The following is a 55,126-nucleotide window of genomic DNA, read 5'->3' as shown; positions in this document are numbered from 1 at the left end:
GCTGCCTGAACATGTCGCTGCCGCACTGGTGGCAAGCCGCGAGGCGGGCGGGCCTTTCCGCGACATCGCCGATCTGCGTGCGCGGGCGGGATTGTCTCCGGCGCATATCGAACGGCTTGCCAGCGCGGATTGCTTTACCTCGCTTGGGCTATCGCGGCGGCAGGCGCTATGGGATGCCCGCAGCCTGATCGCCGCACCTGACTTGCCGCTGTTCAAGGCGGCAGCCGAGCGTGACGAGGGCGCGGAACAGGCGCGCACGCAATTGCCGCAAATGCCATTGAGCGAAGAGGTGGTGGCCGATTACCAGACCACGCGCCTTAGCCTGAAGGCGCATCCGATGGCTTTCCTGCGTGCCAGTCTTGCCGAACGCGGCTTTGCACGCGCCTGCGACCTTAGGGAACGCAAGCTCCGCTCCATGGTGCAGATCGCCGGGCTGGTGCTGATACGCCAGCGCCCGGGATCGGCCAAGGGCGTGTGCTTCATCACGCTGGAAGACGAGACAGGGGTCGCCAATCTGGTGATCTGGCCTGATCTGATGGAGAAGCAGCGCAAGGTGATCATGGGCGCGCGGTTGATGGAGGTGCGCGGCCGGGTCGAATATGATGACGAGGTGATCCATGTGATCGCACAGCGCCTGACTGATGGGACCGATGCGCTTTACGGCCTGGCTGACGATTTGCTGGCTTCGCCTATCGCGCACGCCGATCATGTCAGCAACCCGTTAGCCGGGCGCCAACCGCCGATGACCAGACCACGCGATCTTATCGACGAGCGGCCTTCATCCGGCTGCGGACACCCACGCAATTTGCGGATTCTTCCCAAATCGCGTGACTTCCATTGATCCCGGAGCTAGCGCGCGCCGACCATGCTAGATCTCGAAAAACTCTTGGCATTCATCATCGTAACCGGGATGACCAGCATCATTCCCGGCGTGTCGATGACCTTCGTCATGGGGCAGGCAATCTGGCGCGGCACGCGCTCTGGCTGGGCAGCCTTGATGGGAATGCAGATCGGTTACGGTGTGTGGTGGGTGCTTGCGGCGCTCGGGCTGGGAACGCTGGCCAAGGCATATCCGATCGCCTTCCACGTCCTTGCGCTGGCAGGTGTGGCCTACCTCATATGGCTCGGCATCAAAGCTATCCACCACTCCTTCAAGGCTGTGGAAGGGTATATGGCGGCCACGGACAAAGCCTCGCGCCATTCCTTTCGTGATGGAATCTTGGTTGCGATCGGCAACCCCAAATCCCTGATTTACATGGTCGCGTTGGTCCCGCCCTTCGTCGATCCGGCTAAATCCATCGGGTGGCAGATTGCCCTGCTGGCCATCGTCGCACTGGTCATCGACCTGATCGTGGGTGCGCTCTACATATTTGCCGGGCGCCAGCTCGCCAGCACGCTGGGTCGCCCGGAGACGCGATGCTGGGTCGATCGCGGGATCGGTGCCGTTTTCCTGCTGATCGGAACGCTGATACTGGGGGATTTGCTGGCAAGCGCGCCCGGTGGCTCAACCTAAACCGCTTCGAGTGCATATCCGGCCGAACGCACCGTCCGCACCGGGTCTTTCGCGCTGTCAATCTCGATTGCCTTGCGTAATCGGCGGATATGCACGTCCACCGTGCGCAGCTCTATATCGCTGCCCGTACCCCATACACCGTCGAGCAATTGCCCGCGGCTGAAAACCCGGCCCGGGCTTTCCATGAAGAACTTGAGCAGACGATATTCAGTTGGGCCAAGCTTCAGATCCTTGCCGCGCCGCTGCACCTTGTGCGCCACCGGATCGAGCTTGAGGTCGCCAACGCTGATCGTCTCACCCGCCAGAACCGGGCGGATGCGGCGCATCACAGCGGCAACACGGGCGAGCAATTCGCGCGGGCTGAACGGCTTGGTGAGGTAATCGTCAGCACCGGTTTCAAGGCCGCGCACCCGATCATCCTCGGCCTCGCGCGCGGTCAACATGATGATCGGGACATGCGCTGTATGCTTTTCACGCCGCAACCGGCGGCAGACCTCGATGCCGCTGGTGCCTTCGATCATCCAGTCAAGAATAATCAGGTCAGGCAGTTCTTCTGCGGCCAGTATCAGTGCTTCGTCGCCATCGGCGGTGCAGCGCACGTCATAGCCTTCGTTGGAAAAGCGATATTCGAGCAATTCCGACAGGGCTGGATCATCTTCGACAAGCAGCAGTTTGGCAGCGGACATTGTGCGCTTCGCTCCTATGATGCGCGACTACAATACCGCCCCTATGTCACTTTCAAGACAGATTGATGTCAATCGTCATGATCGGGCGGATAAGTACCCGTCGCTGCAAAATGCACCATCTCGGCCACGTTGGTCGCATGGTCGCCTATCCGTTCGATATTGCGGGCGACAAACAGCAGTTGAGCAGCGCTCGAAATGGTCGAAGGATTCTCGACCATATGGCTGACAAGATTGCGAAAAATGCTGTCATAAAATGCATCGACCTTGTTGTCGGCGGCGATAACTTCGCGTGCAAGTTCGGGGTCACGCGCGGCATAGGCGGTGAGCACATCATGCACCATTTCGGCGGCAAGCTCGCCCATTGCAGGCAGCAGGGTTAGCGGTTCGAAGCGCTTGCGATCCTCGATCGCGCCCACACGCTTGGCAATGTTTTTCGAATAATCGCCGATCCGTTCAACCACGCCGGCAATCTTCAATGCGGCGATCACTTCGCGCAAATCATCAGCCATCGGCGCGCGCAGCGCGATCACCCGCACGGCGAGCTTGTCGACTTCCATTTCGAGCGCATCGATTTTCTTGTCGCGTGCCACGATCTTGCTGCCAAGATCCTCGTCGCCGCGCACCAGCGCATCGAGTGCCTCTTGCAGAGCGACCTCTGCAAGGCCACCCATCTCCGCGATCAACCCCCGCAAGCGGGTAATGTCTTCGTCGAATGCCTTGACTGTGTGCTCGGCCATTATCCGTACCGTCCTGTGATGTAGTCCTTGGTCCGTTCTTCGATCGGATTGGTGAATATGTCGGAAGTCTGACCGTATTCGACAACCTTGCCAAGGTGAAAGAAGGCCGTGCGCTGCGATACTCGCGCGGCCTGCTGCATCGAGTGAGTCACGATCACGATGGCATAGCGATCGGTCAGCTCGGCGATCAGTTCCTCGATCTTCGCAGTAGCGATCGGGTCAAGCGCTGAGCATGGCTCGTCCATCAGAATAACTTCGGGATCTACAGCGATCGCGCGTGCGATGCAGAGGCGCTGTTGCTGTCCGCCTGACAGCGCGGTCCCGCTGTCTTGCAGCCGGTCCTTCACTTCTTCCCACAGACCGGCGCGCGTGAGCGATTTCTCGACTACCTCCTCAAGTTCATCCTTGGCTTCTGCCAGGCCGTGAATACGAGGCCCGTAGGCGATATTTTCAAAGATCGACTTGGGAAATGGGTTGGGCTTCTGGAAAACCATGCCCACGCGGGCGCGCAGTTGCACCACGTCCATGCCAGAGCGGTAAATGTCCTCACCATCAAGTTCGATAGTGCCTTCCACGCGAGCAGTGGGGATGGTGTCATTCATCCGGTTGAGCGCGCGCAGGAAGGTCGATTTGCCGCACCCCGAGGGGCCGATAAAGGCCGTGACATGGCGTGCGGGAATGTCGATCGAAACATTGTCGATCGCCTGTTTGTCGCCATAGAAAACCGATACGTCTTGGGCACGCATCTTGGGATTGACGATCTCTAGTCCGGGATGGGTTGCTGTCACCACTTCTTCTCGAATTTGTTGCGGAGGTAGATCGCGAGGCCGTTCATTAGCAAAAGGAACAGCAGGAGGATAATGATTGCCGCGCTGGTGCGCTCGACAAAGCCGCGGTTGACCTCGTCAGACCACAGGAAGATCTGAACCGGCAACACGGTGGCAGGCGATGTGAAGCCCTCTGGCGCGCTGGCGACAAACGCGCGCATACCGATCATCAGCAGCGGCGCGGTTTCGCCCAATGCGCGCGCCATGCCGATAATGGTGCCGGTTAGGATGCCCGGCAATGCGAGCGGCAGCACATGATGGAACACCACCTGTATCGGGGAAGCTCCGATCGCCAGCGCGCCGTCGCGGATAGATGGTGGAACAGCCTTGATCGCATTTCGGCCTGAAATCACGATCACCGGCATGGTCATCAGGGCCAGCGTCATACCGCCAATAAGCGGAGCCGAACGATAATTTGGAAAGATCCACAGGAACACTGCCAGGCCGAGCAGACCGAAGATGATCGAAGGCACTGCTGCAAGGTTGTTGATCGAAACTTCGATCACATCGGTCCATCGGTTCTTGGGGGCATATTCCTCAAGATAAAGGGCCGCCAGAACGCCGATGGGAAATGCCAGCAGCAAGGTGACAATCATAGTGAGGATTGAGCCTTTGAGCGCACCCCAGATACCCACATTTTGCGGGCTGGTGGCATCGGCACGGCTTAGAAATCCGGGGTCAAACTTGTTCGCCAGCTTGCCATCAGCCTCAAGCCTGTCGGCCAGCGCCTGCATTTCGGCCGACCCTTCGTTGTTGAGGCCAGAGGCGAGGTTGTTGTTGGCGGGCAGGCTGAAGGTATGGGTGCCCCGAAGCAATTGTGGATTCTTTATCAGTTGATCGGCGACATCGCGCCAGGCCTCATTACTGAGGCCGCTTGCAGCCTCGCTGCCGAGCGATTGCTCGGCATAAAATGCCACCACGTCAGCCAGGCCCTGAGATTGCAGCGTCTGAAGCCCGCCATCCTTGTTCAGCGTGCTGGCATCGCCCGAAATGCCGGAAGCGGGAAAATCGATTGTCACTTCGAGCTCGGCCCGCTGGAAACCGCCCAGGCCGTTGTATGTCATATTGCCGAGCAGGAAGATCAATACCGCCACCGATATCAACACCGCGCTGAGCCCGGCCAGCTTGAAGCGACGTTCGGCAGCATAGCGCTTCTGGAGGCGCTTGTGGAACACCTCGCTGCGGGTGGGCGCGAGGCCTTCCTGGTTGGTGGGGGCGTTACTCATAGGCTTCGCGGAACCGCTTGACGACACGCAGGGCGATAAAGTTAAGCCCCAGCGTCACGAGGAACAGGACCAGGCCCAGGGCAAAAGCGCTAAGCGTGGCAGGATGGTCGAAACTGCCTTCACCGGTGAGCATCGCAACGATCTGGAATGTTACCGTGGTCATTGCTTCCAGCGGATTGGCAGTGAGGTTGGCGGCGGCGCCTGCGGCCATCACTACGATCATGGTTTCACCGATCGCGCGGCTGATCGCCAACATAACGCCGCCAACAATGCCGGGCAGGGCGGCGGGCACAATCACGCGGCGGATGGTTTCCGAAGTTGTCGCGCCGAGTGCCAGGCTGCCGTCGCGCATGGCGCCTGGCACGGCAGCGATGCTGTCATCCGCCATCGACGAAACGAAGGGAATGATCATCACCCCCATGACCACGCCAGCAGCAAGCGCGCTCTCGCTTGACGCGTTGCTGATGCCCACTGCCATGGCTGCGTCGCGGATCGCTGGGGCAACTGTGAGTGCAGCAAAATAGCCATAGACCACGGTGGGCACGCCCGCGAGAATTTCGAGCGCGGGCTTGAGCCACGCCCGCAGGCGTGGGTCGGCATATTGTGTGAGGTAAATCGCGCTCATCAATCCGAGCGGGATAGCAACGATCATGGCTATGATTGCACCGATGTAAATCGTGCCCCAGAAAAGCGGGATAGCGCCATATCGTGAAGGATCCGGATTTTCCGGATTGCTCATCGGGTCCGGCCCCCAGAATGTGCCGAAGAGAAAATCAATCGGCGAAACCATTCCAAAGAATCGCACCGTTTCAAACACCAGGCTGATAAAGATGCCAAACGTTGTCAGAATGGCGACAAGCGATGCCAGCAACAGCACGATCATCACTGTTCGTTCTACCCGTGTGCGAGCGGTAAAATCGGGCTTTACGCGCAGGAAAGCAAACACCCCTGTCGCAAGAGCGATGGCGGCTGCAATCGCAATCCCTATCAGACGGTATTTCTGGATCGCTTCGCTATAGGGTCCAACAAACGCTTCGGCACCCGGGTTGAACAAGGCAGCGTTGCCTCCTGCGGCGGCTGCACGCGCTTCGGCCAGAAGGGATTCGCGCTCGAAACCGAATTCGGGCAGGCTCTGTGCTGCCTGAGTGGCAAGCACACTCCGCAAGATCAGTTGCGGCTCGATCAGCGACCAAAACACCGTAAAAGCGAGCAATGGCACAGCGATCCAAAGCGCCACATACCAGGCGTGGTAATTGGGGCGCGCCGCGAGCCGCCGGACGCCGGAGTCGCGCTGAAAACTCCAGGCGCGCGCACGCGCCGCCAGCCATCCGGCAAGCGCCAGGCCGAAAGCAATCAAGAGCAGGGTAATCGATGTCATTGGTGTGCTGCTGGGACCTGTACTTGCATTCGTTCCTGCCCGGCTGGCGCATCAAAGCCGGTCTTTGCGCTTAAGCCGCGTGTGTTTCAGTTTGGGGTAGAACCGCTCCGATTGGCGTCGTTGAACGAATTTTGAGTTCGCTTGCAACCGCAATGTTAAAGAAAAAAGACATTTTCATGACATTTCTTCGGCATCGCTGGATGCGGCTGGAATACGGACCACTACCACGGTTCCTTCGCCAGGCTTGCTCTCGATGTCGAGCCGGCCGCGATGACGTTCAACAATGTGTTTGACAATTGCCAGGCCAAGCCCGGTTCCGCCAGAGGCACGGCTGCGCCCCGGATCGGTGCGGTAAAAGCGGCGCGTGAGATGCGGCAGGTGTTCGGGCGCGATGCCTTCACCCTGATCCGTAACGATCAGTTGTGCCTGGCCATCGTTAGTACGGTTCAGCTCGACACTCACTGGCGTGCCCGGGCTGCCATATTTAAGCGCATTGTCCACGAGGTTGCGCATCAACTGTTCGATCTGTTGTGCGTCGCCGCGGATATGCACGGTCGGATCGGTGTTGAAGTGGAGGCGATTGACCCGTTCATTTCCGGCTGCATCACGGGCTGCGCGCTCGATCAGTTGGGCCAGTTCGATGACCTCGGTCGGCTGATCATGCTTTTCCGCTTCGATCCGCGAGAGTGACATCAGATCGCTGACAAGAGATTGCAATCGCTTGGCCTCGCGCAGGATCGTATCGAGGAATTTTTGCGCGGTTTGCGTGTCGAGCCCGGAATCGTCTTCGCGCAGCGTTTCCACATAACCTATGATCGATGCTAGCGGAGTGCGCAGTTCATGACTGGCATTGGCGACAAAATCGGTGTGTGCGCGGCTGATATCAGCCTCGGCAGTGAGACTGACGAGCTCAAGGGCCGAGAGTTCCGGGCCGATCATCTGCCGGTTTATGCGCCAGATGTCGCGTCGCCTGACGAGACCCCTGACAATAGCGGAACCGCTGCGGTTTTTGCCAAGCAATTTCACCGCTTCGGGCTGGCGAAATGCCATGCGCGTGTCCTGTCCCACGATATGATCACCGAGCACTCGCTTGGCGGCCCTGTTTGCGACGGCGACCTTGCCGCTCTCAATCAGCAGCAATGGCGTGGCCGAGTGCTCGATCAATTCGCCCATATTCTCGCGTGAGATTGCACCGGATCGCTCTGGTGGTGTGTAGGGCGGAGGGCGCGAACCTGTGAGATAAAGCGTCCCTACCCACAGCAGAACGGTCCCGAACACCACCCAAAAGTCGATGCCCAGCGCAATCAGCGTAATACCCGCTGCCAGCGCGATCAGAATGCCGGTAACCGGATGGGTTTGGCGATCATCCATGCGCAGCGGGCCATACCAGAACCGGGCAGCCAGAAAAGCGCCAAGTGGCAACTGTCCCCGGCTTGCTTGGTGACCACAGGAATCTGGCGGCTTGGTGACCCCTACGGGAATCGAACCCGTGTTTCAGCCGTGAGAGGGCCGCGTCCTGACCGCTAGACGAAGGGGCCGTTGAGTTGGCAAACATGGTGCCGTTGCAATGCGAAGTGGTGACCCCTACGGGAATCGAACCCGTGTTTCCGCCGTGAAAGGGCGGCGTCCTAGACCGCTAGACGAAGGGGCCACGCTCGCTTGGAGAGCGCGCCAATAGGGGCGCGCGCGATTGTGGTCAACCCTGCATTTGCTTCAATCCGCGAAGGCTGCATCCTCGAGGTGCAATTCGGCTTGCGGGCGGGGGCCCCAGTCATCGATCTTGACCCTTCCGGCGAGATGAAACCGGCGCCCTTGCGCGCGGTGCAGCAGCGTTTGCGCCATATCGGTTTCCGCAGCGCGGAAGGCGATTGCCTTGAGCGAGCGACCGTCTTCGCCCGCCGCTATCACGCGCAGGTGATCCTTACCCACAATGTCCGCCTTGATGATTCTCACCGGTCCTACTGCAACACGGGGGGCGGGCCAGCCAACACCGAACGGACCGGCGCGCTCTAGTGTTTCGACGAACTCCGGCGTCAACCCTCCCGGCGTAACGGCGAGATCAAGCTGCATCGCCTGGCTTTCCAATGCCCGCGAAACATCGCGTGCAAGCCGATTTTCCAGAAATTCGCTGAGCAGATCGATCTGGCCGCGTTCCACGGTCATGCCCGCGGCCATGGCGTGCCCTCCACCCGCCACAAGCAGCCCGGCCTCGCGTGCGGCAATGATGGCGGCCCCCAGATCGACGCCGGAGATCGATCGGCCCGATCCCTTGCCGGTATCTGCGGCTTCATCAATGGCGACGACAATGCTCGGCTTGCCGGTCTTTTCCTTGATCCGGCCAGCGACGATACCGATCACGCCGGGATGCCAGCCCGTGCCGGACAGCAGCAGAACCGATCGGTTGTGCTGGCTGCCGATTTGCGCCTCGGCGGCTTGCTGCACATCGGCTTCGATCCCCCGCCGCGCTTCATTGAGTTGGGAGAGTTGTTCGGCAATCTCGCGTGCTTCTTCAGGGTCGCTGGTGGTCAGCAGACGTACACCAAGCGTCGATTCGCCCACCCGCCCACCGGCATTGATGCGGGGCCCCAGGGCAAATCCCAGATCGCTGCACTGCGGCGCGCGCTTGAGCCGGCTTGCATCGATCAATGCTGACATGCCAATGCGTTCGCGCAGGGCCATGACCTTGAGCCCTTGCGCTACAAAGGCGCGATTGAGCCCATGGAGCGCAGCCACATCGGCCACTGTGCCCAGCGCAACCAGATCAAGCAGGCTGATCAGGTTGGGTTCGCTCCGATCATCGAAGAAGCCGCGTTTGCGCAGCGTCCGGTTGAGGGCAATGGCGAGCAGGAATGCCACGCCCACCGCGGCAAGGTGGCCGTGCTGCGCTGCAAGGTCGGATTCGTCGAGGCGGTTGGGGTTTACCAACGCCGCAGCAACCGGCAATTCCGGGGAACATTTGTGATGGTCGACCACGATGACGTCCACGCCCGCGTCATGGGCTTGCTTCAATGCATCATGCGCCATTGCCCCGCAGTCAACCGTGACGATCAGGCTCGTCCCTTGTTCCGACAGTTTGACGAGCGCTTCGCCACTGGGGCCATACCCTTCCAGGAGGCGGTCAGGGATGTAATAGTCGACGTTCGCACCCAGTTCACGCAGCAGGTTTACCAGCAGAGCAGCGCTGGTGGCTCCGTCCACGTCATAATCGCCATAGATAGTGATCGCTTCATTGCCCAAGACCGCTTGCACGATGCGCTCGGCTGCCGCGTCCATGTCACGGAACTCACTGGGGTCAGGCAGGAATTCGCGCAGTGTCGGCGAAAGATGGCGAGCCACGTCCTCACGCTTGACGCCGCGGGTGAGCAGCAACTGCGTCAGTATGTCATCTTCCAACCCGGCCACGCCGGTACCGATTTCCATATTCCCCCCGCGCCAATGCCATGCGCGGCCGGAAAGTGAAGAGGAGATGCCCAAGACATGCGAGATCGAACGGGAAGCCATAACCACGCACTATCCCATTGCACCCGGCGGGAGAAGGCTGGACGATTGACTTTCCGCATGTCGATCCCTTTGCTGTGCCATATGCCAGACCCTTATCTCCTTATCGCATGGCACAGCCGCACCGGAGCGAGCGAGGCGCTGGCGCAGGCGGCGGCCAGGGGGGCTGGTTCAACAGGGCGCCTTATTCGCGCCGACCAGGTCAGGCCTGACGATTTGTTGCAGGCATCCGCTTACCTCTTCGCCTGTCCAGAAAATCTCGCGACCATGAGCGGGTTGATGAAGGAGATGTTTGATCGTTGCTATTACCCGGTGCTGGGCAAAATAGAGGGCCGAGCCTATGCCACCATCATCGCGGCAGGTTCTGACGGTGAGGGTGCGCAGCGCCAGATTGACCGGATAGCGACCGGTTGGCGCCTGCGCAGGGTGGCCGAACATGTGATCGTCAATCTCGATGCGCAAACACCGGCGGAAATCCTCGCGCCTAAATCTCCCCCGAAAGAAAGCCTCGACGCAGCCGAACAACTGGGATCTGCACTAGCTGAAGGTATAAATATCGGAATTTATTGAATTAATAGAATCGATTTGGAGGTAATTCTGGAAACAGGACTCGACGTTGAAGAGGATTCGAGTCACAATCCTGGCAATTGGTGCACGGGAAGGGGGCCGGGATCTGGACGTAAATGTGGGTGAAGACGCGAACAATCATGCGCGGCCGCTGACCATGCGGGGAGTCTTTCTGCTCTTTTCGCGCGGTTCACGCCCCGATCGCGCGGCGATATACGAATTCGTCGAATCTCATCCGTCTGTTTCGCTAACCCTGGACCCGGTCCGCCGGCCCGGTCTTCGCGTACTCGATGAGCGCGACACCGCCAGTTCCGTCACCGCCTTGCAGGGCGAGGCGCTTGCCGAGGACCAGATATGGGTCGAGCTTTTACGCGATGGGCTAACGTTCGATCTCGAAGGTCTCGCACCTGGTACGGGGCTCGAACCGCCTGAGGCCAATCACCGGTTTGACTGTGACGATCTGCAAATTGTCTCGGAATTTGAGGCGGTGCGGCTGGTGGCTGGTGGCCATATGGCAGGTGGGGAAGCGATCTTGCCGGTCTTGCGGGGAATGCTGGCTCTGGCGCGCGATCTCGTCCAGCATTTCGAGCATGCCCGGGCAATTGCCTGGCCCCCATCATCGAGCGTGATCGGGCGTCGTTACTTTGAATCGACGATGGCGGCATGGCAAGACGGCGGTGCGTTTCCTGCCCTGGGCTTAACCGCGTTCCGCGAAATGGCGGGCGGCGGAATGCAAAGTGTGGGGCTCGATTTCCTGATCGGGCAGGAGCTGTTCATTGAGCCAGAACTGGTGGCTGACAAGGTCGCGGCGACCCGGCTTGGAGTGCGGCTTATCAACCAGCTTGTCCTGGCCGGCGCAGTAGAGCGGCCAGAGCAGATCATCGGACCCGAAGGTCAGCACTTGCGGCTTGAGCCTTCGGCGGACTGCAAGCTTATTTGCGTAAAGGCAGGCTGAGGCGAATGGTGCGGCGGGCAGGAGTGCCTTCCGCGGCGCAACAGGCCAACCGCCCGCGCTTGCCATTCCACGCAGTCAACCGCCGGGGTGCGCCGGGCCATGATCCGTCGCTCCAGCGCCATCATTTGCTTCCTCGCCAGCTGCTGACAAAGCGCTGCTTCGGGCGGATGTTCGACTATATCGGCGAAAAACAGGTTGGGTTCGACGATTTTCGTGCGAACGGGCTGCTGCTTCCGGCTACAGAAGCTAGCGCCTTGCTGCTGGGCATGCCGCTGCATCGCGGGCCGCACCGCGATTACAACGCGATGGTGATTGAGCGGGTAGGGGGCATCGAGGCACGCTGGGTTCAAATGCGTTCGATCGACATGCGTGCTGCATTGATTGAGGTTCTGATGCGGCTGACGCTGCTGCAGAACGCCTTGCGCAGGCGGTTGCTTGATGAGCAGCGGCGAATGTTGCTCAACCGCAATGACCCGCTTGGCACTGGCTTCGATTTCAGCGAGCTTGACGCGATGGCTGAATCGCTGTGGAATTCGACCTAGTTGATCCAGCTCCTGTAAGCGGACTTCGCTTCGAGCTCCGCTTTGGCGGCATGGTATTCGCGTTCGAAACGCGCCACCAGGTCTTCAACCGAATCGATTGACTTGATCGCGCCGACGCCCTGGCCCGATCCCCAGATATCCTTCCAGGCCTTGACCTTGGTGTTGCCGCCACTGCCGAAATTCATCTTGCTGGGATCGCTTTGCGGCAAATCATTGGGATCGAGCCCGGCGGCCTCAATCGAACTGCGCAGGTAATTGCCGTGAACCCCGGTGAACAGGTTGGTGTAGACAATCCCTTCCGCGCTGCCCGCTACAATTCCTTCCTTGTAGCCCTGGTCAGCATTGGCCTCTCGTGTCGCGATAAATGCGCTCCCAGCGTAGGCGAAATCGGCCCGCATCGCCTGCGCCGCAAGGATGGAGTAGCCATTGGCGATCGAGCCCGATAGGGCAACCAGGCCCTCAAACCATTCGCGGATTTCCTGCATCAGCGCGAAGGGCGACTGCACGCCGGCATGCCCACCTGCGCCAGCCGCGACAGGAATGAGGCCCGTGGCACCTTTTTCGATCGCCTTGCGGGCAAAGGCATTGTTGATCACGTCATGCATGGTGATCCCGCCCCAATTGCGCACTGCGTCGAAGATCTCCGTTCGCGCACCGAGCGAGGTGATCACCATTGGGACCTGCCATTTTTCGCAAGATGCCATGTCCTGCTCAAGCCTGTCGTTCGATTTGTGGACGATCTGGTTGACGGCAAAGGGCGCTGCCGGGCGATCTGGGTTTTCGCGATTGTGCTTGGCCAGTTCCTCGGTGATCTGGTGCAGCCATTCGTCGAGCAACGCCTGCGGGCGCGCGTTGAGCGCGGGAAAGCTGCCAATGACCCCTGCCTTGCACTGCGCGATTACCAGTTCAGGGCCGGACACTATGAATAGCGGCGAGCCGATCAGGGGCAGGCGCAGGCGGTCGAATGGGGCAGGAAGAGCCATCGGGAACTCCGTTGGAATGGGCGTTTTGCGAGCGAAGTAAGCAGCGTTGCCGCCCCTGTCGAGTGTGCGAATTTGCTAGGCCGAAAAAACACCCGATGCCGTAGCGTCACCGCGCAGGCAGAATGTGCTCGATACCATAATAGCGCGCAGCATTGCCGGCATAGAGCGCGCGCTTCTCATCCGCACTGGCACCGCGAGTGATCCGTTTGAATGCGTTCCACAGCACCGCATAATCGGCGCCCCAATAGTCGACCGGGTAATTGCTTTCGAACATTGCGCGTTCGGGCCCGAAGGCCTCGATGCAGGTTTCGATGTAAGGTCTCCACAGGGCGCCCAGGTCTTCCGAGTTCATCCCCGCCGCCGGACCCTTTTCGGGCAGGCCGCAAAAAGCCATCGCGAGGCCGCCTAGCTTGACCACCACATTGTCGCATTTCGCCAGCTCGCGGATATTGTGCCGCCAGATATCGAAGCGCTCGTGCAGCCTGCCGTGATAGCTCGCAATGCCCAGCGGCGTGCCGCAATGGTCAAGGCAGATCGGTTGATCGGGAAAGGCATTGGCCAGGTCGATCACGTCTGGAAGCTGCGGTTCGAGCAGCCAGGCGTCAAAGGTGAGACCCTGCTTGCCCAGCTGCGCAAAGCCTTCGCGGAACTTTGCGTCCAGATAGAGCCCCTCAGGGGCATGGAAAGGCGCGCCCAGCACTTCTGGGTCATTATCCCATGCGGCCTGGTGGCGGATCCCGCGAAAGCGATCGGGTGCGGCCGCCCTGAGCGCCGCCAGCACATCGGCAGCCCGCTCGCCCAATCGTAGATCGGCATGGCCGATGATCGCTGCACAGGCGCGCAGATTGCCATACAGCCCGCATGCAGATTGGGCAGCGACGCCATTCACAAACTCGACTTCGCCCACGACCTTGAAAGCATCATCGGCGTCAGCACGGTAGAATGCGCCACATTCCATGAACACGGTGCCGATGACGTTGTGGCCGCTGGTGAGATGGGCATGCAGGCCGTCAAAAGTGTAATAGGCGTTGTCGAGCAGTGCAGCGATGAAGGGATGATGCGGCTCGGGAAAGGCCGCGACCAATGGCCGCAAGTCCCACAGATGGTGATGCGGATCGATGATCGGCAGATCGGGTTCGAGGATCTCTTCGGTCATAATCGGCTCTCCCTGCAGCAAGTGCCTGTGCATGCACCACATGCGGCACTGCCCTGACAAGGAAAACTTGCGCTGGGAGGCGGGTTGCGTAGCCGAAATTGCGGGGTGGGCCGAACCCACCCCGCAAAATACTATATGCCGTCAACGCTCTTGCTGACGAGAATATTCACAGAAACGCGGCGGTTCTGCGCCCGGCCTTCCGCAGTGTTATTGTCAGCCAGTGGATCGGCGGTCGCCATTCCTGTAGGCGACAGCATGCGCCACGGCTTCCAGCCGCAAGCCTGCTGCAAATAGTTCAGAACGCGGCCAGCGCGCTTCTCGCTAAGCGCCTGGTTGACCTCATAACTGCCGGTTGAATCGGTGTAGCCGACTACCAGTAGAAGGGCGTTTTCCATCGCTTCGGCTTCGCTCGCCGCAACGCAAAGGTCGTTCTGTGCGGCCGAGGACAGGTTCCATTTACCGGTATCGAAATACACATTGGTGGTACCCTTGATGTTGTATTTGTCGATATCACCCATCCGGCCCCGCAGCGCTTCGGTTGCCACTGCATTTTCCTCGATCGCAACATCGTGCTCGGCAAAACGCTGCGCGGTGCCGTTGCGGATCATGGCTGCGGTTTCGAGATCGTTATTCTTGAACTTGATCTCGCTTGCCACAAGGGATTGGCCCGATTGCCATGTCTGGACGGTAACCGGCAGGCCATTGAGCAAGGCATCAGCGCCAAGCTTCTTGCGATTGAGGCCCAGGAAACCGCCAGTTCCCTTCACTTCAGTTTCGTCATTGATGGTGACCTGTGCTCTGGTGCCGTCAGCAGTGGTGATTTGCAGCAAGTCGCCGCTGCGAGCGGAAATGATTCCTTCGATCTCGGGCCCTTGGGTGCCCACAACCGTTGTAAGGACCTCATTATCGGTCTGCCCCTGCTGGTCCTGCGCGGACAGGCTGCCGGATACCGGCAGTGCAAGTGCCGCAAACAGAAACAGAAGGCCAGGCTTCTGGAAAGTGACACTCATTAAGCTACTCCTTCAAAATGAATCTGCCGAACTCGACGCCTTGCGTCTTTTCGTCCGACCAACCCGAGCCGCGTGTTCCGTTGCCAGAACCACACTTACACTCTGATGCCGCTGCCCTACATCCAGGAAATTGAGACTCCCAGCATCGCCGCCGATTTTAGGGCTAATTTGGGCGCAAGATGCGGCGAACCGTTGCAAGACACGCCAATTTGGCATTTGAAGGTCGTGCAAACAGGGCCAGGACCGATTAATCGCGTGCACTGCGGCGGCTAAGCGATATCGGCTGATCCCGCGCCGGTCAGCCGCTGACGCTTCCGTTTGCTGCACTCAGCACCGCGCGCACGCTGGCCGTCGCGACGTCCTCATCGATCCCGCAACCCCAGATTGTGCGCCCTTCCGGCGTGCGGCATTCGAGATATGCAGCTGCACGCGCATCAGTTCCGGTGCCAAGGGCATGCTCTGTATAATCGCACACTTCCAGTTCAACGCCGAAGGCGTCGCGGATCGTGCTCATGACCGAAGAAATCAGGCCGTTGCCGCGTCCCGATACGCTCTGCTCATGGCCGTCGACCGCAATCTTGCCTGCGAATATCCGTGTACCATCGGCAGCACGGCTTTCCTCGTAATCCATCAGCTGGAAATGCTTTGGATGGGTCTGGACATGGTACGCCTTGCGGAATGCCTCCCAGATATCTGTCGCATTGAGTTCCCGGCCAAGTTCGTCAGCCACCTTCTGGACGTGCTTCGAGAAGTCGGCCTGCATCGCCTTGGGCAGTTTGATGCCCTGGTCCTGCTCAAGTACCCAGGCAAAACCGCCCTTACCCGACTGGGAATTGACGCGGATAACCGCCTCGTAATTGCGGCCCAGGTCGGCCGGATCTATCGGCAGATAGGGGACCCGCCATTGCTCGTCATTCTGCTGGGCGTTTGCCTCGAAGCCCTTCTTGATCGCATCCTGGTGCGAGCCTGAAAAGGCGGTAAACACCAATTCGCCGCCATAGGGATGGCGCTGATGCACGGGCAGTTCGTTGCAGAATTCGACCGTTTCGATGATCCGGTCGATGTCCGAAAAGTCGAGCCCCGGATTGACCCCTTGCGTGTACATGTTGAGGGCCACAGTGACGAGGCAGCAATTGCCCGTCCGCTCGCCATTGCCGAACAGGCAGCCCTCGACACGGTCGGCGCCGGCCATCAGGCCGAGTTCCGCTGCCGCAACGCCCGTGCCGCGATCATTGTGGGTGTGCAGGCTGATTACCGCGCTTTCGCGGTTCGGCAGGTTGCGGCAGAAATATTCGATCTGGTCGGCGTAGATATTGGGCGTTGCCGCCTCTACCGTTGCGGGCAGGTTGAGGATGATCGGGCGTTCGGGCGTGGGGGCCAGCACCTGCATCACGGCCTCGCAAACCTCGATGCTGAAATCGAGCTCGGCGGTGGAGAAAGTCTCGGGCGAATACTGGAAATGCCACTCGGTTCCGGGACGCCTTGCCGCCTCGTCGCGCATAACCATCGCGCCCTTGACCGCGATTTCGCGCACCTCGTCCTTCGACATGCGGAATACGATGTCGCGCCAGGCAGGGCTGACCGCATTGTAGAGGTGGACAATCGCCTGTTTCGCGCCGTCCAGGCTTTCGAAACTGGTGCGGATCAGGTCTTCACGGCTTTGCGTGAGCACCTGGACCGCCACGTCATCAGGGATCCTGCCGGATCGAACAAGGCCCTGGATAAAATCGAACTCGGTCGCGCCCGCACTTGGAAAGCCGACTTCGATTTCCTTGATGCCAATGCGTACCAGTTCATCGAAGAAGCGGTTCTTCTTCACTGCATCCATCGGGTCGACAATTGCCTGGTTGCCGTCGCGCAGATCGGTCGAAAGCCAGCGCGGCGGCGCGGTGATGGTGCGGCTTGGCCATTGCCGGTCAGTCAGGCTGATCGGAGGGAAGGGCCGATATTTTCGGCCTGGATCAGTGAGCATGGTCATGGGATGCAAAACTCGTAACGAAATGGAGGAAGCGGTGCGGCTGTGTTCCCTTGAGCGCTGGCCACGCGCCATTAAGGCACGCGATCTGTCACGCCCAAGGGCGTGTAAGTCGTAGCAGCAGCAGCGATCCGTTACGCGTCATGCGCGTTCATTTACCGACAATTGCGCCGAGTGCAAGGCGCACGACGAGAAATTATGCAAACCTGCTCCGCGGGCGGCTCAGCCGCAGCGCGCGTCGCGGATCACGCCAGTCAAGTCGACCATGATATTGAGCCGTGTTGAATCGGGGTTGGGCACAACCGTGGTGCCCGGTTCGACGAACCGCACACGCTTGTGCGGGGCGACTGCATTGAGGATGGCAGCGCGGGTCGTTTCATCGGTCGGCTGTCCATAGAAGCGTGCAACCTTGGGCGCACCACAACCGGCGGCTTCCGGATCTGTTGCAGTCCCCGCCACGAACTGACCGGGTGCCGCGCCCGGCAACGGCGTGTAGGTTGCTGCGGGAACCGGAGTGCCTGCCGGCGCGGGTGACGTGCCTTGCGCCGACGGCTGCCCTGATTGGCCGATACGGGCGGCAAAATCCTGCGCGCTTTCGTTCTCGTTTTCCGGGGAACTGCAGGCGCCAACCAGCGCGAGGCTCAGCGAAGTCAGGATCAGCGATGCTCGGTTCATGGTATAGCCTCGTTATGCAGGGTAGTTGGAGGCTCTCAACGACCGTTGCGTTGCGCTTTCATGACAGAACCATCTAGCGCCAGCGCAGCCGCTCTGAAGTGAGCTGTTCGACCGAAGTCACACCCATCAGCCGCATTCCGCGCTCAATCTCGTCCTTGAGAATGCCGATCGCGCGCTCGACACCGGGTTGCCCCGCAGCGGCAAGGGCATAAAGGTAGAGCCTGCCCCCACTTGCGGCCGTGGCACCGGCGCAAAGACTCTTGAGCACATGGGTGCCACGCCGCACGCCGCCGTCACAGATGATTTCGATCTCGTCGCCCACGGCGTCGACGATCTCGCGCAGCTGGTCGAAAGGCGCGCGGCTGCCGTCAAGCTGGCGCCCACCATGGTTCGATATCATGATCGCGTCGGCGCCGATCTGTACCGCGCGGCGCGCGTCATTCGCGCTCATGACGCCCTTGAGGCAGAATGTGCCGCCCCAGTCTTGCCGAATTTTCGCCGCCGTGCCCCAATCCATCGATGTGTCGAGCATGGTATTGAAATATTCGGCGATGCTGACCGCCTTGCCGGTGCCCTCGCGGACATGGCTGTCGAGATTGGGCAGGCGGAATTTCTCGCGGAACAGATAATCGAGCGTCCAGCGTGGGCGGGTGGCATAGCTCCACACCGCACCCGGGCTGAAGCGCGGCGGGGTGGTGAAGCCAGAGCGAAGGCAGCGTTCGCGCTTGCCCGAAACGATCGTGTCGACCGTCAGCGCCATGGCATCGAACCCTGCTGCCTGGCAGCGCTCGATCATCGAGGTGTTCAGCCCCGTGTCTTTGTGGACGTAGAGCTGGAACAGCTTGGGCGCGTTGGTGAGCGCTGCCACTTCCTCGATGGAGCGGGTTGCAAGGCTGGAAATGCCGAACCACAGGCCGAATTTCTCTGCGGCCCGCGCCACCGCCGTCTCACCCTGCCAGTGGAAGGCGCGTTGCACCGCGGTGGGGCTGAGCATCAATGGCAGCGCACTGGTGCGGCCCATGATCTGGCAGCTGGTATCGATTTCGGCCACCCCGGCGAGCACATCAGGCACAAGGTCGCACGTCTCGAAGGCGGCGGTATTGCGCGCCTTGGTCAGTTCGTCATCTGCCGCACCGTCGATATAGTCGAACACCGGCCAGGGCAGGCGCGCCCTGGCCAGCTTTCGGAAGTCATCGATATTATGGCAGTCGGAAAGACGCATGGTGCGCCTTTTCGGCTCAGTTCTTGTCCTTGTCGACCAGCTTGTTGGCACTGATCCATGGCATCATCGCGCGCAGTTCCGCCCCTGTCTTCTCGATCGGATGCGCCTCGGCAGCCTTGCGCGCGGCTTTCAGCTCGGGTTGGCCGGCACGATTGTCGAGCACGAAATTCTTGACGAACCGCCCGGACTGGATGTCTGCCAGAACGCGCTTCATTTCTGCCTTGGTTTCAGGCGTGATGATGCGCGGGCCGGTGGTGATATCGCCGTATTCTGCCGTGTTGCTGATCGAATAGCGCATGTTGGCGATCCCGCCTTCATAGAGCAGATCAACGATCAGCTTGGTTTCATGGAGGCATTCGAAATAGGCCATTTCCGGCGCATATCCGGCCTCGACCAGCGTTTCGAACCCGGCCTGAATGAGGTGGGTGATGCCGCCACACAGCACGGCCTGTTCGCCGAACAGGTCGGTTTCGCACTCTTCCTTGAAGTTCGTCTCGATCACGCCGCTGCGGCCACCGCCCACACCCGATGCATAGGCCAGCGCCACGTCATGCGCACTGCCGCTGGCATCCTGGTGTACCGCGATCAAGCAGGGCACGCCGCCGCCGCGCTGATATTCGCTGCGCACGGTGTGGCCGGGGCCCTTGGGCGCGATCATGATCACGTCGATATCCGCAGGGGCCTCGATCAGGCCGAAATGGATGTTGAGGCCATGCGCGAACGCAAGCGCAGAACCCGGGCGCATATTGCCCTTGAGGTCGTTCTCCCAGATCGCAGCCTGATGTTCGTCAGGCGCGAGCACCATCAGGATATCGGCCCATTTGGCCGCTTCCTTGTTGCTCAGAACCTTGAAGCCGGCGGCCTCGGCCTTCTTCGCGGTGGCGGAGCCTTCGCGCAGGGCGATGGCAACTTCCTTCACCCCGCTGTCGCGCAGGTTCTGCGCATGGGCATGGCCCTGGCTGCCATAACCGAGCACGGCGATTTTCTTGCCGGTGATCAGGCCCAGGTCGGCATCGGCGTCGTAGTAAACTTTCATCGTATTCCCTTTTCTAGGCGCCTTCCGCGCCGCGCATCATGCCCACCACACCGCTGCGTCCGACCTCGACGAGGCCAAGCGTGCGCATCAGCGCGATGAAACTGTCAATCTTGTCGGGCGCCCCGGTGAGCTCGAACACGAAGCTTTCCGTCGTCGTATCGACCACGCTCGCGCGGAATACGTCGGCTATCCGGAGCGCTTCGACCCGTGATTCACCCGTGCCCCTGACCTTTACCAGCGCCAGTTCGCGCTCCACATGCGGGCCGGCTTCGGTCAGGTCGGTAACCTTGTGCACCGGCACCAGCCGTTCGAGCTGGGCCTCGATCTGGTCGATCACCTGCGGCGGGCCATTGGTGACGATCGTAATCCGGCTCACTGCGTGGTTTTCAGTGATGTCGGCCACGGTCAGGCTGTCAATATTATAGCCGCGCGCTGTGAACAGGCCCGCAATCTTGGCGAGGATACCGCTTTCGTTGTCGACCGTAACATTGAGCACGTGCCGTTCGCTGGCTTCGGTTGCGATTTTCATGTCATGAACCCTTAAACCAAAGCCTTCGCTTCGTCGTCCATTTTGCCTTCGACATGATCGCCATAAAGCAGCATGTCGGTATGTGCGGCGCCACTGGGTATCATCGGGAAGCAATTGGCTTCCTTAGACACCCGGCAATCGACCATGACCGGGCCATCGGCGGCCAGCATGGCCTCGATACCCGCGTCGAGCTCGCTTTCGTCGCTGATGCGGATGCCGGTCCAGCCATAGCTTTCGGCGAGCTTGACGAAATCGGGCAGGCTGTCCGAGTAGGAGTTTGAATAGCGGCTTTCGTAGGTCAGCTCCTGCCACTGGCGGACCATGCCCATATATTCATTGTTGAGGATGAACACCTTGACCGGCAGGCGATACTGGCTGGCCGTCCCCAGTTCCTGAATGTTCATCTGGATCGAGGCCTCGCCGGCAATATCGATCACTAGGCTATCGGGATTGCCCAGCTGCGCGCCGATCGCTGCTGGCAGGCCATAGCCCATGGTGCCGAGGCCTCCCGAGGTGAGCCATTTGCCCGGATCATTGAAGCGGAAATACTGCGCCGCCCACATCTGGTGCTGACCTACTTCGGTCGAGATGATTGGGTTGCGGTCCCTGGTCAGCGCGAACAAGCGCTCTACCGCCTTTTGCGGCATGATCAGTTCTGACTTTTCAGGGTAAGCAAGGCATTCGCGCGCGCGCCATCCGGCGATGCGGGCCTTCCATTCGCCCAGATCCTGCGGCTTGCGTGAACCCCAGGCTGCGATCAGCTGCCCCAGTACCATGGCGCAATCGCCCAGGATTGGCAGATCGACCTGCACGGTCTTGTTGATCGAGCTGCGATCGATGTCGATGTGGATCTTCTTCGATCCTGGCGAAAAGGCATCAAGCCGTCCGGTCACCCGGTCATCGAAACGCGCGCCGACGCACAGCATCACGTCGCATTTGTTCATCGCCATATTGGCTTCGAATGTTCCGTGCATACCCAGCATGCCGAGCCAGTCGGGATGATCGGCCGGGAAGGCGCCGAGGCCCATCAGCGTGCTGGTGACCGGAGCGCCGGTGAGGTCCTGCAATTGCCGAAGCAGCTTGCTTGCTTCCGGGCCGGAATTGATCACACCGCCGCCTGTATAGAGTATCGGCCGCTCGGCACGGGCGAGCCATTCGACCGCTTCGGCGATTTCTTCCGCGCTGCCGACCATGCGCGGCTGATAGCGATGCGTGGCCGAACCGTTTGATTCGCGACTGAAGGAGGGGACCGCTATCTGCACGTCCTTGGGAATATCGACCACGACCGGGCCGGGGCGGCCGGTGGTGGCAATGCGGAAGGCTTCCTCGATTGTCGGCTTGAGGTCGGCAGGTTCCTTCACGAGATAATTGTGCTTGGTGCAGTGGCGGGTGATGCCCACCGTATCTGCTTCCTGGAACGCATCGGTGCCGATCAGAGCGGTCGGAACCTGGCCGGTGATCACCACCAACGGGATTGAATCGAGAAAAGCATCGGCGATACCGGTAACCGCGTTGGTTGCTCCGGGGCCGGATGTGACAAGGACTACACCGGGCTTGCCGGTCGAGCGGGCATAGCCCTCGGCAGCGTGAACTGCACCGGCTTCGTGCCGTACCAGGATATGGCGAAGGCGCTGGTCACCGAACAATTCGTCGTAAATCGGCAGGACCGCCCCACCGGGGTAACCGAAGACGAACTCTACGCCCTGTTCGACCAGGCTTTCGACCAGGATTGCTGCGCCGCTGCGCTCGCTCGACACGTGTATTTCCTTCCATTCGCGCGGGATGCGGCCCGCCTCTAGGGACTTTGCCTGCCCCATACAACAAATTCGGCCCGGTGCAGGGACTACGCACCGGGCCTCAAGCCGCCTCGCTATGCGTTCGAATCTAACGTGTCAACACTTAATCATGAAATAATGATGCGAAATACTGATCAATGTCGATATTTTCAGACGCGATGCGCGGCCAGCCGTGGGGTGGCTGGCGCCGGAACCAGGTATATTGCCGTTTGGCGTAATTACGCGTCGCCTGCTTACCTCTGGCGATCATTTCCTCTCGTGCAATTTCCCCGCGCAGGAAGGCGGCGATTTCCGGAACGCCGATGGCACGCATTACCGGCAATTCGGGCGAAAGCCCGCGTGCTAGCAGCGCCTCGACTTCCGCGATGGCTCCACGCTGCAGCATCAGCTCGAAGCGCTGGTCGCAGCGCTGGTAGAGCCACTCGCGGTCAGGCAGGAGGATGAGCGGATGAAGCGTGATGGCCTGCGCGATCCCGCCCGCCTTCTCGGCTTGCCAATCGGCCAGCGTCTTGCCGGTCGAGCGGACTACCTCTAGCGCTCGCGCAATCCGCTGCCTGTCGGCGGGATTCAACTGCGCCGCGCGTTCGGGATCTTCGCATTGCAATGCGGCGTGGGCTTCGGCCGCGGGGAGGGCGCGGACTGCCTCGCGTACTTCAGGATCGATAGCGGGGATGGGGGCAATCCCTTCGAGCAGTGTGCGCAGATAGAGCCCGGTTCCCCCGACAAGGATAGGTACGGCTCCTTCAACATGCAGCGCCGCAATCTCGCCCTTGGCGGCCGCCGCCCAGTCCGCCGCGGAACAGGGCTGGGCACCGTCCCACGCAGCGAACAGCCGGTGCTCGACGCCCCGCATTTCGCCAATGCCCGGACGCGCGCTCAACACTTCGAGATCGGCATAGACCTGGGCGCTATCGGCATTGATCACAACGCCGCGCTGCCCATGCTTTTCGAGTGCCAGGGCAAGCTCGACCGCGAGATCGCTCTTGCCGCTGGCGGTTGGCCCTGCAATGAGCGCGACCGGCCCTTTTTCTGGAGATTCACACTTGCCCATCGCCCGGCTGATAGCAGACCCGCAGCAGCTTGAAACGCGCCTAGATGCCGCCACTCGTGCGCTTGAGGATCGCGGGATGCGCGTGGCCATGGCGGGACTGCTCGATCCAGCAGGTGACGTGCTGCAACTGGCCCTGCCCGAGGCGGAGACAGGGCCATTGATGCAGGTGCTGGCAGAGCATTTCTCTCCCACCGACATGCTTGTGACACGTGACGACTTTACGCTGCCGCGCCTATTCGTGTCGGATATGGATTCGACCATGATCGGGCAGGAATGCATCGATGAGCTGGCCGATTTCGCCGGAATCAAGCATCAAGTGGCAGCAATCACCGAGCGTGCGATGCAAGGCGAACTGGATTTCGAAAGCGCGCTGCGCGAACGCGTGATGCTGCTGCGTGATCTGTCGGAAGGCGCGATCCTCGAATGCCTCAACACGCGAATCGAGCCAATGCCGGGCGCGCGCGTGCTGGTGCAGACCTTGCGTGCGAATGGCTGCCGTACGGTGCTGGTCACGGGCGGTTTTCATCAGTTTGCCGATCCTGTGGCCGAATGGCTGGGTTTCGATCGCGTCGTGGGCAATCGACTGGCAATTGAGGGCGGGGCGCTTACCGGGGGACTGGTCGGCCCGGTCACCGATAGCGCGGTCAAGCGCGCCACGCTCGAAAGCGAGCTTGCCGAGCTGGGAGAAGGGGCGGTATCGCTCGCTACCGGTGACGGGGCGAATGACGTGCCGATGCTGATCGCGGCGGAGTACGGTGTGGCGTATCATGCCAAGCAGGCAGCGAAGCTTGCCGCCAATGGCTGGATCGACCGCGGCGACCTCACTTCGGTGCTCAAGCTGCTGGGCATCCCCGAAAGCGACTGGGTGGCATGATGATTGGTGTCGGCATGCTACCTGGCTGTGCGATGTGTGGACAGGCAATTTACATTCTTGTAAGTTGCGATGCGCTATTGAGGAGCCCGCCATGGCCGTAATTGATCGCCCGCTTGTTGCCCCTGGACGCAAGACTTCCGGTTTTCGCCCGCTCAAGGTGTGGAAGCACTTCCGCAAGCTCGTGGCGGACAAGGAAGATACGGAGCAAGTGTTCCATATCATCGAGGCGCTCAAGGGCCGCAAGGGGCATCGCCAGGGATGGGATTTCATTCGCTCGCCCGCAGGCCAGCGCATGATGCGCGAAGAGGTCAACATTCCGGCCATGCTAGACGACCATGCGCGCTGGGCCGATTGCGGGCCGAACACGGTGGCGCAGCATTATATCCGCTTCATGAAGCGTGAGGGGCTTTCGGCCGCCGGGCTTGTGGCGGAAAGCCACAAATGGTCACCGCCGGAAAATCGCCACCAGGACCAGACCGAATGGTATTTCGAGCGCCTGCGTGACACCCATGACCTGTTCCATGTGCTCACCGGATATAATCGTGACGGGCTGGGCGAGGCCTGCCTGCTGGGCTTCAGCTATGAACAGAACCACAATCTGGGCATCCTGTTCATTGCCTATGCCGGGACGCGCAATCGCATGAAGGAGGTGCCGACCAAAGCGCCGCTGTTCGATGCGATTCGCGAGGGCAGGGCGCTCGGCAAGGCTGCGGCCAAGATCGCGCATGAGGATATCGAAGCGCTCATGCGCGAGGATATCGATGCGGCCCGCAAGCGGCTGAACATCGGCGAGCCGGTAATTTACCGTCAGTGCATTGCGCAACTGTTCGAAGAAGGCCTGGCTGACGCGGATATGATCATGCCGGAAGCCCTCGCGGCCTGAAAATCGATCTAACGATCGGTCTTCGGGATGACGAATTTCAGGCCGGACCATATTTCGTCAACGGCACATTTCTTGGTGTCGATGAAACCCGCTTCGATGCCGATGCGCTGTACTTCGGACTGGTCGAGCGCGGTTTCCCGGCCTGAACCTTTCTTGGGCCAGCTGACCCAAACATGACCTTTCCTGTCGATTTGTCGGCGCAAATGGCCAAGCTTTGCGGCCAGATCGCCCGCTTCGGTCACGAAAATATGTGCAGCATCAATACCCGCGGCAGGATCGGCCACAAAGCGCAAGTCCAGCGCGTATTCGTCAATTTCGTCGAGAATATTCTCGGGCATTTCGCTCCACCAGCAAACCAGCCCGTCACGCAGGGACAGCTTCTTGGCAAGTGGGGTTCCTGAATATCCGGCAGTCATGTCACCAAGCTTGCATCAGGCAGTCGCCATAGTCGATCAACAAATGCCAAAGAGCGCCGAGGCCGAGCGCGCGTAGCCACCACTTCGGTGCCCCCAGCATCAAGACATAGACGATCGCCGCTTCCCATCCGTGCAGCAGGTGGAAGCCGATGCTGCACCGGTCGGGGTCGAACATCGGGGTGGCCAGAAGATGATCGAGATCGATCAAATTGGCGGCAAGAATCACCAGCCCAGCGCGCTGCCAGTTATCACGCCACAACAGCCAGCCAAACGCGAACGGCACAAGGAGATGGCCGGAATAGTGGAGCAGGGGCTGGAGGAGGTCCAAGGGTTAGCTCGTCATCGCGAGCAGGCCCTTGGGCCGACGCGGCGATCCATCACCTGGGCGCCGCCATGGATTGCCGCGCCTTGCTGGCGCAAGGCTAGCAATGACGGGTGGGGCGTCAGCCCTCCATCCATTCGCGGAAGAAGCTTTCGTGCGCAGCGCGCAGGTCAGTGAGCGGCACGCCCAACAGGCCCTTGCCGCCAACTGTTCCCAATCGGCGAAAGCCGATTTGCGCGGTCTCCGCATTTTCCGTGCCCTTCGCGAGAGCAGCGTTGAGCGCTTCGGTATCTGGAACCGAGATCACATAGCGGCCCTGGTCCTCGCCAAACCACCATTGCGCCGGGGTGTATTCGGAATTGGCTTCCACCGCTGCGCCCAATCCGCTGGCGAGCGCCATTTCCGCCAGCGCCACCGCAAGCCCGCCATCGGAAATGTCGTGTACGGCGTTAACCAGGCCTTCCTCGATCAGCTGGCGAATAATCTTGCCTGCGCTGCGTTCGATCACGAGGTCGGTCGGCGGAGTACGGCCTTCATCGCGGCCATGCACGACATTGAGCCACATTGACTTGCCCAAATGCGAGCGCGTGGGATCAGGCTTGGCCCAGAATTCTGGCCCCACGAGATACAGCGTGTCGCCTTCATTCTTGAATCCCATTGTCATCATCTTCGAATAATCGTCGATCAGCCCAACCCCGCCGATCGCCGGGGTCGGAAGAATGGCCGAACCACCTCCCGTCGCCTTGCTTTCGTTATAGAGGCTGACGTTGCCGCTCACGATCGGGAAGTCGAGCGCGCGGCAGGCATCGCCCATGCCTTCGAGTGCATACACGAGCTGCGCCATGATCTCGGGCCGCTGCGGGTTGGCGAAGTTCAGGCAGTTGGTCACTGCCAGCGGCCGCGCGCCGACTGCGCAAAGGTTGCGGTAAGCCTCGGCAATCGCCTGCTTGCCGCCTTCGTAGGGGTCCGCATAGACATAGCGGGGGGTGCAATCGGTGGTGATCGCCAGCGCCTTCTTCGTGCCATGCACCCGCACCACGCCCGCATCGCCGCCGGTCTGGAGCGTGTCCGCGCCGACCTGGCTGTCATACTGTTCGTAGATCCAGCGCTTGCTGGCGAGGTTGGGGGTGGCCATCAGCTTGAGCAGGTCCGCGCCGATATCGCTGCTTTCCGGCACCTCGACCAGCGGTTTGACCTTCGCCCAAGCCTTGTATTCTTCCTTGGAGAGATAGGGCCGGTCATAGAGCGGCGCATCTGCGGCGAGCGGCCCCAAGGGGATGTCGCACACGACCTCGCCGTTCCATTCCAGCACCATGTGGCCCCCATCTTCGCGCACATCGGTTACTTCGCCGATCACTGCGAAATCGAGCTCCCACTTGCGGAAGATCGCTTCAGCCATGGCCTCCTTGCCTGGCTTCAGCACCATCAGCATCCGCTCCTGGCTTTCGCTCAGCATCATTTCGTAAGGCGTCATGCCCTCTTCGCGGCATGGCACCTTGTTCATGTCGAGCCGGATGCCGGCCTTGCCATTGGTTGCCATTTCAACGCTGGAGCTGGTCAGCCCTGCCGCGCCCATGTCCTGGATCGCGACGATTGCATCGGTCGCCATCAGTTCGAGGCAGGCCTCGATCAGCAACTTCTCGGTGAACGGATCGCCCACCTGCACCGTGGGCCGCTTGGCCTCGGCATCCTCGCCGAAGTCGGCGCTCGCCATGGTCGCGCCGTGGATCCCGTCGCGCCCGGTTTTGGAGCCGACATAGACGATCGGATTGCCGACGCCAGTGGCCGCCGAGTAGAAGATTCTGTCCGCATCCGCGACGCCCACGGTCATCGCATTGACCAGGATGTTGCCGTCATAGGCAGGATGGAAATTGGTTTCACCCGCCACCGTAGGCACGCCAACGCAATTGCCGTAGCCGCCGATCCCCGCGACCACACCCTTTACCAGATGCTGCATCTTGGGGTGGTCGGGCCGCCCGAAGCGCAGCGCATTGGCGTTGGCTACTGGCCGCGCGCCCATCGTGAACACATCGCGCAAAATGCCGCCGACGCCCGTCGCCGCACCCTGATAGGGCTCGATGTAGCTGGGGTGGTTGTGGCTCTCCATCTTGAAAATCGCCGCCTGCCCGTCCCCGATGTCGATCACGCCCGCGTTCTCGCCCGGGCCGCAGATCACCCAGGGGGCTTCCGTGGGCAGCTTTTTGAGATGGAGGCGGCTCGACTTGTAGGAGCAATGCTCGGACCACATCACGGAAAAGATGCCCAGTTCGACGAGGTTGGGCTCGCGCCCGAGCGCGTGAAGTACGCGCTCATATTCCTCGGGCGAAAGCCCGTGCTGTTCGACGATTTCGGGTGTAATCTGCGAGGTCGTGGTAGCCATGCCAGCGCCCTTAGCGCCCGCTTGCCGCTATCGCCAGTCCCGTGCGCGTTTGTGCCAGCGGTTTGTCCCCACCCAGCGCGCGACCAGGGCGGCCACGGCAAAGGCCAGCAGGGCCTGGACATAGAGGCCAGGGCCGACCGTTTCGGGATGCGGGGCAAACCAGTTGATCGCCTGGAACAGCAGCAGCATCGCCAGCAGCACCAGTGGCGGGCCGATCGGCCCGCGCGTGCTCCTGACATACCAGTAAAATGCGCCCAGCGTGATTCCGAGTTCAAGCGGGATCGCGATCGCTGGATAATCCCACAGGCCCAGGCCATAGGCGGTTTTGCCGCCCGCAAGTGTCAGGTCTGGCTGGTGCACAAGCCAATCGAGAGCCCAATGCGATAGCACCACCATCCCCGCGAGGATTCCGGCGACGATCTCGCGCAGCAAGGCAAATATCAGCAATCCGAATATGACCGCCCATACTCCGGCCCCCAGCAAACTGTGCGTATAGGGCATGTGATAGAGATCGTAGGGCACCATCACCGTGGCGGCGGAATCGATCCGCATGTGCTCAATTCCGACCATCGCGAAGGCGAAGAAACCCCAGTCGACAAGCTGGGCTCCGATAAACAATGTACCGAGCCCCGGCGCGCGCCTGCTGATGGCTGCAGCCGCCAGGGCGGGAGCGAAGTGTCCGATGAACATGCCTCAGCTTGCCAGTCTAAGCGTTGCCCAGGTGGCAATGGCGCTGGCCGTGGCAGTGGCAAAGGCGCCCCAGACGATGTCGAGCACGCTGACATGCGTTGCCCAGACCTTGAACACTGCCTGGCTGGTGAGGTCGAAAGTGGCATAGCACAGCGCGCCCAGCAGCGCCCCGTTGAGCATTGCGGTGGTGACCTGCCCGCTGGCAACCCCCGGCTTGATCGCGAACCACACCATGCCGGCAATGTAGATCAGGTAGAACGCGATTGCCGCGCCCCAGCGTACCTGCTCGGCCATGATCTCGCCGATCACCGGACGGTAAAGGTTGGGGGCGGCCCATCGCAGCCAGAACGCGTCAAGCACTCCGAACGAAATGGCAGCGGCAAGATAGGCGATTATCCACTTCATCGACGACTCCCCATATTTACTGACAACTTGACCGCCCGCGTCGTGACGGTCAATGCTCGCGGCGTATAAGAAAGGGGCCAAAGCCATCTCTGACGCGACCGACATTTCCTCGTTGACCTTCGAACAGGCGCTGACCGCGCTGGAAGAGATCGTGCAGCAACTGGAAAGCGGTAATGTGCCGCTTGATCAATCGATTGCTCTCTACGAACGGGGCGAAATGCTGCGCAAACACTGTCAGGCCCGGCTTGACGACGCCCAGGCGAGGATCGAGCGGATCGTTACCGACCAGTCGGGCAATGCGAGCGCTGCGGTGCCGTTCGATTCCGACGGATGATCGGTATGGTCGAAGAAAGCGATTACCGCGTGCTCCAGGCTGAACTCGCGCAAGTGCAGCGCGAAGTGGATGGCATGTTCGATGCGCTATTGCCTTCACCGCAAGACAGCCGCGCACCCTTGGTTGACGCGATGCGTTATGCGGCAATCGGCGGCGGCAAGCGGCTGCGCCCCCTGCTTCTCATGAATACTGCAGAGCTTTATGGCGTAGATCGTGATTGCGCGCTGCGGGCTGCCTGCGCGGTCGAGGCGATCCATGTCTATTCACTGATCCATGATGACCTACCATGCATGGACGACGACGATTTGCGCCGCGGCAAGCCGACTGTCCATGTGCAGTTTGGTGAAGCGACCGCAGTACTCGCAGGTGATTCGCTGCACGCCCTGGCATTCGAGATTCTGGCTGACCCGGACACCAGTGCTGATCCCTTTGTCCGGGTCGAACTGCTCGCTACGCTTGGCAAGGCAAGCGGAATGGACGGTATGGCGGGCGGCCAGATGATGGACATGATGGCAGACGCCGAGGAATACGATCTACACGCGATTACACGCTTGCAACAGCTGAAAACCGGCGCGCTTCTGGCCGCATCGGTCGAAATGGGCGCGATCATGGGGCATGTGCCTCCTGCGGGCCGAGTGCATTTGCGCAATTATGCGCGCGACATTGGCCTGGCGTTCCAGATCGCGGACGACTTGCTCGATTATGAAGGTGACGAAACCAAGGCGGGCAAGGCACTGCGAAAGGATGAAGTGCAAGGCAAGCAAACCTTTGTCACACTGATGGGCGCCAGGAAGGCACGGGAACAGGCGCGTGCGCTGGTTGACCAGGCTATCGGGCATCTTGCCGGCCACGGCGGAGATGCGAAAATGCTGAAGGCAATTGCCCGCTATATCGTGGAGAGAGACAGGTGAGACATCGCATCGGGATCTACCCGGGAACTTTCGATCCCATAACGCTGGGCCATATGGATATCATAGAGCGGTGCGCCAAACTGGTCGATGAATTGATTATCGGCGTCACCACCAATGTTGCGAAGTCGCCAATGTTTTCCGATGACGAGCGTATCGCCATGGTCGAGCGCGAAGTTGCGGGGATCGCCAACGGTAATATCCGGGTGGTGGGTTTCAGTACCTTGCTGGTGGATTTTGCGGACAAGATGGGGGCCAGCATGGTCATCCGCGGTATCCGCGGCGTGACCGATTTCGAATATGAGTACCAGTTGACCGGGATGAACCGTCAGCTCAACCACGAGGTTGAGACCGTGTTCCTGATGGCGGATGTTGCGTTGCAGCCCATAGCCAGCAGGCTGGTGAAGGAGATCGCGCTGTATGGTGGCGATATCTCCAAGTTTGTCACGCCCAGTGTTCGCGCGGACGTGATGTCACGGGTTGCCAGATAGCTGTGCACCCGCTGGCGATCATTCATTGCGGTGACAGGGATGTGCGGCTAGACCGCAGCCCTGATTTTGAGGAATGCAGGCCTTCGTGACGTCACCCATGTTGAAGAAAATACTCGCTGCTGTCGCTTCGTTCAGCTTGCTCGCCGCTCCCGCTGCGCTTGGTGCGCAAGACGGAACGGGTGAAGCTCCGCGTAACTATGGCTCGATTAGCTATGACCTGGCAGAAGATCCGGAGAATATCTGGTTGCTTGACCTGTCCAATGGAGAGCGTGTGGCGATCAGGTTGATGCCGAGTTGGGCGCCCAACCACATCGAGCGGATCAAGACATTGACCCGTCAGGGCTTTTATGACGGGGTGATTTTTCACCGCGTGATCGACGGGTTCATGGCGCAAGGCGGTGATCCCACCGGGACCGGACAAGGTGGATCAGAGCTGCCGGACCTTGAGGCGGAATTCAATCCGATGCCGCATATCCGTGGCACGGTGTCGATGGCGCGCGCGAATGATGACAATAGCGCCAACAGCCAGTTTTTCATCGTCTTTTACCCGCGCTTCAGCCTCGATAAACGGTACACGAATTTTGGCCGGGTGATCGGCAACATGGCGGGTGTTGACGCGATTGTGCGCGGCGAACCTCCGGCCAATCCCACCCGCATCGTGCAGGCCTCAATTGCCGCAGATGGCAAGGCGCCGCCGGCGCCCGTGCAGCCGAAAGTGCAGGACAGCGAGATCACCGCCGATATGTTGAGCGCGCCGCTGAACTGATTGCCACAGTGAAAGGGTAGCCGGGCTTTGCATTTGCAGGCTGCGCCCCTAAGCCCCGCCGATGCGCGTTGACCTGTTTGACTTCGACCTTCCGCAAGAGTTGATTGCGCTTCGCCCGGTGCGTCCGCGCGATGCGGCGCGCATGCTGGTGGTGCGGGCCGACGGGCCGTTCGAGGATCGCGGCGTGCGGGACTTGCCGGCCCTGCTCAATCCGGGTGACGTGCTGGTTTTCAATGACACGCGAGTCATTCCGGCGCAGCTTGAAGGACGGCGTGCAGGCGGCGATGCCAGGATTGGTGCGACGCTGCACAAGCGAGCGGATTTGCGGCGCTGGATCGCCTTCATACGCAATGCGAAACGCCTCAAGCCGGGCGACCAGATCATTTTTGGGGGCGGTGTAACTGCGATTGCCGAAGCGCGGCATCAGGATGGCAGTTTCACGCTGCACTTCGAAGGAGACGAGCCAGTCGAAGTGCTGCTCGATCGTGCGGGCACCATGCCTTTGCCCCCCTATATCGCGGGCAAGCGCGGTGTCGATGCGCAGGATCGTGCAGATTATCAGACCATGTTTGCGCAGGAGGATGGAGCAGTCGCCGCGCCAACCGCCTCGCTCCATTTTACGCCGCGTCTGGTCGAAGCGCTGAATTTGGCGGGTATCGGGCACGAAATGCTTACTCTGCACGTCGGCGCCGGCACCTTCCTTCCGGTCAAGGCAGACGATACTGATGATCATCAGATGCATGCCGAGTGGGGCAGGATCACTCCCGAAGTTGCCGAACGGCTGAATAGCGCGCGGGCAGCGGGCGGGCGGATCATTCCGGTTGGGACGACTTCGCTTCGCCTGCTTGAGAGTGCGGCGCTGGACGATGGCACTATCGCACCTTTCATGGGGGACACCTCGATCTTCATCACCCCCGGCTATCACTTCAAGGCAGTTGACGGGCTGATGACCAACTTCCATCTGCCGCGATCAACGCTGTTCATGCTGGTCAGCGCGTTGATGGGGCGCGAGCGGATGATCGATGCATATTCCCACGCGATTGCCGAGCGGTATCGGTTCTATTCCTACGGCGATTCGTGCATGCTTCTGCCCGGTCAGGGTTGACGCACGAACAGCACTTGGGCGTCGAGCAGTTGATCGACCAGGTCATCGTCGGCCGGAAAGCGTCCGTCCAGCATCAGCATGGCAATGCCGTGGGCAATCGCCCAGGCACGCATCGCGATCCGCTCCGCCTCCTCCGGTTCGCTGGCCAGATCCCGGCTCATTCGTGCCAACAGGTCGCGCGCGCGGTCTTCGGTGCGATTGGCGAAATCCTCCGGATTGCCTTGCGAGAACATCAACCGGAATAGCGCGGGATGCGCGAGTGCAAAGCGCACATAGGTCCGCCCGGAGGCGCTGAAGCCGGCTGCTCCGCCCCCGGCGTTGGCGGCCGCCCGCGCCTGCGCATCGCCCAGGCGGTTGAGCCCTTCAGTGGCCAGCGCGGCGAGCAGGGCGCGCTTGTCGGGGAAGTGGCGATAGACTGCGGTGGGTGAAACGCCGACCGAACGGGCCAGTGCGCGGAGCGATATCTCCACTCCATCCGCTCCCTCCAGCGCGGCCAGCCCCGCTTCGACCAGGGCGTCACGCAAGGCACCGTGATGATAGGCTTCGGCGGATGTTGACACTGTTAGCATTACCTCTATGTTGACAGTGTTTACTTTATAAGGGAGGCGAGTCGGCAATGGCAAGCGTGATCGAAAGAACCATTCGCAAGGCGGTGACCCCGGCCATCATGGCGGTGGCGGGAATGAACCGCACCCGGCTTGATGGTGCCGACCGTAATCCGTTCGTCAACGGCATCCACGAGCCACTCCATGACGAGCATACCGTGGAAAACCTCGCCGTCACCGGCGCGATTCCGGTTGAGCTGGATGGCCGCTATGTCCGGATCGGGCCAAACCCGTTCCGCGATCCCGGCAAGGGGCACCACTGGTTCCTGGGCGATGGTATGGTCCACGGTGTGCGGCTGCGCGCTGGGAAGGCTGAATGGTATCGCAATCGCTACATCCGTTCGAACGAGCTGGCGGGCAAGGGCGGTCCGGCAGCCGTGCCCGGGCCGCGCCGTGGTCAGCGGGACAACGTCAATACCAATGTGTTGGGTGTGGGCGGCACGATCATGGCTCTGGTCGAGGCCGGGTCTTATCCGGTCGAACTTGACGACAATCTGGAATCGGTCGCCTATTCCGACTTCGGTGGCGGCCTGACTGGCAGCTTCACAGCCCACCCGCACCAGTGCCCCGACACCGGCGAATTCCATGCGATTTGCTATGACGGAATGATCCATGACACAATCCGCCACGTGGTGATCGACCAGGCGGGCAATGTTTTGCGCGAGACCCCGATCACTGTCGTGAACGGCCCGTCGATCCATGACTGCGCGCTGACCGCAAACTATGCCGTGGTGCTGGACCTGCCGGTAACCTTCTCGATGAAGGCGATGATCAACGGATACCAGTTTCCATACCGGTGGAATGCGGACCACAAGGCACGTGTCGGCCTGGTTCCGCGCCAGGGCGGCGAGCCGATCTGGTGCGAAGTCGATCCGTGCTACGTTTTCCATGTCGGCAACAGCTTCGAGGATGACGCAGGCCGCGTGGTGATTGACCTGTGCCCATACGAGACGATCTTTGACGGTGATATGCCGGGGCCTTACGGGCGCCCGCTCGGGCTGGAGCGGTGGACGGTCGATCCGGCGGCGGGAAGGGTGACGCGCGAAACGCTCGATCCGACCGGCCAGGAATTCCCGCGCCCCGACGAGCGCTATTTCACCAAGGGCTATCGCTATCTCTGGTCGATGGGCCTTCCGGAAGACGGCGACCTCGAATTCGTTGCGCCGATGCCGCTCTACCGCCACGACCACGCAACGGGCGAGCGGATTGCACACGATTTCGGCGAGGGCCGCATTCCGGGCGAATTCGTCTTCGTCCCGCGCGATGAGAATGCCCCCGAAGGCGATGGGTGGGTTATGGGCTACGTGATCGACCGCAATGCCCGCACCAGCGCCCTGGAAATCCTTGACGCCATAACGCTGGAACCGGTTGCCTCGGTCGCAATCCCCCATCTCATTCCGCCGGGGTTCCACGGCAACTGGATTGCCGCTAGCTGAGGTGTATGGATGCGATTCTCGAACTCAAAGGCCTGAGCAAGACTTACCCCGGTGGCCTTAAGGCACTCGACTCGGTCGACCTTGAAATTCGCAGCGGCGAGATATTCGCGCTGCTGGGGCCCAATGGAGCGGGCAAGACAACCCTGATCGGTGCGGTGTGCGGTCTGGTGCGGCCCAGCGCCGGCCGCATCGAGGCATTCGGGCAGGATATGGCGAACCACTGGCGCGCCGCACGGCGCCGCATCGGGCTGGTGCCACAAGAGCTTTCCACCGACATGTTCGAACCGGTGATCCGCGCGGTGTCCTATTCGCGCGGCCTGTTCGGCTGTCCACCCGATGCCGGGCGAATCGAGGAAATCCTGCGATCCTTGAGCCTGTGGGAAAAGCGCAACGAACGCATCATGACGTTATCGGGCGGAATGAAGCGCCGTGTACTGATCGCCAAGGCGCTGGCCCATGAACCCGACCTGCTGTTCCTCGACGAGCCTACAGCCGGCGTCGATGTTGAACTGCGCAAGAGCATGTGGCGGTTGATCGCGGAGATGCGTCAGCGCGGCGTGACCGTGATCCTTACCACGCACTATATTGAAGAAGCCGAAGAGATGGCTGACCGAGTGGGCATCATCAACCATGGGCGCTTGCTGATGGTGGATGAAAAGGATGCGATGATGAAGCGGCTTGGGCGAACAGAAGCGCATATCACGCTGGCTGCGCCGCTTGCAGCATTGCCCGCTGCGATTGCACGCTTTCCGGTCGAACTTGAGGACGAGGGTGCGGCCCTTCGCTATCGGGGTGGTGACGGCACTGGCAGGGGCAAGGCAGAAGTGGCTGAACTGGTCAAGGCGCTGAGCGCTGAAGGGATCGATTTTACGGGCATCGACCAGCGTGAAAGCAGCCTCGAGGACATATTCGTCTCACTTGTCAATGAAGTGGAGGCCGCCTGATGCCGTTCAATTTCCGCGGTGCCTGGTCGATTTTCACCCGCGAACTGCTGCGCTTTCTGCGGACGGGATTCCAGTCAGTACTGGCGCCCGTGCTCACCACCTCGCTCTATTTCATCGTCTTTGGCGCCGCGATCGGCAACCGCATGCCTGATCTGGGCGGGGTTGAATATGGCGCCTTCATTATCCCCGGCCTGCTGATGCTTACGCTTCTTGGTGAAACCACCTCCAACGCCAGCTTCGGCATTTATATGCCGCGCTTTACCGGCACGATCTATGAACTGCTCTCCGCGCCTGTCGGCGTGGCTGAGACGCTCATCGGATTTGTCGGGGCCGCGGCGGTGAAAAGCCTGATCCTGGCCAGCATCATCCTCGCAACCGCGCACCTGTTCGTCGATTATTCGATCGCGCATCCATTTCTGGCGGTCATTTACGTCGTGCTGGTGGCCGCTGCGTTCAGCCTCTTCGGTTTCATCCTGGGCATCTGGGCGGATAATTTCGAAAAGCTCGGCATCATTCCGATGCTTTTCCTCACCCCGCTCACCTTTCTTGGCGGCACCTTTTATTCGATCGATATGCTGCCCAAACCATGGGACACGATCGCGCTGTTCAATCCCATCGTCTATCTCGTCAGCGGGTTGCGCTGGACGTTTTATGGCAGCGCCGATGTCGATTTCGGCGTGTCGCTTGCCATAACGCTCGGCTTTCTGGCCTTCTGCACCGCGATCATCGCGTTTATCTTCAAGACGGGCTGGCGCCTGAGAGCGTGAGACGCTAGGCGCGCGGCGCAATGGCACAGCGCTTCAACTTCACCATCCACGCCACCGACGGCAAGGCGCGCACCGGCAGCATATCGATGCTGCGGGGAGAAATCCGCACACCCGCCTTCATGCCGGTGGGAACTGCGGCAACGGTCAAGGCGATGAAGCCCGAAAGCGTGCGGGCGACGGGCGCGGACATCATCCTGGGTAATACCTACCACCTGATGCTGCGCCCGGGTGCGGAACGGGTCGCAAAGCTGGGCGGATTGCACAGCTTCATGAACTGGCCGCGTCCTATCCTGACCGACAGCGGCGGCTACCAGGTGATGAGCCTTTCGGAGCTGCGCAAGCTGACCGAGCAGGGCGTCGAGTTCCGCAGCCATATCGATGGCTCCAAACACATGCTCACGCCCGAACGCAGCATGGAAATACAGCGCTTGCTAGGCTCTGATATCGTGATGGCGTTCGACGAATGCCCGCGAGCTGACCAGCCGCGAGAGGTGATTGCGCGCAGCATGGAGCTGTCGATGCGCTGGGCCAGGCGCAGCCGCGATGGGTTTGACAGCGGCGAAGATCACGCCAGTCGCGCCGCGCTGTTCGGTATCCAGCAGGGCGCGCTTCACGAAGACCTGCGCCGTACCAGTGCCGACAAGCTCACCGAGATCGGCTTTGACGGCTATGCCGTGGGCGGGCTGGCGGTGGGCGAGGGGCAAGAGGCGATGTTTGCCACGCTCGATTTCGCACCTGACATGTTGCCGCAGGACAAGCCGCGCTACCTGATGGGGGTGGGCAAGCCAGATGATCTGGTCGGGGCGGTCGAGCGCGGGATCGATATGTTCGATTGCGTTCTGCCGACACGCTCAGGCCGCAACGGGCAGGCCTTCACCTGGAACGGCCCGCTTAACCTCAGGAATGCCCGCCACGCGGAGGATACCGGCCCGCTGTGTGAGCGCTGCACCTGCGCCACCTGCGCCACCTATTCGCGCGCCTACCTGCATCATCTGGTTAAATCAGGGGAGATCCTCGGCGCGATGCTGCTAACCGAACATAATCTGTCCTTCTACCAGCAGCTTATGCAAGCGATGCGCGATGCGATCGGGGAGGGGCTGTTTGCGGCTTTCGCCGCAAATTTTCGGCGCGATTACCTTGGCTGCTAGGCTTGGGTTTCTGGTTTCCGCTTACGACGACATTGCGGACATTCGCGCCGCACCTATAATCGCGAGATGAAACGCGCAACACGCCTTCTCCTTCGCAGGTGGCAGAAGTTGAATCACGAAGGATTGACTCAGGGCGATTTCAAAGCCCTGCGCAAGTTAGAGCGAGCGAAAGCGATCTGGCTTGTTGTTGCCACCGCTCCGACGATTCCGCTTATGATTTCAGACTTGGTTGGCTATGCGCGGGGTTGGATTTGGCACGGCTGGGCGATAGTGGCCGCAACTTGGGCGGTCGCGGTCACCGGGTTCGCCTTATTTCATGTTGGCAAGTCATTGTCAGCGTATCTCCGTGACTGGCGCAGCAACCGCAACTGAGCGTCCGCCAACCACCCAATTTCGGTCATCAGAATCAACGGCGACCAGCGCACCCCGGAAACGAAAAGGGCGGCCCCGCAGGACCGCCCTCTTGCGTGACGATATCGTCAGATCTTAGCGCGAATAGAACTCGACCACCAGGTTCGGTTCCATGGTCACGGGGTAAGGCACTTCGTCCAGCTTGGGCACGCGGGTGAAGGTCACCTTGTCGTTGCCGTCGGGCGAGACGTAGTCGGGAATGTCACGTTCGGGGAGGCTCTGCGCCTCGATCACAAGCGCCATTTCCTTGGCCTTGCTGCCCAGGCTGATGACATCGCCGACCACAATGCGGCGGCTTGCGATGTTGCACTTCACGCCGTTGACATAGATGTGGCCGTGGGAAACGACCTGGCGTGCCGAGAAAATCGTGGGCGCAAACTTTGCGCGATAGACCACCATGTCGAGCCGCTGTTCGAGCAGACCGATCAGGTTCTGGCTGGTGTCGCCCTTCATGCGCGACGCTTCCTGATAGGTGCGCTTGAACTGCTTTTCGGTCACGTCACCGTAATAGCCCTTGAGCTTCTGCTTGGCGCGCAGTTGCAGGCCAAAGTCGCTGACCTTGCCCTTGCGGCGCTGGCCGTGCTGGCCGGGGCCATAAGAACGCTTGTTGACCGGGGAATTCGGGCGGCCCCAGATGTTTTCACCCATCCGGCGGTCGAGCTTGTACTTGGCGCTTTTGCGCTTCGACATAAGTCGTATCCTTCAATCAGCTGGATCGCCCCACATGGCGACCATTCAACCCGGCATCGCACCGTCTGGCCGTTCACCAGGCGCGGCCACTGCTTCACCGGGGTGCAGGGCCAATTCGCGAAGGCGCGCGTCTAGCAGGATTATGCCCAAGGTCAAGTGGGGAGCAAGGGAAGGTGTATGCACCAGCCCCCTCGACAAATGTCCATCGACCAGCCAGAGGACGCGGCATGAGTGTGACGATTACTTTGCCTGACGAATGCACCACGATGGAACAAGTGCGTGCCGGCGTGGACGCAACCGACCGCGAGCTGATGGCGCTGCTCGCCCGCCGGTTCGGCTATATGCGCGCTGCTGCACGCATCAAACCAACTCGCGAGAGTGTGCGCGACGAAGTTCGCAAGGCTGCGGTGATCGCCGCTGCCGCAGCGGATGCACGGGCGCGCGGATTACCAGACAGGAAAATCGCGGAAATCTGGGATCTTCTGGTCGAAACTTCGATCGCCTATGAACTGGAAATCTGGGACGCGACTAGGATCTAGCAGCGCGGCGGGCGCTGCAGCGATGACAGCACGCCGCGCAGTGTCCTGATTTCCAGGTGATTCCAGCCTGGCTTGGTAAGCACGGTACGTAGCGTGCGCCGGGTTGCGTCCGCCCGCGCATCGGGCAGGAAATAACCTTTTGGCTCAAGCATGGATTCGAGATGGGCTATGAGCGCATCAAGCTGCTCCTGCGGGGCAGGAGGCAAGTTTGCCTCATCTGCCGTTGGCTGAACCAACCCGGTTTGTTTTGACCATTCATAGGCGCACAGGATCACCGCCTGCGCCAGATTGAGAGAACCGAATTCAGGATTGATGGGCACCGTGAGTACGCTGCGCGCGAGCGCGACGTCTTCGGTCTCCAGCCCCGAACGCTCGGGCCCGAACAGGATCGCGCTCTTGCCCGACGCTTCATGGATCGCTTGTGCAGCCTCATCCGGCCCCACAACCGGCTTGGTCACTCCGCGCTTTCGCACCGTGGTAGCATAGACATGAGCGCAATCGGCCACGGCCTCTGCGGTGGTCGCGAATACCTTCGCTCGTTCCAGTACGATATCTGCCCCGGCGGCCGCAGGGCCAGCATCAGGATTGGGCCAGCCATCGCGCGGAGTCACGAGGCGCAACTCGGTCAGGCCGAAATTGAGCATCGCGCGCGCCGCCTTGCCTATATTCTCTCCCAACTGTGGCCGGACGAGGACGATAGCAGGCTGGTTAGCTTGTCCCATCTTGCGCCGCTTCCTGCACCGTGCTGGCGAATTCCTTGAAGTCCTTGGCCTCGCTGAAATCGCGATAGACGCTGGCAAAGCGGATATAGGCGACACTGTCGATCTGCCTGAGGCCGTTCATCACCATTTCGCCTATCCGGGCAGAGGGTATTTCGGCATCGCCGGTGGTTTCTACCTGTCGCTGGATTCCCGAAACAAGTTGGTCGATCCGTTCCTGTTCGACCCCGCGCTTGCGGCAGGCCAGGGCAACAGATTGTTCAAGTTTGCCGCGGTCAAAGGCTTCGCGGCGGTTCCCGCTTTTGACAACGGTCACTTCACGCAATTGCACGCGTTCGAAAGTGGTGAAGCGAGCGCCGCAACTCGAACACTGCCGCCGGCGCCGGATCGAGGCGTTGTCCTCCGTCGGGCGGCTGTCTTTTACCTGACTATCGTCATGGGCACAAAATGGACAGCGCATTCAGATGTTTATTTCTTGATACGTGAGTAGAGTGCAATGCCGGCTCCTGCTGCCAAGCCCAGAGGCCAGCTAACCACGGGCAGCAAAATGCCCGCTACGGCACCGATTGCCGCTCCGGTCAAAACCGGCTTGGTCGAGGGGTGCTTGACGCCCTGCTTGGCCATGCCGACGATTTCATCCTTCGCATCGCCAAGCAAGCCGCGGTCTTCAGGTTGATTCTCGCTCATGATGTTATCCTTCCGGGTAAACGGGGAAGGCTGCGCACAGGGCTGACACACGGCCGCGCACGGCCTCCTCTATTTGAGCATCGGCTTCCGGGCCGTTCTTGGCAAGCCCATCAACCACTTCGGCGATCAGCTTGCCGATCTTGCGGAATTCCGCCGGGCCGAAGCCGCGCGTTGTGCCCGCAGGCGTGCCCAGGCGGATGCCGCTGGTCACAAAGGGGCTGCGGGTGTCATAGGGGATGCCGTTTTTGTTGCAGGTGAGCCAGGCGCGGTCGAGACCTTTTTCGGCGTCCTTGCCGGTCACGTCTTTGGCGGTGAGGTCAACCAGCATCGAGTGGTTGTCTGTCCCGCCCGAGACGATCCGCAGGCCGTTTTCCTCAAGGCTTGCGGCAAGTGCGCGGGCATTTTCGACTACGGCATGGGCATAGGCACTGAAATCAGGGCGTAGCGCCTCCTGGAAGGCCACCGCCTTGGCCGCGACAATATGCATCAACGGGCCGCCCTGCAGGCCGGGGAATACCGCCATGTTCAGCGGTTTGGTCAGTTGTTCGTCATCCCACAGGATCACGCCTGAGCGGGGGCCGCGCAGGCTCTTGTGCGTAGTGGTGGTCACGACATGCGCGTGCGGGAAGGGTGAGGGGTGCGCGCCGCCCGCTACCAGCCCCGAAATATGGCTCATGTCGACCATCAGCCAGGCACCGACGGCATCCGCGACCTTGCGGAAGGCTTCCCAGTCCCAGATGCGCGAATAGGCGGTGCCGCCAGCGATGATCAGCTTGGGCTTGTGCTCCTTCGCGATTGCCATGACATCGTCCATGTCGATGCGTTCGTCATCCTTGCGTACGCCATAGGCGACGGGATTGAACCACTTGCCGCTCATATTGACCGGCGATCCATGGGTCAGATGGCCGCCCGAATTTAGGTCCAGTCCCATGAATGTATCGCCGGGCTGCAGGAGCGCCAGGAACACCGCCTGGTTCATCTGGCTGCCTGAATTGGGCTGCACATTGGCGAAATTGCAGCCGAACAGCTTCTTCGCGCGCTCGATCGCCAGCGTCTCGACCACGTCTGCATAGTCACAGCCGCCGTAGTAACGCTTGCCGGGGTAGCCCTCGGCATATTTGTTGGTGAAGACGCTGCCAGCAGCTTCCAGAACCGCCTTCGACGCGATGTTCTCGCTGGCGATCAGCTCGATCTTGTCCTGCTGGCGCTTGAGTTCGCTAGCTACGGCAGCTGCGACTTCAGGGTCGGCCTCGGCCAGGCTGTCATGCCAGAAGCGGTGCATGATGTCGGAATTCGCGGTAGGCGCGGTACTGCTCATTGAAGGGGCTCGATCGTATCAGTGTCAAAGGGCGGGTTGGAAAGCTTGTCGACGCGGCGCTGGTGGCGGCCGCCGGCAAATTCGGTGTCGAGGAAGGTGGTGATGCAAGCCTTTGCCATATCGATACCGATCAGCCGCGCGCCCAAGGCAATGCAATTGGCATCATTGTGCTCGCGCGCGAGTTTGGCGGAAAGCGGCTCGGAAACCATGGCGCAACGCACCGCGGGATTGCGGTTGATGCTCATCGAGATCCCGAGCCCGCTACCACACAGGCCGATACCGCGTTCGGCGGTACCTTCGGCGAGGACCGCAGCCAGCTTGTAGCCATAGTCGGGGTAATCGACACTGTCGTTCGAATGGGTTCCAAGGTCCGCCACTTCGTGGCCAAGCTCCATCAGCCATTCGGCTAGCTCGGCTTTAAGATCGGTGGCGGCGTGGTCAGAGGCAATGGCAATACGCATGGGGTGCACATAGGGAAGCGGCCCGCCGATTGCCAGCGAGCCGTTCCGAAAATCACCAACCTATTGGCAAAAAGTCACTGATCCAGGAAACTGCGCATCTTCCGTGAACGGCTTGGGTGCTTCAGCTTCCTAAGCGCCTTGGCCTCGATCTGGCGGATACGTTCGCGGGTCACGCTGAACTGTTGGCCGACTTCTTCCAGCGTGTGGTCGGTGTTCATGCCGATGCCGAAGCGCATGCGCAGCACGCGCTCCTCACGCGGGGTGAGGCTGGCGAGCACGCGGGTGACCGTTTCCTTGAGGTTGGCCTGAATCGCAGCATCGACTGGGATGATGGCGTTCTTGTCCTCGATGAAATCGCCCAGATGCGAATCTTCCTCGTCACCGATTGGTGTCTCGAGGCTGATCGGCTCCTTGGCGATCTTCATCACCTTGCGCACCTTCTCGAGCGGCATGGAAAGGCGGGCCGCCATTTCTTCCGGCGTCGGCTCGCGGCCTTCCTCGTGCAGGAACTGACGGCTTGTGCGGACCAGCTTGTTGATCGTCTCGATCATATGCACGGGGATGCGGATGGTGCGCGCCTGATCGGCGATGGATCGGGTGATCGCCTGCCTGATCCACCATGTAGCGTAAGTGCTGAACTTGTAGCCGCGGCGGTATTCGAACTTGTCGACCGCCTTCATCAACCCGATGTTGCCTTCCTGAATAAGATCAAGGAATTGCAGGCCGCGATTGGTGTATTTCTTGGCGATCGAGATCACCAGGCGCAGGTTCGCCTCGACCATTTCCTTCTTGGCAATACGTGCCTCGCGTTCGCCCTTCTGCACCATGTTCACGATCCGGCGAAGCTCGGGGAGCGACATACCGGTTTGGCTGGCGATATCAGCGATCTCGGCACGAATGCGTTCGATCGCGTCGGCTTCCTTCTCTGCAAAGGCAGCCCACTTCTTGTCCTTCTTCGCGTTATTCGCAAGCCAGGCTTCGTCAAGCTCGTTGCCGACATAGGCCTTGAGGAAATCCATCCGCTTGACCTTGTGACGCTCGGCCAGGCGCAGCATTTGTCCGCCCAGCGCGGTGAGGCGACGATTGAAGGCATAAAGATTGTCGACCAGAAATTCGATCTTGGTCGCGTGGAATTGCATGCTTTCCACTTCGGCCGTCAGCTCTTCACCCAGCTTTTCGTAGCGGTTTTCCTTAGCCTTGGGGAATTCCTTGCCCGCAGCTAGCGTATCGACACGTTCGGCTTGCAGCTTCTCAAAGGTCTTGAACAGTTTGGTAATGCGTTCAAACCGCTCAAGCGCCTCAGGCTTGAGTGCAGCCTCCATCTGCGCGAGCGACATTGTGTTATCTTCTTCGTCGTCATCGTCGTCGTCGCGCTTCTTGGACGAACCTTCTTCTCCGTCTTCGTCTTCGCCCTCATCTTCTTCTTCCACGTCGTCGTCATCGTCGCGGATCGTCGGGCCGGCGGTTTCCTCGGAAATCTCGCCGTCATCATCATCCTCGGCGCCTTCGGCCAACTTGTCAGGCGGAGGCTCTTTCGAAAGCATGGCGTCGAGGTCGAGAATCTCGCGCAGCTGCATTTCTTCATTATTGAGCGCTTCGGACCACTGGATAATGGCATGGAAAGTAATCGGGCTCTCGCACAGGCCCATGATCATCATGTCGCGGCCAGCTTCGATGCGCTTGGCGATGGCAATTTCGCCTTCGCGGCTGAGCAGTTCGACTGCACCCATTTCGCGCAGGTACATGCGCACCGGATCATCGGTGCGGTCGCCTGTCACGGTTTTCTTGGCAGATGCAGCAGGAACTTTCCCGGCGGCTTTCCCGCTATCTTCGTCGGCGTCATCGTCGGTGTCGTCGTCAACGACCAATTCATCGCCTTCGGCGTCCTGCTCGACGTCGGCCTCCTCGTCATTCTCGACGATCTGCACACCCATTTCCGACAGTGCGGTCTGGACATCTTCGATCTGGTCAGGACTCATCTCGCCTGAAGGGAGCGCTTCGTTGAGCTCGTCATAAGTGACGTAACCCTTCTTCTTTGCCTTCGAGATGAGTTTCTTGATCAAAGATTCGTTGAGATCGATCAGCGGCGCATCATCGTCCTTGCCGTTGCCACCACCGCTCTTTGCTTTTGACGCCATAGGTCCGTGTCAGTCCGTTTTCATGTCGGAGACCGGCCCGTCAGCCGGTTCGCGAGAAATTTCCATGTTTGCCGCGACTGCGGCCTTCTTGCGCCCGAAGTTTTTCAGGCGTTCATTCAAAGCGGATAGCCGTTCTCGCAATCGGGTCTGTTCAGCGAAAGCCCCTTCAGGGTCATTATCAAACCGGGCCCTTGCTGCTTCAAGCGCAACAAAAAGGGCCGGCCTTTCGACCAGCAGCGATACAGCTTCAGCCAATTCCTCGCGCGCATCAACCGGGTTGGTGCCTTCTCTCAGGAAAGCGTATCGATTTTGATCCGGTGGGGCAGGAAGGCCTTTCTCCGCTGATATGGCGATGTCGGCTCGCGAATCAAGCGTTTCTGACAGTTCCAGCAAAGTTTCGACAGTTTCATGCATTTCCGGCTCGAGCCGAGCAAGGCGGCCCAGCGCCTCGGTATGGCGCAAAATTTCGCCCGGATGGCGCAGCAGGCCGTGAAGTACTGCGCGGGCAAGGTCATTGCGCGCACCGCCCGCCAAAGCCTTGCGCAGGCGGGCCGCTACATCGCCCGTCAGGCGTGGCGCCGGTTGTTGCCAGCCGGGTCTGGCCGTGCCGCTCCATTGGCGCTGCGGACGCGGGGGGAAGGCAAAGTCGGAAAAGCGCTGCAACAATTCGCGCCGGTAAAGCGCGCGAATATCGGGATCCTGAATGGCGTCTGCGTGCACGATCAATCGTGCTTTCAACCCAGCCTTGTCTTCTGGCGTGCTTAGTTCCTGCGCATCGCGTTCGTAAGCCCACAATGTGTCGAGCAGGCTGGCAGGGGTTGCCAGCAGCTTCTCCATTGCAGGCTTGCCTTGCTGCCTGATCAGATCATCGGGGTCCAGCCCGCTTGGGAGATGCACTATTGAGAGGCTCTTGCCCGGTTGCAGCATCGGTAGCACACGGCCGATCGCGCGCATCGCCGCACGCTGGCCCGCAGCATCGCCATCAAAGCACAACACCGGGACATCGGCCATGCGCCACAGCATGGAGAGTTGAGTTTCAGTGAGCGCGGTACCAAGCGGCGCAACGACATCGGCAATCCCGGCATTGGCGAGCGCGATCACATCCATATAGCCTTCAACCACCACGATGCGGTTGGTCTGGCGGCTTGCAGGTCCGGCGCGGTGCAAATTGTAAAGAGTGCGGCCCTTGTCGAACAAAGGCGTGTCGGGAGAATTGAGATATTTCGCCGCGCCTTCCCGGTTTTCAAGAATGCGCCCACCAAACGCAATCACCCGCCCGCGCGCGTCATGGATCGGCAGCATCAGCCGGTCGCGGAATCGGTCGTAAGGCGCCTTGTCATCCACGCTGATGAGCAGGCCGGTTTCGACCAGCATCGCCTCGTCAAATTGCGACAGCGCACCCTTCATTGAAACCTTGCTGTCGGGCGCATAGCCAAAACCGAATTGCTCGACGATACGGCGGCTGAAACCGCGGGTGCGCAGATATTCACGCGCGCGCTCCCCATCGGGGCCGTGCAGATTGGCAGCGAACCATTCCTGCGCGGCGTCCATCGCATCGACCAGCGTGGCGCGCTTTTCGGCTTGCTGTGCCTCGCGCGGGTCAGGGCGGGGCACTTCCATTCCCGCCTGCTGCGCCAGTTCTTTCACTGCATCCATGAATTGCAACCCGCGCTGGTCGGTCATCCAGCGGATCACATCGCCATGCGCCCCGCAGCCGAAGCAGTGATAGAAGCCCTTCTCGTCATTGACGGTGAAGCTGGGCGACTTTTCGTTGTGGAACGGGCAGCAGGCCTTCCATTCGCGCCCCGCGCGCTGGAGCTTGGTCGTGCGCATGATGACGCTGGAAAGCGTCACCCGTGCGCGCAATTCGTCAAGCCACTGCGGGGAAAGCATTGCGGGACGATATTAGGAAAGCGCGGCTTTAACCAGCCCGCTTGCCTTGCTCATGTCGAGCTTTGCACCGTGGCGTGCCTTGAGCTCGGCCATAACCCGGCCCATGTCCTTGATCGAGCTGGCATCCAGCTCTGCCTTGATGGCTTCGATCGCCGCCGTGGTTGCGGCTTCATCCATCATTGCGGGAAGGAATTCCTCGATCACGGCAAGTTCGCCGCGTTCCTGGTCGGCTAGTTCCTGCCGGCCGCCCTGTTCATACATCTCGATCGATTCGCGCCGCTGCTTGGCCATTTTCTGCAGCACTTCGATGATCAGATCATCGTCTGCTATCTCCTTGGACGAAGTGCGCATTTCGATGTCGCGGTCCTTGATCTTGGCGCCGATCAGCCGGAGCGCGGCGGTGCGCTCTTTCTCGCCCGCTTTCATGGCGACAATGGTGGCGGCTTTGATGTCATCGCGAAGCATGAATTGGTATCCTTTGGTTGGTGCTTGCTGGGGCTGATAGGGCCAAATCGCGAAAATGGGAATTGTGCCCCGATTAGTCGTTATTTCAGCGCAAGTGCGGTTGACGCGGCAGGAAGGGATGGCTAGCGGCTCAAGCTTAGCGACATTGCCGGAAAACCCCTGACTCGGAGAGCCCCAAATGGCTTCTGCTGCCTCTCGACCTGCGCAACCAAAAGGTGCGACGGGTTGCCTCGTTCTGGCCGATGGCACGGTGGTCTGGGGCAGGGGATTCGGCGCTACGGGGGAAGCGGTGGGCGAGGTGTGCTTCAACACCGCGATGACCGGCTACCAGGAAGTGATGACCGATCCCAGCTATGCAGCGCAGATCATCACCTTCACTTTCCCTCATATCGGCAATGTCGGCACGAACCCGGAAGATGTTGAAAGCAAGGTTGAAGGCGCGGTGGGCTGCATTGTGCGCGAAGACGTGACCTCGCCGAGCAATTTCCGCAGCCTTCAGGGCTTTACTGAATGGCTGGCGGCGAATGGCAAGATCGGCCTGTCCGGCGTCGATACGCGCGCCCTGACGCGCCGCATCCGTATGAACGGCGCGCCCAATGCGGTGATCGCGCATTCGCCGGATGGCAAGTTCGATATCCCCGCGCTGCTCAATCGTGCGCAGGGCTGGGCCGGGTTGGAAGGGATGGACCTGGCGCAGGTCGTTTCGCGTGAGACCAGCGAGGAATGGACCGGCGGGATTTGGCACCTGGGCGAAGGGTATGAGACAATGACGTCACCCCAGCGAAAGCCGGGGTCGGGTTCAGACCAGGACGAGAGCGATCCCAGCGTGCGCTGGGATGACGGTAGCCCGCATGTTGTCGCGGTGGATTACGGCGCGAAGGACAATATCTTCCGCAACCTCGTCCGCGCCGGGGCAAAGGTGACCGTGGTACCGGCCAAGACCTCGCTCGAGGAAGTGCTGGCGCTGGGGCCAGATGGCGTTTTCCTGAGTAATGGCCCCGGCGATCCGGCCGCGACGGGCGAATATGCCGTGCCGGTGATTCAGGGCCTGTTAGAGCGCGATGTGCCCCTCTTCGGTATCTGTCTGGGGCACCAGTTACTGGCCCTCGCGGCGGGTGCGAAGACAGTGAAGATGCACCAGGGCCACCGCGGCGCGAACCATCCGGTCCAGCGCGTGGGGGCAGGGTGGGGCGAGACCGCCGGGCTGGTCGAGATCACTTCGATGAACCACGGCTTCGCTGTCGATGCTGCTACTCTGCCTAACAGTGTGGACGAAACCCACGTATCCCTGTTCGATGGTTCCAACTGCGGTATCTCGATCAAGGGTAAACGTGCCTTCGGTGTGCAATACCACCCCGAGGCATCACCCGGCCCGCAGGACAGCTTCTACTTGTTCGAGAAATTCGTGGGGATGTTGGGGTGAGATACGCATCGTATGCGCTTTCGGTTTGTGTGATTGGGCTCGCAGGGTGCCAACTGCCTCCAGAGGAGCCGCAACCGACTTTGGATTGCGAACTTTCACACATTGCGAGCCCCGGTCCTGACGCGAGCCCTATGGTAAGACAGATCATAGCGAAGCCATTGGATGACTCGGAGGCTGGGGTCGAGAATTACCGCGGCATACTGAAAGACAAGCGCGACAATGGTCGTTCTTTGAATGTGGACGTATTCTATCACGAGTTTAGCGATGGCTCATTCGAACTCGTTCTCGAAGCAGGTACAGAACAAATCGTTGTCATGCCCGGTAATGAAATTCTGCAAGAGCGCGGTCTTCAAGGGGTAACCTTCCAAGACGGAGGACATGTCTCGACAGGCATTCCCTTGACTGCTTCCTGTCAAATCACACCTCCCGAAAGCAAATAATGCCCAAACGCACTGACATCTCCTCGATCCACCGAACACCCCTCCCCGTGGGGAGGGGCTGGGGGTGGGGGGTTGCCCTGTCAGGAATGTCGTACACTCATCCCCAACCCCTTCCCTCTAGGGAAGGGGCTAGAAGTAGTGCGATCAACTCCCTTCCCCTCGGGGAAGGGCTGGGGATGGGGGTTCGGCGGTGATGGGGCGGGGCATGATGGCGGGCGTGGTACACCCATCTCCCGACTTCTTCCCTCGAGGGAAGGGGAGTACTTCAGCGCTGGTTTCGAGCGATGGCGATTTCCTCGGCGATCACTTGCAGTACCCCATCCATGTTCCCCAGTACTTCATTGTTCCAGAAACGAATGACCCGATAACCGTGAGCTTCGATGATGCGGGTTCGGGCGTCGTCAGACGGGTTTTCCGAGTGCTGTCCGCCATCAAGCTCGATTACCAGCCGCAAGCTCCGGCAGGCGAAATCGACCACATAACTGCCGACCGGAAGCTGGCGTGTGAATTTCACGCCGTAAAATTGGCTTGCGCGCAGGTGCAGCCACAGGCGCTTTTCCGCTTCGGTTGCGTTATTACGAAGGTCGCGCGAAATTTGTGTGAGGCGCTTTTTAGCCAACGTCGAACCCCCATCCCAACCCTTCCCCAAGGGGAAGGGCTTTTGATAGCATCAAGGGCCTAAATGCCAAAAAGAACAGATATTAAATCCATCCTCGTCATTGGCGCCGGTCCGATCATTATCGGCCAGGCCTGCGAGTTCGACTATTCCGGCACGCAGGCGATCAAGGCGCTCAAGGAAGAGGGCTATCGCGTCGTGCTGGTCAATTCGAACCCGGCCACGATCATGACCGATCCCGAATTCGCCGATGCGACCTATATCGAGCCGATCACGCCAGAAATCGTCGAAAAGATCATCGCCAAGGAACGGCCCGATGCGCTGCTGCCGACGATGGGCGGGCAGACCGCGCTCAATTGCGCGCTGTCGCTCAACAAGATGGGCGTGCTGGAGAAATATGGCGTCACCATGATCGGCGCCGATGCTGAGGCGATCGACAAGGCCGAGGACCGCCAGAAGTTCCGCGAGGCGATGGACAAGATCGGGCTCGAAAGCGCGCGCAGCGGCATCGCGCACACGCTGGAACAAGCGCTTGAAGTGCTTGAGACGACCAAGCTGCCCGCGATCATTCGCCCCAGCTTCACGCTTGGCGGCACCGGCGGCGGCATTGCCTATAACAAGGCCGAGTTCGAGCTGATCGTGCGCGAAGGGCTCGACGCTTCGCCTACGACTGAAGTGCTGATCGAAGAATCGCTGCTGGGGTGGAAGGAATACGAGATGGAGGTCGTGCGCGACCGCCATGACAATTGCATCATTATCTGCAGCATCGAGAATGTCGATCCGATGGGCGTGCACACAGGGGATTCGATCACGGTTGCGCCCGCGCTGACGCTGACCGACAAGGAATACCAGATCATGCGCAATGCCAGCATTGCTGTGCTGCGCGAGATCGGGGTCGAAACTGGCGGCTCGAACGTGCAATTCGCGGTCAATCCCGCCGATGGCCGGCTGATCGTGATCGAGATGAACCCGCGCGTATCGCGCAGCTCCGCGCTCGCCTCAAAGGCGACCGGCTTCCCGATCGCGCGCGTCGCGGCCAAGCTAGCGGTGGGCTACACGCTGGACGAGATCACCAACGAGATCACCGGCGCTACGCCCGCCAGCTTCGAGCCCACGATCGACTATGTCGTGACAAAGATCCCGCGTTTCGCCTTCGAGAAGTTCAAGGGCGCGAAGCCCGAACTAGCGACCGCGATGAAGTCGGTCGGCGAGGTCATGGCAATCGGGCGCAATTTCCAGGAAAGCGTGCAGAAGGCGTTGCGCGGGCTCGAAACCGGGCTTGACGGGTTCAACCGCGTGCCTTCGCTCGAAGGCGTATCACGCGAAGTCGTTACCGCCGCGCTGAGCAAGCGCACACCCGACCGGCTGCTCCATGTCGGGCAGGCTTTCCGCGAGGGGATGAGCGTGGAGGAGATACACGCGCTTACATCCTATGATCCGTGGTTTCTGCGCCAGATCGAAGGCATCATCGCGGCGGAAAAACGGATTTCGGAAGACGGGCTGCCGCGCGATGCAGCCGAGTTGCGGCGGCTGAAGGCGATGGGCTTTTCGGACAAGCGGCTCGCCACGCTGGCAGTGCGCTCGGTCGGTGTCGCAGGCGGGCTGGGCGAAACGCAGGCCAAGCGTTCGGGACTGCTGCACGATGCGCTGCAAGCGATGGCAGGAGCCACCAGCGAGGATGAAGTGCGCAAGCTTCGTGAAAAGCTCGGCGTGCGCCCGGTGTTCAAGCGGATTGACAGCTGCGCGGCCGAATTCGAGGCAATCACGCCCTACATGTATTCGACCTATGAAGCGCCGATCTTCGGCGAGCCCGAATGCGAGGCCAACCCCTCAGACCGCAGGAAGGTGGTTATCCTGGGAGGTGGCCCAAACCGGATCGGGCAGGGTATCGAGTTCGATTATTGCTGCGTCCATGCCTGTTTCGCGCTTGCGGAAGCCGGGTTCGAGACGATCATGATCAATTGCAACCCGGAAACAGTCTCGACCGACTACGACACATCGGACAGGCTCTATTTCGAGCCGTTGACAGCAGAGGACGTGCTCGAGATCCTGCGCGTCGAACAGTCGAAGGGCGAGCTGGTCGGCGTGATCGTGCAGTTCGGCGGGCAGACCCCGCTCAAGCTGGCGCAGGCGCTGGAGGATGCGGGCATTCCGATCCTGGGCACATCGCCCGATGCGATCGACCTTGCGGAAGACCGCGAGCGCTTCGCGCGGCTCGTCAACAAGCTCAAGCTCAAGCAGCCCGAAAATGGCATCGCCTATAGCCGTGACGAAGCGGCAGCAGTGGCTGCGCGGATCGGCTATCCGGTATTGCTGCGTCCCTCCTACGTGCTGGGCGGGCGAGCGATGGAGATCGTCGACAGCGAGGCGCAGCTTGACGATTATATCCGTACCGCCGTGAACGTATCCGGCGATAGCCCGGTGCTGGTCGATCAATATCTGCGTGATGCCATCGAGTGCGATGTCGATGCGCTGTGCGATGGCGAAGAAGTGCGGGTTGCCGGGGTAATGCAGCACATCGAGGAAGCTGGTGTCCACTCGGGCGATAGCGCCTGTACCCTACCGCCCTATTCGCTCCCCAAGGATATCATCGATCAGATGGAGCAACAGGCCGATGCACTGGCCAGGGCCTTGGGGGTCGTAGGCCTGATGAATGTCCAGTTCGCGGTGAAAGATGGTGAGGTTTACCTGATCGAGGTCAATCCGCGTGCATCGCGCACCGTACCCTTCGTCGCCAAGGCGATCGGCCAGCCCGTGGCCAAGATCGCGGCGCGGGTGATGGCAGGCGAAATGCTTGCCAATTTTGAACCCTTCAAGCGCGACCTGCCCTATATGGCGGTGAAGGAAGCGGTGTTCCCTTTCAGCCGCTTCCCGGGCAGCGATCCGGCCCTTTCCCCCGAGATGAAATCAACCGGCGAAGTGATGGGAATCGATCGCAGTTTCGATGCCGCTTTCTTCAAGGCCCAGCTTGCTGCCGGGATGGTCCTGCCATCTCAAGGCACGCTGTTCGTTTCGGTAAAAGACAGCGACAAGCCGCATATCCTTCCGGCGGTGCGCACGTTGATCGAGCAGGGCTTCTCTGCCATCGCTACCGGCGGAACGCAGGCCTATCTGGCCGAGCAGGGACTGCCGGTGGAGCGCATCAACAAGGTGGCCGAAGGGCAGCCGCATGTGGTGGACCGGATCATCGATGGAGACGTCGATCTGATCTTCAACACGACTGAAGGGTGGCAGAGCTTGCTGGACTCGAAATCGATCCGTGCATCAGCGCTGACGGAGAAGATTCCCTATTATACAACGGCGGCTGCCTCTGTTGCGGCGGCAAATGCAATTAATGCAGTAAACGCAAGCCAGCTTGAAGTCCGCTCGTTGCAGGACTATTATAGCTAGCGAACATTAGCTCTTTCCCCAAATTTCGACGCTCCCAAGGTTGCCTCGGCAGAAGCAGCCACGTCCGAAATAACTCTGAATATCAAAGGGAAGGGCGCTGGAGGAAAGACTGGATGGCTACGATGGAAAAGGTTCCGATGCTGGCTGAGGGCTATGAGCGGCTGACGGCCGATCTCAAGGTTCTGCGCGCGGAACGCCCGAAAATTGTCGATGCGATCGAGGAAGCTCGCGCGCATGGCGACCTGTCGGAAAACGCCGAATACCATGCCGCCAAAGAGCGTCAGGGCCAGGTCGAGGCGCAGATATCTGAGATCGAAGACAAGGTCAGCCGCGCACAGATCATCGATCCGACGACCCTATCGGGTGACAAGGTGGTGTTTGGAGCCACTGTGACGCTGCTCGATGAAGACGACAAGCCGATAAAGTACCAGATTGTCGGCCAGACCGAAGCGGATGCGAACCGGGGACGGATTTCCTACAACTCGCCTATCGCTCGCGCGCTGATCGGCAGGCAAGTAGGCGACGAGATCGAGGTCACGGTGCCATCGGGCGACCGGTTCTACCTCCTCGACAAGATCGAATTCATCTGATTGCTTATGATTTCCTACGCAAGCAGGAATCCAGCGCGAAGAGACTTTTGAGCTCCTGCTTTCGCAGGAGCTCAGACTAAGGCTTTCTCCATCGCATAATTGTGGATCGGCACTTCCCGGTCGTTGTGCTCGATCGCGAAGTCGCGCCGATGCGTGACGTGGTAGCCCGCTCGCTCGAAAGCGGGCAGGGCCAGCTCGCTAGCTTCGGTGTAGAGGCGGGCACATCCCCATTTGCGCGCTTGATCCTCTGCCGCGGCCAGCAATTGATCGGCGAGCCCCCGGCGTGTGTGATCGGGATGGCAGTAAAGATGGTCCAAATGGCCGTCCTGCTCGCACAGGGCGTAGGCAACAGGCATGTCACTGGTTTCGGCTGCGACCATTATCCAATGTCCTTGTTCCGCACGCTCCAGAATACGTTCCCCGGCCGCTGGCGAACGCGCGGCCCAGGCGGCGACTTGCTCCGGTGAATATCCACGCCCACCAATTACGCGAACCGCCTCAGCGAAGATTTCACCGAGGCGCGGAGCATCGCTGCTCCGAAACAGGCGCAGTGTATAGGGCATGTCCCGAGCACCTATTCTTCCGGCTCGAGCAGGCGGTGGAGATGGACCACGACATATTTCATTTCGGCATCGTCCACTGTGCGGTGCGCATTAGCGCGCCAGGCCTCAACCGCGTCGTCATAATTGCTGAAAACGCCCACGACATGGACGCTTTCCGGATCCTGGAATTCCAGTGAACGGGGATCCTTCACGCGGCCACCCATCACCAGGTGCAGCCGTTGCTTTGCCTCATGTTTAGCCATGATTTTCGTATCTCCTTGGGGAATCGCGCGCGCCATAGCCTAGCCTGCGGCTCAGGCAAGCAAAAGCGGGACGATCGGGAGAATCCGAGCGGTCAAGAGCCCGCTGGCACAGATTCAGTCAGCTGCGAGATCCTGCAGGTCGCCTTCATTCTGTGCCGCTTCATCGCGGCGTTCAGATGCGCGCTCGTACATAGTCAGGGCAAAGGCAATTGCGGCATCGGTGGCAATCCGTCCCAGAAAACCGGTGGCGGTGGCCGCCTTGCGCCCTCCGCGCGACAAAGTCCCCAAGGCTAGCCCAAGGGCGGCTGCAGCTCCAATCACCAGCAGGGGATTGGCTTTGACAAAATCGATCGCTTCGTGCGCTGCGTCGCGGGCATATTCGCTCGCTGGGCGGTTCGTGAGGCGCTGCTGCGCCTTCTCGATCCGTTCGCGCAAGGCTGTTCGATTTGCTTCACTGGTCATGATAGTCTTCCGCTTTCGGGTTTGCTTCTTGAACGCTGGCGTCGGCCTCGTCGAACGATTCTGTTGTCTGAGGCCCTCCATCGTCGCCTTCGGTCGCACCACCAACCAGTGCGGCAATCGGTTTACGTGCCAGCCACAGCGCTACACCCGTTCCCACAACTCCCGCGATCGCCGTGATCAGGCCACGATTGGCGCGCGCAGCACTCCCGGCGCGGTCAGCCAGATCAAGCGCATCATCGACCA

The 55,126-nt window shown here is 60.5% G+C and carries 59 protein-coding genes and 2 tRNA genes (2 of these 61 only partly in view); 22 read left to right on the top strand and 39 right to left on the bottom strand.

Annotation, left to right across the window (positions count from 1 at the left end):
• Together ACX3VQ_RS00825 and ACX3VQ_RS00820 are read left to right on the top strand one after the other, a co-directional pair.
• Positions 1 to 841: the final stretch of an error-prone DNA polymerase gene (locus tag ACX3VQ_RS00825; protein WP_462579069.1), read on the top strand. 2,606 nt of this gene lie to the left of the window's left edge; 841 of the gene's 3,447 nt are visible here — the last part of the coding sequence; the start codon falls outside the window, past its left edge; the stop codon is at positions 839 to 841.
• 45 nt (positions 842 to 886) lie between these two features.
• Positions 887 to 1,513 (top strand): LysE family translocator, encoded by a 627-nt coding sequence (locus ACX3VQ_RS00820; protein WP_462579068.1) that lies wholly within the window; start codon positions 887 to 889, stop codon positions 1,511 to 1,513.
• Here the strand turns inward: ACX3VQ_RS00820 and phoB are convergent.
• The 9 genes from phoB to recJ form a co-directional block, all read right to left on the bottom strand.
• Positions 1,510 to 2,199 carry a phosphate regulon transcriptional regulator PhoB gene (gene phoB, locus ACX3VQ_RS00815; protein ID WP_462572066.1) on the bottom strand — a complete coding sequence of 230 codons (690 nt, stop codon included), beginning with the start codon at positions 2,197 to 2,199 and terminating at the stop codon, positions 1,510 to 1,512. The genes ACX3VQ_RS00820 and phoB overlap by 4 nt on opposite strands.
• Before the next feature lie 68 nt (positions 2,200 to 2,267).
• A complete protein-coding gene (gene phoU, locus ACX3VQ_RS00810) occupies positions 2,268 to 2,936 on the bottom strand; it encodes a phosphate signaling complex protein PhoU (RefSeq protein ID WP_462572067.1) in 669 nt (222 codons plus the stop codon).
• Entirely contained in the window at positions 2,936 to 3,727 is a 792-nt protein-coding gene (gene pstB / locus ACX3VQ_RS00805; protein WP_462579067.1) for a phosphate ABC transporter ATP-binding protein PstB, read from the bottom strand. The genes phoU and pstB overlap by 1 nt, the downstream gene beginning before the upstream one ends.
• Positions 3,721 to 4,989 (bottom strand): phosphate ABC transporter permease PstA, encoded by a 1,269-nt coding sequence (gene pstA, locus ACX3VQ_RS00800; protein ID WP_462579066.1) that lies wholly within the window; start codon positions 4,987 to 4,989, stop codon positions 3,721 to 3,723. Before pstA ends, pstB begins: the two co-directional genes overlap by 7 nt.
• Entirely contained in the window at positions 4,982 to 6,367 is a 1,386-nt protein-coding gene (pstC, locus tag ACX3VQ_RS00795; RefSeq protein ID WP_462579065.1) for a phosphate ABC transporter permease subunit PstC, read from the bottom strand. The genes pstA and pstC overlap by 8 nt, the downstream gene beginning before the upstream one ends.
• A 174-nt stretch (positions 6,368 to 6,541) precedes the next feature.
• Positions 6,542 to 7,738, bottom strand: coding sequence for a sensor histidine kinase (locus ACX3VQ_RS00790; RefSeq protein WP_462579064.1), 1,197 nt, complete (start codon positions 7,736 to 7,738; stop codon positions 6,542 to 6,544).
• Positions 7,739 to 7,830: 92 nt separating this feature from the next.
• A tRNA-Glu gene (locus tag ACX3VQ_RS00785) sits at positions 7,831 to 7,905 on the bottom strand.
• Positions 7,906 to 7,942: 37 nt separating this feature from the next.
• Positions 7,943 to 8,018, bottom strand: a tRNA-Glu gene (locus ACX3VQ_RS00780).
• Positions 8,019 to 8,080: 62 nt separating this feature from the next.
• Positions 8,081 to 9,868: a single-stranded-DNA-specific exonuclease RecJ gene (recJ, locus tag ACX3VQ_RS00775; RefSeq protein WP_462580650.1), complete on the bottom strand. Its 1,788-nt coding sequence runs from the start codon at positions 9,866 to 9,868 to the stop codon at positions 8,081 to 8,083.
• Between the two features lie 81 nt (positions 9,869 to 9,949).
• Between recJ and ACX3VQ_RS00770 the strand changes: the two genes are divergently transcribed.
• From ACX3VQ_RS00770 to ACX3VQ_RS00760, 3 genes are read left to right on the top strand one after another with little or no spacing between them, the layout of a single operon-like run.
• The gene (locus ACX3VQ_RS00770) at positions 9,950 to 10,435 is read left to right on the top strand and encodes a flavodoxin family protein (protein WP_462580649.1); all 486 of its coding nucleotides are present in this window, start codon (positions 9,950 to 9,952) and stop codon (positions 10,433 to 10,435) included.
• 46 nt (positions 10,436 to 10,481) lie between these two features.
• Complete coding sequence (locus ACX3VQ_RS00765) at positions 10,482 to 11,387, top strand: hypothetical protein (RefSeq protein ID WP_462579063.1); 906 nt, start codon at positions 10,482 to 10,484, stop codon at positions 11,385 to 11,387.
• A gap of 59 nt (positions 11,388 to 11,446) precedes the next feature.
• A complete protein-coding gene (locus ACX3VQ_RS00760) occupies positions 11,447 to 11,929 on the top strand; it encodes an AHH domain-containing protein (RefSeq protein ID WP_462579061.1) in 483 nt (160 codons plus the stop codon).
• On the opposite strand, the gene ACX3VQ_RS00755 is transcribed toward ACX3VQ_RS00760, so the two are convergent.
• From ACX3VQ_RS00755 to miaA, 10 genes are all read right to left on the bottom strand, one after another.
• Positions 11,926 to 12,912, bottom strand: a complete 987-nt coding sequence (locus ACX3VQ_RS00755) for an NAD(P)H-dependent flavin oxidoreductase (RefSeq protein WP_462579060.1) — start codon at positions 12,910 to 12,912, stop codon at positions 11,926 to 11,928. The genes ACX3VQ_RS00760 and ACX3VQ_RS00755 overlap by 4 nt on opposite strands.
• Before the next feature lie 106 nt (positions 12,913 to 13,018).
• Positions 13,019 to 14,068 carry an amidohydrolase family protein gene (locus ACX3VQ_RS00750; protein WP_462579059.1) on the bottom strand — a complete coding sequence of 350 codons (1,050 nt, stop codon included), beginning with the start codon at positions 14,066 to 14,068 and terminating at the stop codon, positions 13,019 to 13,021.
• Between the two features lie 131 nt (positions 14,069 to 14,199).
• On the bottom strand, positions 14,200 to 15,078 hold the full coding sequence (locus ACX3VQ_RS00745; protein ID WP_462579057.1) for an OmpA family protein: 879 nt from the start codon (positions 15,076 to 15,078) through the stop codon (positions 14,200 to 14,202).
• Positions 15,079 to 15,376: 298 nt separating this feature from the next.
• Positions 15,377 to 17,056 (bottom strand): 2-isopropylmalate synthase, encoded by a 1,680-nt coding sequence (gene leuA, locus ACX3VQ_RS00740; protein WP_462579056.1) that lies wholly within the window; start codon positions 17,054 to 17,056, stop codon positions 15,377 to 15,379.
• Positions 17,057 to 17,275: 219 nt separating this feature from the next.
• Positions 17,276 to 17,728: an I78 family peptidase inhibitor gene (locus tag ACX3VQ_RS00735; RefSeq protein ID WP_462579055.1), complete on the bottom strand. Its 453-nt coding sequence runs from the start codon at positions 17,726 to 17,728 to the stop codon at positions 17,276 to 17,278.
• A gap of 73 nt (positions 17,729 to 17,801) precedes the next feature.
• Complete coding sequence (locus tag ACX3VQ_RS00730) at positions 17,802 to 18,950, bottom strand: alpha-hydroxy acid oxidase (protein WP_462579054.1); 1,149 nt, start codon at positions 18,948 to 18,950, stop codon at positions 17,802 to 17,804.
• Between the two features lie 16 nt (positions 18,951 to 18,966).
• The gene (gene ilvC, locus ACX3VQ_RS00725; protein ID WP_462579053.1) at positions 18,967 to 19,986 is read right to left on the bottom strand and encodes an NADP-dependent ketol-acid reductoisomerase; all 1,020 of its coding nucleotides are present in this window, start codon (positions 19,984 to 19,986) and stop codon (positions 18,967 to 18,969) included.
• 13 nt (positions 19,987 to 19,999) lie between these two features.
• On the bottom strand, positions 20,000 to 20,515 hold the full coding sequence (gene ilvN / locus ACX3VQ_RS00720) for an acetolactate synthase small subunit (RefSeq protein WP_462572085.1): 516 nt from the start codon (positions 20,513 to 20,515) through the stop codon (positions 20,000 to 20,002).
• An 11-nt stretch (positions 20,516 to 20,526) separates the two neighbouring features.
• Positions 20,527 to 22,272 (bottom strand): acetolactate synthase 3 large subunit, encoded by a 1,746-nt coding sequence (locus ACX3VQ_RS00715; protein WP_462579052.1) that lies wholly within the window; start codon positions 22,270 to 22,272, stop codon positions 20,527 to 20,529.
• 142 nt (positions 22,273 to 22,414) lie between these two features.
• Complete coding sequence (gene miaA / locus ACX3VQ_RS00710; protein ID WP_462572087.1) at positions 22,415 to 23,362, bottom strand: tRNA (adenosine(37)-N6)-dimethylallyltransferase MiaA; 948 nt, start codon at positions 23,360 to 23,362, stop codon at positions 22,415 to 22,417.
• Here miaA and serB point away from each other — a divergent pair.
• Positions 23,355 to 24,236 carry a phosphoserine phosphatase SerB gene (gene serB / locus ACX3VQ_RS00705; protein ID WP_462579050.1) on the top strand — a complete coding sequence of 294 codons (882 nt, stop codon included), beginning with the start codon at positions 23,355 to 23,357 and terminating at the stop codon, positions 24,234 to 24,236. The two genes, miaA and serB, sit on opposite strands and share 8 nt — an antisense overlap.
• A 91-nt stretch (positions 24,237 to 24,327) precedes the next feature.
• Complete coding sequence (locus tag ACX3VQ_RS00700; RefSeq protein ID WP_462579049.1) at positions 24,328 to 25,119, top strand: Coq4 family protein; 792 nt, start codon at positions 24,328 to 24,330, stop codon at positions 25,117 to 25,119.
• Positions 25,120 to 25,127: 8 nt separating this feature from the next.
• On the opposite strand, the gene ACX3VQ_RS00695 is transcribed toward ACX3VQ_RS00700, so the two are convergent.
• The 5 genes from ACX3VQ_RS00695 to ACX3VQ_RS00675 all read right to left on the bottom strand — a co-directional run bounded on the left by ACX3VQ_RS00695 (position 25,128) and on the right by ACX3VQ_RS00675 (position 29,332).
• Entirely contained in the window at positions 25,128 to 25,535 is a 408-nt protein-coding gene (locus tag ACX3VQ_RS00695) for a DUF3052 family protein (protein WP_462579048.1), read from the bottom strand.
• Between the two features lies 1 nt (position 25,536).
• Positions 25,537 to 25,863, bottom strand: coding sequence for a DUF6122 family protein (locus ACX3VQ_RS00690; protein WP_462579047.1), 327 nt, complete (start codon positions 25,861 to 25,863; stop codon positions 25,537 to 25,539).
• 115 nt (positions 25,864 to 25,978) lie between these two features.
• A complete protein-coding gene (gene purL, locus ACX3VQ_RS00685) occupies positions 25,979 to 28,237 on the bottom strand; it encodes a phosphoribosylformylglycinamidine synthase subunit PurL (RefSeq protein ID WP_462579046.1) in 2,259 nt (752 codons plus the stop codon).
• 27 nt (positions 28,238 to 28,264) lie between these two features.
• Complete coding sequence (locus ACX3VQ_RS00680; protein WP_462579044.1) at positions 28,265 to 28,927, bottom strand: hypothetical protein; 663 nt, start codon at positions 28,925 to 28,927, stop codon at positions 28,265 to 28,267.
• Positions 28,928 to 28,930: 3 nt separating this feature from the next.
• Complete coding sequence (locus tag ACX3VQ_RS00675) at positions 28,931 to 29,332, bottom strand: DUF2177 family protein (protein WP_462579042.1); 402 nt, start codon at positions 29,330 to 29,332, stop codon at positions 28,931 to 28,933.
• Between the two features lie 52 nt (positions 29,333 to 29,384).
• Between ACX3VQ_RS00675 and ACX3VQ_RS00670 the strand changes: the two genes are divergently transcribed.
• The 5 genes from ACX3VQ_RS00670 to queA all read left to right on the top strand — a co-directional run bounded on the left by ACX3VQ_RS00670 (position 29,385) and on the right by queA (position 32,936).
• A complete protein-coding gene (locus tag ACX3VQ_RS00670; protein ID WP_462572095.1) occupies positions 29,385 to 29,666 on the top strand; it encodes an exodeoxyribonuclease VII small subunit in 282 nt (93 codons plus the stop codon).
• A gap of 5 nt (positions 29,667 to 29,671) precedes the next feature.
• The gene (locus ACX3VQ_RS00665; protein ID WP_462579041.1) at positions 29,672 to 30,577 is read left to right on the top strand and encodes a polyprenyl synthetase family protein; all 906 of its coding nucleotides are present in this window, start codon (positions 29,672 to 29,674) and stop codon (positions 30,575 to 30,577) included.
• Complete coding sequence (coaD, locus tag ACX3VQ_RS00660; protein WP_462572097.1) at positions 30,574 to 31,065, top strand: pantetheine-phosphate adenylyltransferase; 492 nt, start codon at positions 30,574 to 30,576, stop codon at positions 31,063 to 31,065. The genes ACX3VQ_RS00665 and coaD overlap by 4 nt, the downstream gene beginning before the upstream one ends.
• A gap of 97 nt (positions 31,066 to 31,162) precedes the next feature.
• Positions 31,163 to 31,831, top strand: coding sequence for a peptidylprolyl isomerase (locus ACX3VQ_RS00655; protein ID WP_462579040.1), 669 nt, complete (start codon positions 31,163 to 31,165; stop codon positions 31,829 to 31,831).
• Between the two features lie 61 nt (positions 31,832 to 31,892).
• On the top strand, positions 31,893 to 32,936 hold the full coding sequence (gene queA, locus ACX3VQ_RS00650; RefSeq protein ID WP_462579039.1) for a tRNA preQ1(34) S-adenosylmethionine ribosyltransferase-isomerase QueA: 1,044 nt from the start codon (positions 31,893 to 31,895) through the stop codon (positions 32,934 to 32,936).
• Here the strand turns inward: queA and ACX3VQ_RS00645 are convergent.
• Entirely contained in the window at positions 32,927 to 33,505 is a 579-nt protein-coding gene (locus ACX3VQ_RS00645) for a TetR/AcrR family transcriptional regulator (protein ID WP_462579038.1), read from the bottom strand. The genes queA and ACX3VQ_RS00645 overlap by 10 nt on opposite strands.
• 47 nt (positions 33,506 to 33,552) lie before the next feature.
• On the opposite strand from ACX3VQ_RS00645, the gene ACX3VQ_RS00640 reads away from it, so the two are divergent.
• From ACX3VQ_RS00640 to ACX3VQ_RS00620, 5 genes are all read left to right on the top strand, one after another.
• Entirely contained in the window at positions 33,553 to 34,977 is a 1,425-nt protein-coding gene (locus tag ACX3VQ_RS00640) for an 8'-apo-carotenoid 13,14-cleaving dioxygenase (protein WP_462579037.1), read from the top strand.
• Between the two features lie 5 nt (positions 34,978 to 34,982).
• A complete protein-coding gene (locus ACX3VQ_RS00635) occupies positions 34,983 to 35,921 on the top strand; it encodes an ABC transporter ATP-binding protein (protein WP_462579036.1) in 939 nt (312 codons plus the stop codon).
• On the top strand, positions 35,921 to 36,688 hold the full coding sequence (locus ACX3VQ_RS00630; protein WP_462579035.1) for an ABC transporter permease: 768 nt from the start codon (positions 35,921 to 35,923) through the stop codon (positions 36,686 to 36,688). Before ACX3VQ_RS00635 ends, ACX3VQ_RS00630 begins: the two co-directional genes overlap by 1 nt.
• Positions 36,689 to 36,708: 20 nt before the next feature.
• Positions 36,709 to 37,836 (top strand): tRNA guanosine(34) transglycosylase Tgt, encoded by a 1,128-nt coding sequence (gene tgt, locus ACX3VQ_RS00625; protein ID WP_462579034.1) that lies wholly within the window; start codon positions 36,709 to 36,711, stop codon positions 37,834 to 37,836.
• 108 nt (positions 37,837 to 37,944) lie between these two features.
• Positions 37,945 to 38,208 carry a hypothetical protein gene (locus ACX3VQ_RS00620; RefSeq protein ID WP_462579033.1) on the top strand — a complete coding sequence of 88 codons (264 nt, stop codon included), beginning with the start codon at positions 37,945 to 37,947 and terminating at the stop codon, positions 38,206 to 38,208.
• 114 nt (positions 38,209 to 38,322) lie between these two features.
• Here the strand turns inward: ACX3VQ_RS00620 and rpsD are convergent, their stop codons facing one another.
• Positions 38,323 to 38,937 carry a 30S ribosomal protein S4 gene (rpsD, locus tag ACX3VQ_RS00615; RefSeq protein WP_462572108.1) on the bottom strand — a complete coding sequence of 205 codons (615 nt, stop codon included), beginning with the start codon at positions 38,935 to 38,937 and terminating at the stop codon, positions 38,323 to 38,325.
• 227 nt (positions 38,938 to 39,164) lie between these two features.
• Here rpsD and ACX3VQ_RS00610 point away from each other — a divergent pair, with 227 nt between their 5' ends.
• Positions 39,165 to 39,476: a chorismate mutase gene (locus ACX3VQ_RS00610; protein ID WP_462579032.1), complete on the top strand. Its 312-nt coding sequence runs from the start codon at positions 39,165 to 39,167 to the stop codon at positions 39,474 to 39,476.
• Here ACX3VQ_RS00610 and ACX3VQ_RS00605 read toward each other — a convergent pair.
• From ACX3VQ_RS00605 to ACX3VQ_RS00570, 8 genes are all read right to left on the bottom strand, one after another.
• A complete protein-coding gene (locus ACX3VQ_RS00605; protein ID WP_462579030.1) occupies positions 39,473 to 40,198 on the bottom strand; it encodes an RNA methyltransferase in 726 nt (241 codons plus the stop codon). The genes ACX3VQ_RS00610 and ACX3VQ_RS00605 overlap by 4 nt on opposite strands.
• Positions 40,185 to 40,655 (bottom strand): transcriptional regulator NrdR, encoded by a 471-nt coding sequence (nrdR, locus tag ACX3VQ_RS00600; RefSeq protein ID WP_462572111.1) that lies wholly within the window; start codon positions 40,653 to 40,655, stop codon positions 40,185 to 40,187. Before nrdR ends, ACX3VQ_RS00605 begins: the two co-directional genes overlap by 14 nt.
• Positions 40,656 to 40,663: 8 nt before the next feature.
• Positions 40,664 to 40,882, bottom strand: a complete 219-nt coding sequence (locus ACX3VQ_RS00595; protein WP_462572112.1) for a hypothetical protein — start codon at positions 40,880 to 40,882, stop codon at positions 40,664 to 40,666.
• 4 nt (positions 40,883 to 40,886) lie between these two features.
• Positions 40,887 to 42,200 carry a serine hydroxymethyltransferase gene (gene glyA, locus ACX3VQ_RS00590; protein ID WP_462579028.1) on the bottom strand — a complete coding sequence of 438 codons (1,314 nt, stop codon included), beginning with the start codon at positions 42,198 to 42,200 and terminating at the stop codon, positions 40,887 to 40,889.
• Complete coding sequence (gene rpiB, locus ACX3VQ_RS00585; RefSeq protein ID WP_462579027.1) at positions 42,197 to 42,661, bottom strand: ribose 5-phosphate isomerase B; 465 nt, start codon at positions 42,659 to 42,661, stop codon at positions 42,197 to 42,199. Before rpiB ends, glyA begins: the two co-directional genes overlap by 4 nt.
• Positions 42,662 to 42,735: 74 nt before the next feature.
• Positions 42,736 to 44,799: an RNA polymerase sigma factor RpoD gene (rpoD, locus tag ACX3VQ_RS00580; protein WP_462579026.1), complete on the bottom strand. Its 2,064-nt coding sequence runs from the start codon at positions 44,797 to 44,799 to the stop codon at positions 42,736 to 42,738.
• A 9-nt stretch (positions 44,800 to 44,808) separates the two neighbouring features.
• Positions 44,809 to 46,692: a DNA primase gene (gene dnaG / locus ACX3VQ_RS00575; RefSeq protein ID WP_462579024.1), complete on the bottom strand. Its 1,884-nt coding sequence runs from the start codon at positions 46,690 to 46,692 to the stop codon at positions 44,809 to 44,811.
• 12 nt (positions 46,693 to 46,704) lie between these two features.
• Positions 46,705 to 47,157 carry a GatB/YqeY domain-containing protein gene (locus ACX3VQ_RS00570; protein WP_462579023.1) on the bottom strand — a complete coding sequence of 151 codons (453 nt, stop codon included), beginning with the start codon at positions 47,155 to 47,157 and terminating at the stop codon, positions 46,705 to 46,707.
• A gap of 178 nt (positions 47,158 to 47,335) precedes the next feature.
• Here ACX3VQ_RS00570 and carA point away from each other — a divergent pair, with 178 nt between their 5' ends.
• Positions 47,336 to 48,580, top strand: coding sequence for a glutamine-hydrolyzing carbamoyl-phosphate synthase small subunit (gene carA, locus ACX3VQ_RS00565; RefSeq protein WP_462579022.1), 1,245 nt, complete (start codon positions 47,336 to 47,338; stop codon positions 48,578 to 48,580).
• A 131-nt stretch (positions 48,581 to 48,711) separates the two neighbouring features.
• Complete coding sequence (locus ACX3VQ_RS00560) at positions 48,712 to 49,020, top strand: hypothetical protein (RefSeq protein WP_462579021.1); 309 nt, start codon at positions 48,712 to 48,714, stop codon at positions 49,018 to 49,020.
• Between the two features lie 265 nt (positions 49,021 to 49,285).
• Here the strand turns inward: ACX3VQ_RS00560 and ACX3VQ_RS00555 are convergent, their stop codons facing one another.
• The gene (locus ACX3VQ_RS00555) at positions 49,286 to 49,639 is read right to left on the bottom strand and encodes an endonuclease domain-containing protein (RefSeq protein WP_462579020.1); all 354 of its coding nucleotides are present in this window, start codon (positions 49,637 to 49,639) and stop codon (positions 49,286 to 49,288) included.
• A gap of 63 nt (positions 49,640 to 49,702) precedes the next feature.
• Here ACX3VQ_RS00555 and carB point away from each other — a divergent pair, with 63 nt between their 5' ends.
• Together carB and greA are read left to right on the top strand one after the other, a co-directional pair.
• Positions 49,703 to 53,026: a carbamoyl-phosphate synthase large subunit gene (carB, locus tag ACX3VQ_RS00550; RefSeq protein WP_462579019.1), complete on the top strand. Its 3,324-nt coding sequence runs from the start codon at positions 49,703 to 49,705 to the stop codon at positions 53,024 to 53,026.
• Between the two features lie 113 nt (positions 53,027 to 53,139).
• Positions 53,140 to 53,616, top strand: coding sequence for a transcription elongation factor GreA (greA, locus tag ACX3VQ_RS00545; protein WP_462579017.1), 477 nt, complete (start codon positions 53,140 to 53,142; stop codon positions 53,614 to 53,616).
• A gap of 71 nt (positions 53,617 to 53,687) precedes the next feature.
• Here greA and ACX3VQ_RS00540 read toward each other — a convergent pair whose 3' ends face one another.
• From ACX3VQ_RS00540 to ACX3VQ_RS00525, 4 genes are all read right to left on the bottom strand, one after another.
• Positions 53,688 to 54,179, bottom strand: a complete 492-nt coding sequence (locus ACX3VQ_RS00540) for an N-acetyltransferase family protein (RefSeq protein WP_462579016.1) — start codon at positions 54,177 to 54,179, stop codon at positions 53,688 to 53,690.
• A gap of 11 nt (positions 54,180 to 54,190) precedes the next feature.
• Positions 54,191 to 54,421, bottom strand: coding sequence for a DUF4170 domain-containing protein (locus ACX3VQ_RS00535; RefSeq protein WP_462579015.1), 231 nt, complete (start codon positions 54,419 to 54,421; stop codon positions 54,191 to 54,193).
• A gap of 114 nt (positions 54,422 to 54,535) precedes the next feature.
• The gene (locus ACX3VQ_RS00530; protein ID WP_462579014.1) at positions 54,536 to 54,883 is read right to left on the bottom strand and encodes a hypothetical protein; all 348 of its coding nucleotides are present in this window, start codon (positions 54,881 to 54,883) and stop codon (positions 54,536 to 54,538) included.
• Positions 54,873 to 55,126, bottom strand: partial view of a hypothetical protein gene (locus tag ACX3VQ_RS00525; RefSeq protein ID WP_462579013.1) — the 3' portion only. It continues 136 nt past the right edge of the window; only the last 254 of its 390 coding nucleotides appear in the window; the start codon falls outside the window, past its right edge; it ends in the stop codon at positions 54,873 to 54,875. Before ACX3VQ_RS00525 ends, ACX3VQ_RS00530 begins: the two co-directional genes overlap by 11 nt.

Source organism: Altererythrobacter chaiwopuensis (genome assembly GCF_054957735.1).
This window is presented reverse-complemented; position numbering and strand designations above follow the sequence as displayed.

What these genes read in the sequence shown, in the direction of transcription:
- rpiB (WP_462579027.1), bottom strand. Translation starts at nt 42,661, where the DNA reads ATGCGTATTGCCATTGCCTCTGACCACGCCGCCACCGATCTTAAAGCC.
- ACX3VQ_RS00655 (WP_462579040.1), top strand. Translation starts at nt 31,163, where the DNA reads ATGTTGAAGAAAATACTCGCTGCTGTCGCTTCGTTCAGCTTGCTCGCC.
- phoU (WP_462572067.1), bottom strand. Translation starts at nt 2,936, where the DNA reads ATGGCCGAGCACACAGTCAAGGCATTCGACGAAGACATTACCCGCTTG.
- ACX3VQ_RS00680 (WP_462579044.1), bottom strand. Translation starts at nt 28,927, where the DNA reads ATGTTCATCGGACACTTCGCTCCCGCCCTGGCGGCTGCAGCCATCAGC.
- ilvN (WP_462572085.1), bottom strand. Translation starts at nt 20,515, where the DNA reads ATGAAAATCGCAACCGAAGCCAGCGAACGGCACGTGCTCAATGTTACG.
- ACX3VQ_RS00755 (WP_462579060.1), bottom strand. Translation starts at nt 12,912, where the DNA reads ATGGCTCTTCCTGCCCCATTCGACCGCCTGCGCCTGCCCCTGATCGGC.
- ACX3VQ_RS00730 (WP_462579054.1), bottom strand. Translation starts at nt 18,950, where the DNA reads ATGCGTCTTTCCGACTGCCATAATATCGATGACTTCCGAAAGCTGGCC.
- ACX3VQ_RS00640 (WP_462579037.1), top strand. Translation starts at nt 33,553, where the DNA reads ATGGCAAGCGTGATCGAAAGAACCATTCGCAAGGCGGTGACCCCGGCC.
- carB (WP_462579019.1), top strand. Translation starts at nt 49,703, where the DNA reads ATGCCAAAAAGAACAGATATTAAATCCATCCTCGTCATTGGCGCCGGT.
- ACX3VQ_RS00530 (WP_462579014.1), bottom strand. Translation starts at nt 54,883, where the DNA reads ATGACCAGTGAAGCAAATCGAACAGCCTTGCGCGAACGGATCGAGAAG.
- ACX3VQ_RS00700 (WP_462579049.1), top strand. Translation starts at nt 24,328, where the DNA reads ATGGCCGTAATTGATCGCCCGCTTGTTGCCCCTGGACGCAAGACTTCC.
- ACX3VQ_RS00745 (WP_462579057.1), bottom strand. Translation starts at nt 15,078, where the DNA reads ATGAGTGTCACTTTCCAGAAGCCTGGCCTTCTGTTTCTGTTTGCGGCA.
- pstC (WP_462579065.1), bottom strand. Translation starts at nt 6,367, where the DNA reads ATGACATCGATTACCCTGCTCTTGATTGCTTTCGGCCTGGCGCTTGCC.
- queA (WP_462579039.1), top strand. Translation starts at nt 31,893, where the DNA reads ATGCGCGTTGACCTGTTTGACTTCGACCTTCCGCAAGAGTTGATTGCG.
- ACX3VQ_RS00750 (WP_462579059.1), bottom strand. Translation starts at nt 14,068, where the DNA reads ATGACCGAAGAGATCCTCGAACCCGATCTGCCGATCATCGATCCGCAT.
- ACX3VQ_RS00675 (WP_462579042.1), bottom strand. Translation starts at nt 29,332, where the DNA reads ATGAAGTGGATAATCGCCTATCTTGCCGCTGCCATTTCGTTCGGAGTG.
- greA (WP_462579017.1), top strand. Translation starts at nt 53,140, where the DNA reads ATGGCTACGATGGAAAAGGTTCCGATGCTGGCTGAGGGCTATGAGCGG.
- carA (WP_462579022.1), top strand. Translation starts at nt 47,336, where the DNA reads ATGGCTTCTGCTGCCTCTCGACCTGCGCAACCAAAAGGTGCGACGGGT.
- ACX3VQ_RS00645 (WP_462579038.1), bottom strand. Translation starts at nt 33,505, where the DNA reads ATGCTAACAGTGTCAACATCCGCCGAAGCCTATCATCACGGTGCCTTG.
- ACX3VQ_RS00735 (WP_462579055.1), bottom strand. Translation starts at nt 17,728, where the DNA reads ATGAACCGAGCATCGCTGATCCTGACTTCGCTGAGCCTCGCGCTGGTT.
- purL (WP_462579046.1), bottom strand. Translation starts at nt 28,237, where the DNA reads ATGGCTACCACGACCTCGCAGATTACACCCGAAATCGTCGAACAGCAC.
- phoB (WP_462572066.1), bottom strand. Translation starts at nt 2,199, where the DNA reads ATGTCCGCTGCCAAACTGCTGCTTGTCGAAGATGATCCAGCCCTGTCG.
- ACX3VQ_RS00630 (WP_462579035.1), top strand. Translation starts at nt 35,921, where the DNA reads ATGCCGTTCAATTTCCGCGGTGCCTGGTCGATTTTCACCCGCGAACTG.
- tgt (WP_462579034.1), top strand. Translation starts at nt 36,709, where the DNA reads ATGGCACAGCGCTTCAACTTCACCATCCACGCCACCGACGGCAAGGCG.
- ACX3VQ_RS00605 (WP_462579030.1), bottom strand. Translation starts at nt 40,198, where the DNA reads ATGGGACAAGCTAACCAGCCTGCTATCGTCCTCGTCCGGCCACAGTTG.
- ACX3VQ_RS00595 (WP_462572112.1), bottom strand. Translation starts at nt 40,882, where the DNA reads ATGAGCGAGAATCAACCTGAAGACCGCGGCTTGCTTGGCGATGCGAAG.
- ACX3VQ_RS00770 (WP_462580649.1), top strand. Translation starts at nt 9,950, where the DNA reads ATGCCAGACCCTTATCTCCTTATCGCATGGCACAGCCGCACCGGAGCG.
- rpsD (WP_462572108.1), bottom strand. Translation starts at nt 38,937, where the DNA reads ATGTCGAAGCGCAAAAGCGCCAAGTACAAGCTCGACCGCCGGATGGGT.
- dnaG (WP_462579024.1), bottom strand. Translation starts at nt 46,692, where the DNA reads ATGCTTTCCCCGCAGTGGCTTGACGAATTGCGCGCACGGGTGACGCTT.
- ACX3VQ_RS00695 (WP_462579048.1), bottom strand. Translation starts at nt 25,535, where the DNA reads ATGACTGCCGGATATTCAGGAACCCCACTTGCCAAGAAGCTGTCCCTG.
- ACX3VQ_RS00790 (WP_462579064.1), bottom strand. Translation starts at nt 7,738, where the DNA reads ATGGATGATCGCCAAACCCATCCGGTTACCGGCATTCTGATCGCGCTG.
- ACX3VQ_RS00560 (WP_462579021.1), top strand. Translation starts at nt 48,712, where the DNA reads ATGGTAAGACAGATCATAGCGAAGCCATTGGATGACTCGGAGGCTGGG.
- recJ (WP_462580650.1), bottom strand. Translation starts at nt 9,868, where the DNA reads ATGGCTTCCCGTTCGATCTCGCATGTCTTGGGCATCTCCTCTTCACTT.
- leuA (WP_462579056.1), bottom strand. Translation starts at nt 17,056, where the DNA reads ATGACCATGCTCACTGATCCAGGCCGAAAATATCGGCCCTTCCCTCCG.
- rpoD (WP_462579026.1), bottom strand. Translation starts at nt 44,799, where the DNA reads ATGGCGTCAAAAGCAAAGAGCGGTGGTGGCAACGGCAAGGACGATGAT.
- ACX3VQ_RS00670 (WP_462572095.1), top strand. Translation starts at nt 29,385, where the DNA reads ATGCTCGCGGCGTATAAGAAAGGGGCCAAAGCCATCTCTGACGCGACC.
- pstA (WP_462579066.1), bottom strand. Translation starts at nt 4,989, where the DNA reads ATGAGTAACGCCCCCACCAACCAGGAAGGCCTCGCGCCCACCCGCAGC.
- ACX3VQ_RS00535 (WP_462579015.1), bottom strand. Translation starts at nt 54,421, where the DNA reads ATGGCTAAACATGAGGCAAAGCAACGGCTGCACCTGGTGATGGGTGGC.
- ACX3VQ_RS00540 (WP_462579016.1), bottom strand. Translation starts at nt 54,179, where the DNA reads ATGCCCTATACACTGCGCCTGTTTCGGAGCAGCGATGCTCCGCGCCTC.
- miaA (WP_462572087.1), bottom strand. Translation starts at nt 23,362, where the DNA reads ATGGGCAAGTGTGAATCTCCAGAAAAAGGGCCGGTCGCGCTCATTGCA.
- ilvC (WP_462579053.1), bottom strand. Translation starts at nt 19,986, where the DNA reads ATGAAAGTTTACTACGACGCCGATGCCGACCTGGGCCTGATCACCGGC.
- nrdR (WP_462572111.1), bottom strand. Translation starts at nt 40,655, where the DNA reads ATGCGCTGTCCATTTTGTGCCCATGACGATAGTCAGGTAAAAGACAGC.
- glyA (WP_462579028.1), bottom strand. Translation starts at nt 42,200, where the DNA reads ATGAGCAGTACCGCGCCTACCGCGAATTCCGACATCATGCACCGCTTC.
- ACX3VQ_RS00665 (WP_462579041.1), top strand. Translation starts at nt 29,672, where the DNA reads ATGGTCGAAGAAAGCGATTACCGCGTGCTCCAGGCTGAACTCGCGCAA.
- ACX3VQ_RS00610 (WP_462579032.1), top strand. Translation starts at nt 39,165, where the DNA reads ATGAGTGTGACGATTACTTTGCCTGACGAATGCACCACGATGGAACAA.
- ACX3VQ_RS00635 (WP_462579036.1), top strand. Translation starts at nt 34,983, where the DNA reads ATGGATGCGATTCTCGAACTCAAAGGCCTGAGCAAGACTTACCCCGGT.
- ACX3VQ_RS00570 (WP_462579023.1), bottom strand. Translation starts at nt 47,157, where the DNA reads ATGCTTCGCGATGACATCAAAGCCGCCACCATTGTCGCCATGAAAGCG.